This is a genomic window from Pedobacter miscanthi, from assembly GCF_032678605.1.
GTDB lineage: Bacteria > Bacteroidota > Bacteroidia > Sphingobacteriales > Sphingobacteriaceae > Pedobacter > Pedobacter miscanthi_A.
In genome coordinates this window covers 1-57,671 of the sequence record NZ_JAVTSU010000026.1, presented here as the reverse complement: position 1 = coordinate 57,671, position 57,671 = coordinate 1, and the positions used below count along the sequence as shown (strand labels likewise).

The 57,671-nt window shown below is 40.1% G+C and carries 48 protein-coding genes (1 of these 48 running past the window's edge); 32 read left to right on the top strand and 16 right to left on the bottom strand.

Features of this window, described 5'->3' with window-relative positions:
- The 6 genes from R2R28_RS26455 to R2R28_RS26430 all read left to right on the top strand — a co-directional run.
- Positions 1-908, top strand: the final stretch of a protein-coding gene (locus R2R28_RS26455) for a TonB-dependent receptor plug domain-containing protein (protein ID WP_316828664.1). 1,150 nt of this gene lie to the left of the window's left edge; the window shows 908 of its 2,058 coding nt (coding positions 1,151-2,058); its start codon lies off the left edge, out of view; the stop codon is at positions 906-908.
- The gene (locus R2R28_RS26450) at positions 905-2,044 is read left to right on the top strand and encodes a YncE family protein (protein ID WP_316828663.1); all 1,140 of its coding nucleotides are present in this window, start codon (positions 905-907) and stop codon (positions 2,042-2,044) included. Before R2R28_RS26455 ends, R2R28_RS26450 begins: the two co-directional genes overlap by 4 nt.
- Positions 2,045-2,062: 18 nt before the next feature.
- The gene (locus tag R2R28_RS26445; RefSeq protein ID WP_316828662.1) at positions 2,063-3,181 is read left to right on the top strand and encodes a DUF5074 domain-containing protein; all 1,119 of its coding nucleotides are present in this window, start codon (positions 2,063-2,065) and stop codon (positions 3,179-3,181) included.
- Positions 3,182-3,511: 330 nt separating this feature from the next.
- On the top strand, positions 3,512-4,645 hold the full coding sequence (locus tag R2R28_RS26440) for a PKD domain-containing protein (RefSeq protein ID WP_316828661.1): 1,134 nt from the start codon (positions 3,512-3,514) through the stop codon (positions 4,643-4,645).
- 166 nt (positions 4,646-4,811) lie between these two features.
- Complete coding sequence (locus R2R28_RS26435) at positions 4,812-5,747, top strand: PKD domain-containing protein (protein ID WP_316828660.1); 936 nt, start codon at positions 4,812-4,814, stop codon at positions 5,745-5,747.
- A gap of 6 nt (positions 5,748-5,753) precedes the next feature.
- Entirely contained in the window at positions 5,754-6,860 is a 1,107-nt protein-coding gene (locus tag R2R28_RS26430; protein WP_316828659.1) for a DUF5074 domain-containing protein, read from the top strand.
- Between the two features lie 64 nt (positions 6,861-6,924).
- Here R2R28_RS26430 and R2R28_RS26425 read toward each other — a convergent pair whose 3' ends face one another.
- The gene (locus tag R2R28_RS26425; protein WP_316828658.1) at positions 6,925-7,746 is read right to left on the bottom strand and encodes a glycoside hydrolase family 16 protein; all 822 of its coding nucleotides are present in this window, start codon (positions 7,744-7,746) and stop codon (positions 6,925-6,927) included.
- 308 nt (positions 7,747-8,054) lie between these two features.
- Here R2R28_RS26425 and R2R28_RS26420 point away from each other — a divergent pair, with 308 nt between their 5' ends.
- The 4 genes from R2R28_RS26420 to R2R28_RS26405 all read left to right on the top strand — a co-directional run bounded on the left by R2R28_RS26420 (position 8,055) and on the right by R2R28_RS26405 (position 11,382).
- A complete protein-coding gene (locus R2R28_RS26420) occupies positions 8,055-8,513 on the top strand; it encodes a DUF983 domain-containing protein (RefSeq protein WP_316828657.1) in 459 nt (152 codons plus the stop codon).
- Between the two features lie 54 nt (positions 8,514-8,567).
- Positions 8,568-9,440: a helix-turn-helix transcriptional regulator gene (locus R2R28_RS26415; protein WP_316828656.1), complete on the top strand. Its 873-nt coding sequence runs from the start codon at positions 8,568-8,570 to the stop codon at positions 9,438-9,440.
- A 56-nt stretch (positions 9,441-9,496) separates the two neighbouring features.
- Positions 9,497-10,402, top strand: coding sequence for a helix-turn-helix transcriptional regulator (locus R2R28_RS26410; protein ID WP_316828655.1), 906 nt, complete (start codon positions 9,497-9,499; stop codon positions 10,400-10,402).
- 80 nt (positions 10,403-10,482) lie between these two features.
- Positions 10,483-11,382, top strand: a complete 900-nt coding sequence (locus tag R2R28_RS26405) for an oxidoreductase (RefSeq protein WP_316828654.1) — start codon at positions 10,483-10,485, stop codon at positions 11,380-11,382.
- 596 nt (positions 11,383-11,978) lie between these two features.
- Here the strand turns inward: R2R28_RS26405 and R2R28_RS26400 are convergent.
- A complete protein-coding gene (locus R2R28_RS26400; RefSeq protein ID WP_316828653.1) occupies positions 11,979-12,890 on the bottom strand; it encodes a helix-turn-helix domain-containing protein in 912 nt (303 codons plus the stop codon).
- Positions 12,891-13,413: 523 nt separating this feature from the next.
- Here R2R28_RS26400 and spt point away from each other — a divergent pair.
- The 10 genes from spt to R2R28_RS26350 all read left to right on the top strand — a co-directional run bounded on the left by spt (position 13,414) and on the right by R2R28_RS26350 (position 24,684).
- Positions 13,414-14,619 carry a serine palmitoyltransferase gene (spt, locus tag R2R28_RS26395; protein WP_316828652.1) on the top strand — a complete coding sequence of 402 codons (1,206 nt, stop codon included), beginning with the start codon at positions 13,414-13,416 and terminating at the stop codon, positions 14,617-14,619.
- Positions 14,616-15,737, top strand: coding sequence for a hypothetical protein (locus tag R2R28_RS26390; protein WP_316828651.1), 1,122 nt, complete (start codon positions 14,616-14,618; stop codon positions 15,735-15,737). Before spt ends, R2R28_RS26390 begins: the two co-directional genes overlap by 4 nt.
- Complete coding sequence (locus R2R28_RS26385) at positions 15,734-16,723, top strand: NAD(P)-dependent oxidoreductase (protein ID WP_316828650.1); 990 nt, start codon at positions 15,734-15,736, stop codon at positions 16,721-16,723. Before R2R28_RS26390 ends, R2R28_RS26385 begins: the two co-directional genes overlap by 4 nt.
- 20 nt (positions 16,724-16,743) lie before the next feature.
- A complete protein-coding gene (locus R2R28_RS26380; RefSeq protein WP_316828649.1) occupies positions 16,744-18,069 on the top strand; it encodes an inositol-3-phosphate synthase in 1,326 nt (441 codons plus the stop codon).
- Positions 18,069-18,524, top strand: a complete 456-nt coding sequence (locus R2R28_RS26375; protein WP_316828648.1) for a phosphatidylglycerophosphatase A — start codon at positions 18,069-18,071, stop codon at positions 18,522-18,524. The genes R2R28_RS26380 and R2R28_RS26375 overlap by 1 nt, the downstream gene beginning before the upstream one ends.
- Before the next feature lie 4 nt (positions 18,525-18,528).
- Positions 18,529-18,903, top strand: coding sequence for a GtrA family protein (locus tag R2R28_RS26370; protein WP_316828647.1), 375 nt, complete (start codon positions 18,529-18,531; stop codon positions 18,901-18,903).
- Positions 18,904-21,447: a DUF5686 and carboxypeptidase-like regulatory domain-containing protein gene (locus R2R28_RS26365; RefSeq protein ID WP_316828646.1), complete on the top strand. Its 2,544-nt coding sequence runs from the start codon at positions 18,904-18,906 to the stop codon at positions 21,445-21,447.
- Positions 21,448-21,457: 10 nt separating this feature from the next.
- Positions 21,458-22,747 (top strand): DUF4833 domain-containing protein, encoded by a 1,290-nt coding sequence (locus tag R2R28_RS26360; protein WP_316828645.1) that lies wholly within the window; start codon positions 21,458-21,460, stop codon positions 22,745-22,747.
- 379 nt (positions 22,748-23,126) lie between these two features.
- Complete coding sequence (locus R2R28_RS26355; protein ID WP_316828644.1) at positions 23,127-23,747, top strand: sterol desaturase family protein; 621 nt, start codon at positions 23,127-23,129, stop codon at positions 23,745-23,747.
- 1 nt (position 23,748) lies between these two features.
- Positions 23,749-24,684, top strand: a complete 936-nt coding sequence (locus tag R2R28_RS26350; protein ID WP_316828643.1) for a phosphatase PAP2 family protein — start codon at positions 23,749-23,751, stop codon at positions 24,682-24,684.
- Between the two features lie 294 nt (positions 24,685-24,978).
- On the opposite strand, the gene R2R28_RS26345 is transcribed toward R2R28_RS26350, so the two are convergent.
- The 4 genes from R2R28_RS26345 to R2R28_RS26330 form a co-directional block, all read right to left on the bottom strand.
- Positions 24,979-25,161: a hypothetical protein gene (locus tag R2R28_RS26345; RefSeq protein WP_316828642.1), complete on the bottom strand. Its 183-nt coding sequence runs from the start codon at positions 25,159-25,161 to the stop codon at positions 24,979-24,981.
- A gap of 6 nt (positions 25,162-25,167) precedes the next feature.
- Complete coding sequence (locus tag R2R28_RS26340) at positions 25,168-25,329, bottom strand: hypothetical protein (protein WP_316828641.1); 162 nt, start codon at positions 25,327-25,329, stop codon at positions 25,168-25,170.
- Positions 25,330-25,415: 86 nt separating this feature from the next.
- Positions 25,416-26,123, bottom strand: a complete 708-nt coding sequence (locus tag R2R28_RS26335; protein WP_316828640.1) for a LytTR family DNA-binding domain-containing protein — start codon at positions 26,121-26,123, stop codon at positions 25,416-25,418.
- Positions 26,120-27,793, bottom strand: coding sequence for a histidine kinase (locus R2R28_RS26330; RefSeq protein WP_316828639.1), 1,674 nt, complete (start codon positions 27,791-27,793; stop codon positions 26,120-26,122). Before R2R28_RS26330 ends, R2R28_RS26335 begins: the two co-directional genes overlap by 4 nt.
- Before the next feature lie 109 nt (positions 27,794-27,902).
- On the opposite strand from R2R28_RS26330, the gene R2R28_RS26325 reads away from it, so the two are divergent.
- A complete protein-coding gene (locus R2R28_RS26325; RefSeq protein WP_316828638.1) occupies positions 27,903-30,290 on the top strand; it encodes a TonB-dependent receptor domain-containing protein in 2,388 nt (795 codons plus the stop codon).
- A gap of 639 nt (positions 30,291-30,929) precedes the next feature.
- On the opposite strand, the gene R2R28_RS26320 is transcribed toward R2R28_RS26325, so the two are convergent.
- The 10 genes from R2R28_RS26320 to R2R28_RS26275 all read right to left on the bottom strand — a co-directional run bounded on the left by R2R28_RS26320 (position 30,930) and on the right by R2R28_RS26275 (position 41,423).
- Complete coding sequence (locus tag R2R28_RS26320; protein WP_316828637.1) at positions 30,930-31,304, bottom strand: LytR/AlgR family response regulator transcription factor; 375 nt, start codon at positions 31,302-31,304, stop codon at positions 30,930-30,932.
- A gap of 129 nt (positions 31,305-31,433) precedes the next feature.
- Positions 31,434-31,823 (bottom strand): hypothetical protein, encoded by a 390-nt coding sequence (locus tag R2R28_RS26315; RefSeq protein WP_410479199.1) that lies wholly within the window; start codon positions 31,821-31,823, stop codon positions 31,434-31,436.
- Positions 31,824-31,925: 102 nt separating this feature from the next.
- On the bottom strand, positions 31,926-33,194 hold the full coding sequence (locus tag R2R28_RS26310) for a sensor histidine kinase (protein ID WP_316828636.1): 1,269 nt from the start codon (positions 33,192-33,194) through the stop codon (positions 31,926-31,928).
- Entirely contained in the window at positions 33,178-34,551 is a 1,374-nt protein-coding gene (locus R2R28_RS26305; RefSeq protein ID WP_316828635.1) for a sigma-54 dependent transcriptional regulator, read from the bottom strand. Before R2R28_RS26305 ends, R2R28_RS26310 begins: the two co-directional genes overlap by 17 nt.
- Positions 34,552-34,569: 18 nt before the next feature.
- Entirely contained in the window at positions 34,570-35,757 is a 1,188-nt protein-coding gene (locus R2R28_RS26300; protein WP_316828634.1) for an ABC transporter permease, read from the bottom strand.
- Positions 35,758-35,767: 10 nt separating this feature from the next.
- On the bottom strand, positions 35,768-37,003 hold the full coding sequence (locus R2R28_RS26295; RefSeq protein WP_316828633.1) for an ABC transporter permease: 1,236 nt from the start codon (positions 37,001-37,003) through the stop codon (positions 35,768-35,770).
- 9 nt (positions 37,004-37,012) lie between these two features.
- On the bottom strand, positions 37,013-37,678 hold the full coding sequence (locus R2R28_RS26290; protein WP_316828632.1) for an ABC transporter ATP-binding protein: 666 nt from the start codon (positions 37,676-37,678) through the stop codon (positions 37,013-37,015).
- Between the two features lie 26 nt (positions 37,679-37,704).
- Entirely contained in the window at positions 37,705-39,159 is a 1,455-nt protein-coding gene (locus R2R28_RS26285; RefSeq protein ID WP_316828631.1) for a TolC family protein, read from the bottom strand.
- A gap of 10 nt (positions 39,160-39,169) precedes the next feature.
- Complete coding sequence (locus R2R28_RS26280; protein WP_316828630.1) at positions 39,170-40,417, bottom strand: efflux RND transporter periplasmic adaptor subunit; 1,248 nt, start codon at positions 40,415-40,417, stop codon at positions 39,170-39,172.
- A gap of 427 nt (positions 40,418-40,844) precedes the next feature.
- A complete protein-coding gene (locus R2R28_RS26275) occupies positions 40,845-41,423 on the bottom strand; it encodes a hypothetical protein (RefSeq protein WP_316828629.1) in 579 nt (192 codons plus the stop codon).
- Positions 41,424-42,539: 1,116 nt separating this feature from the next.
- Here R2R28_RS26275 and R2R28_RS26270 point away from each other — a divergent pair.
- The 11 genes from R2R28_RS26270 (at position 42,540) to R2R28_RS26220 (ending at position 57,432) form a co-directional block, all read left to right on the top strand.
- A complete protein-coding gene (locus R2R28_RS26270) occupies positions 42,540-43,151 on the top strand; it encodes a TetR/AcrR family transcriptional regulator (RefSeq protein WP_316828628.1) in 612 nt (203 codons plus the stop codon).
- Between the two features lie 45 nt (positions 43,152-43,196).
- On the top strand, positions 43,197-43,415 hold the full coding sequence (locus R2R28_RS26265) for a hypothetical protein (protein ID WP_316828627.1): 219 nt from the start codon (positions 43,197-43,199) through the stop codon (positions 43,413-43,415).
- Positions 43,416-43,427: 12 nt separating this feature from the next.
- Positions 43,428-44,714 carry an MFS transporter gene (locus R2R28_RS26260; protein ID WP_316828626.1) on the top strand — a complete coding sequence of 429 codons (1,287 nt, stop codon included), beginning with the start codon at positions 43,428-43,430 and terminating at the stop codon, positions 44,712-44,714.
- A gap of 171 nt (positions 44,715-44,885) precedes the next feature.
- The gene (locus R2R28_RS26255; RefSeq protein WP_025142680.1) at positions 44,886-45,065 is read left to right on the top strand and encodes a hypothetical protein; all 180 of its coding nucleotides are present in this window, start codon (positions 44,886-44,888) and stop codon (positions 45,063-45,065) included.
- A 508-nt stretch (positions 45,066-45,573) separates the two neighbouring features.
- Positions 45,574-46,650, top strand: a complete 1,077-nt coding sequence (locus tag R2R28_RS26250; RefSeq protein WP_316828625.1) for an acyltransferase — start codon at positions 45,574-45,576, stop codon at positions 46,648-46,650.
- Between the two features lie 7 nt (positions 46,651-46,657).
- Positions 46,658-47,818, top strand: coding sequence for a DUF4185 domain-containing protein (locus tag R2R28_RS26245; RefSeq protein WP_316828624.1), 1,161 nt, complete (start codon positions 46,658-46,660; stop codon positions 47,816-47,818).
- Between the two features lie 952 nt (positions 47,819-48,770).
- A complete protein-coding gene (locus R2R28_RS26240; protein WP_316828623.1) occupies positions 48,771-49,088 on the top strand; it encodes a DUF6660 family protein in 318 nt (105 codons plus the stop codon).
- Between the two features lie 117 nt (positions 49,089-49,205).
- The gene (locus R2R28_RS26235) at positions 49,206-53,582 is read left to right on the top strand and encodes a CusA/CzcA family heavy metal efflux RND transporter (protein ID WP_316828622.1); all 4,377 of its coding nucleotides are present in this window, start codon (positions 49,206-49,208) and stop codon (positions 53,580-53,582) included.
- 11 nt (positions 53,583-53,593) lie between these two features.
- Positions 53,594-54,754: an efflux RND transporter periplasmic adaptor subunit gene (locus R2R28_RS26230; protein WP_316828621.1), complete on the top strand. Its 1,161-nt coding sequence runs from the start codon at positions 53,594-53,596 to the stop codon at positions 54,752-54,754.
- Positions 54,755-55,631: 877 nt separating this feature from the next.
- A complete protein-coding gene (locus R2R28_RS26225) occupies positions 55,632-56,339 on the top strand; it encodes an RNA ligase family protein (RefSeq protein WP_316828620.1) in 708 nt (235 codons plus the stop codon).
- Positions 56,311-57,432, top strand: coding sequence for an AAA family ATPase (locus R2R28_RS26220; RefSeq protein WP_316828619.1), 1,122 nt, complete (start codon positions 56,311-56,313; stop codon positions 57,430-57,432). Before R2R28_RS26225 ends, R2R28_RS26220 begins: the two co-directional genes overlap by 29 nt.
- Positions 57,433-57,671: the final 239 nt, after the last annotated feature.

Below are 57,671 nucleotides of genomic sequence, written 5' to 3'. Positions count from 1 at the left end.
ATCGCTTTCCTTATCCTACAAGACATACCGTGCTCACTGCGCTGGCTTCTGAAATCAAACTTAAAAGCTTCAGTTTACAGGCTTCGCTGCTTGGTACATTTGTATTCGATAAGGTAAAAGAATACACCAGTGCGGGTAATAAACAGGAACTTAGCCCAACGGTTGTCGCAACTTTCCGGCCGGGTTGGAGCGAGGGGCTGATGTTCAGGACCTTTTATAAAAACATATTCAGGCTGCCCACCTTTAACGACCTTTATTACACTTTTATCGGCAATACCTTACTCAGGCCAGAATTTACCAATCAGTACGATGTAGGGGCAACATACACCTTACAGCCAGAACACATTTTGTTAACTTCATTATCCTTTCAGGTTGATGCTTATTATAATACGGTTAAGGATAAAATCGTTGCCATACCCAGTTCTAACCTCTACCGCTGGACAATGTTCAACATCGGAAAAGTGAGGGTAAAAGGGCTAGAGGCAAATATACAATCGGCCTGGACGATATCAGATAAACTTTCGCTGAATGCCTCCCTGAGTTATACCTTTCAGCAATCGAGGGATGTTACTGAAGGAAATATTTATCCTTACAATATTCCCTATATCCCGCTTCATTCGGGTTCTTTTACGCTGGCTGCGGATTGGAAAAGGCTGGAGCTGAATTACAGTTATATCTATGTAGGCGAACGTTACAACCAGATCAGTACCGCCCAAAGTGCTGTTTACAACCGCATGGATCCATGGTATACACACGATTTGGGCGTTGGTTATAAATTCAGCCTGTTTGGGAAGACTGCCAAGATCACCACAGAGATTAATAATGTATTAAACCATAACCGTGATATCATTGCGAATTTCCCCTTACCGCCAAGATTTTACCGGTTTAAATTAAATTATACGATATGAGAAACCAACTTAAAATGAAGCTGTTGCTTGTGCTGATGGCGCTGTTTGTATTTGTAGCGTGCCGCAAAGATCCTGCCGTTACGCCAGAACAGACTGAAACGGCATTCCCGCCAAATCCAGGTAGTATCGTAAAAGGATTATACCTGCTCAATGAGGGCAATATGAATATGAATAAGGCCTCGCTTGATTATGTTGACCTGCGTACAGGAATATACAGGCGTAATATTTATGGTCAGGCCAACCCTGAGGTAGTTAAGGGATTGGGTGATGTAGGAAACGATATAGGCGTTTATGGTTCTAAGCTCTACGTTGTCGTAAATATTTCCAATAAACTGGAAATCCTGGATGTAAAGACCTCGAAAAAGATCAAACAGATTGATATTACCAATTGCCGTTACATAACCTTTCACAACGGAAAAGTTTACGTAAGTGCTTATTTGGGAAAGGTAGGCGACCCTAAGGCACCGAATGGCAATATATCGGAAATTGATACCACTACCTTACAAATTACCCGTAAAGTGGATGTCGGCCGTCAGCCCGAAGAAATGGCCATTGTTGGTGAAAAACTCTATATCGCAAATTCTGGAGGATATAGTCCGCCCAATTATGAAAGAACAGTTTCTGTCATTGATTTGAATTCCTTTACCGAAATCAAAAGGATTGATGTGGCCATTAACCTTGACCGGCTTAAGGCTGATCGTTATGGGGATTTGTACGTGACTTCACGTGGCGATTACTACAATATTCCTTCTAAGCTATTTGTGATTGATACCAAAACCGACCAGGTGAAAAAAACATTTGATATCGCGGCGAGCAATATCTGGATCGATGACGATACGGCTTATATCTATGCAACCGAATGGAGTTACATCCGGCAAAAAAATACCATTACTTATTCAACGATTAATGTAAAAGACGAAACGCTGATGAGTAAAAAGTTTATCACCGACGGAACCGACGCACAAATTAAGATTCCATACGGGATCATTGTTGACCCTTATACCAAAGATGTGTATGTAACCGATGCTAAAGATTATGTAACGCCCGGAACACTTTACTGTTTTGATTCTTCGGGGAAAAAGAAGTGGTCGATTGTTACCGGCGATATTCCGGCCCATTTTGCATTTGTATACTAACTATAAAACCATCATATAATGAAAATACCTTTACTAATTAACAAAAAAGCGCTCGTTGTACTTGCGCTTGGATTGGGACTGATGGCAGCCTGTAAAAAGGACAAAACAGAAGATCCTATAATAAAAGTTCCTGTAATCGCCGGCACCAAAGGCGTTTATATGCTTTGCGAAGGATTAATGGGCGGCAAAAATAGTGCAATCTCGTACTATGATATGGCGACAAAAACTACTGTTGCAGATTACTATCTACAGGTTAATAAAGAACCGCTTGGAGAAACTGCAAACGACCTTGAACAATACGGCAGTAAGATGTATTGTGTGGTATCTGGCCTTCAGGGAACAAAACAATCTTTTTTAGATATTATCGATATCAAAACCTGCAAATCCTTAAAAAGGATTGCATTTAATTCATCAACTGATGGTTATATGCCAAGGTTTGTCGCATTTTACAAGGATAAAGCTTACGTATCACGTTATGATGGTAAAGTGAATCGTATTGATACGGCAACAATGGCCATTGATGGAGAGGTTATGCTTTCGGAAGGGCTTGAGCAATTGGCCGTAGCCAACGGAAAATTATATGTATGTAATTCTTCTCATCCTCTTTACCCTAAAGGTGCAAAAAATAAAGTATCTGTGATCGATCTGGCCACCTTTACCAAAACAAAGGATATCACGGTCAACAATAATCCTGTAAGGATACAAACTGCTGATAATGGAGATTTATTTGTGATTACGTGGAATGATTACATTACTAACAACGAGCCTTCACTCGATAGAATCAGTAGTGTTAGTGATACGAAAATTGCTTCGTACAATTATGATCTTGGTACCATAATCATCAATGGTTCTTCTGCTTTTGTAGCTAAAGATGTGTATACCAATCCCGATATCAAGGCCCTCAATACCACTTCAGGAGCGCTTGGAGGAAGCCTGATCACCGACGGTCAGCTCATTAATACCATTTACGGATTAACGGCAAATCCTTTCAGTAAAGAGGTGATGGTTGCCGATGCCAACGGCTATAACAGTAATCAGGGTTTTGCTTATTGTGTTGGAACGGATGGAAAGGTGAAATTCAGCTTTAAAACAGCTGGCCTCCCTCAGCACGCCGTATTCAATTACAAATACGAATAAAACGGGTCTGTATTATGGCTGGCTTCGAAAGAAAAATTTTCAGCCGGTGTTTTTTGTTTTTTCACTTGCTTTTATTTTTTCAACTGTGTTCAAGCTAGCTTACCTGGTCTTTTTGACAGCAAAAAGAAAGAGCTCATCTGCGGCGGCGGACCTGTACCGATTTTCCATCGGTAGCCGAGGAAAGGATGAGCATTTGGGCAAAAAAATAATCAATTCCATAAGTCATTCATATTGATTTTTATGAAATAATTATCTCTCAGCATTGACAATTTATATGATGATACCCTCATTTACATTAAAAATATCCAAATAATAATAAAATAATTACTCATGAAAAAAACTTACCTGATCTTAATGCTCGGAATCGCCACATTAATCTATAGTTGCAAAAAAGACAATGAAACTGCTCCTGATGTAAACCTTTTTATAAAAGGAGAGACCATGACATCGAAAGTAAATACGAAAATTGCTTTTGCTGCGGGAACAAATAATGGCAAAGGGTTTAACCACCAATGGAAACTCGATGGCAAAATAATCAGTACCACCTATAATTTCGATTTTACACCAGCAACGGCTGGTACCTATGTGATTGAGTATACCGCCAGCAACAACGTTGGATCTTTTTCGCATAAATACACCGTAACAGTGCCCGTTCCTGTGGTAGAAATTACACCAAACAGTACTAAATTTATTACGACAGTTTTTGAATACCTGCCAGCTCCCGGCCAGTTTATTAATGAAAGTTTAGGAAGCCTTGCAGGTGCACAAAAAATTATTGGCGATGTAAGCAAAACTTCCATGGTTACCCTGGGTGGTTTTGGTGGATATGTAGTTTTCGGCTTCGACCACTCTGTGGTTAATAATACCGGAGCCGATCTGGCCATTTATGGCAATCCTATTGGCGGTACAACACCATGGGCCGAACCTGGAGTTGTAATGGTGAGTCAGGATGCGAATGGAAACGGAAAGCCAGATGACGAATGGTATGAACTTGCAGGCAGCGAATATAATAACCCGTTAACGATCAAAAACTACGAAATTACCTACACCAACCCGAAAGGTTTTGCTAATGTAAGCTGGACAGATAACCAGGGTGGTAGTGGAACATACGATGTAAACAATTTCCACAAACACAATTATTATCCGGAATTTGCACCTAACCAGGAAAAATTAACGCTAAAAGGCACCTTGCTTCCCTCTACCTGGGGTAAAAACGGTAGTATTTTCATTAATAGTGCATTTCCATGGGGTTATACCGATAGCTGGTCAATTGATGACGATTATGCCACAAAAAGATACAACAGTTTTGATTTAGACTGGGCAGTTGATAAAAACGGAAAGAAAATCGCTTTAAATACCATCGATTTTGTAAAAGTGTATACCGGCCAAAGAGAAAAAGGAAATACGCTTTTAGGAGAAATATCTACCGAAGTTAAAGGGGCGGCAGATTTGGGAATTCAATAGGTTTTTTTAAAAAAAAGGCTACTGGATTAACGCTCTTTCTTAATTCAATAATCTTATTGTTAAACAAAATAGTTGAAGAGTAAAGGATTTAAGCATCTGGTTGTATGTGAATATGCCTGACAACTATAACCCCGATCTTCGGACATCTGACCCCGACTTTAAAAATATGAAAACAAAATCTATCATAACCTTAAGCATTTTATCAGCGGTACTTTTTTCCTGTAAAAAGGAAAGTGCAGTCGAAAAAGAAGGAGAGGGCGATAAACCAGTGGCTGGCGCATCTCCTTACCTAAACAAAATTTACGAATTCAAGCAAGCACCCGGTCAGTTTACCAACGATCTTGTTAAAACAGATATCCTGATCGGGACCGCGGGCAACGGCTTGGTTTCACTTGGCGGCTACGGTGGTTACATTGTATTCGGCTTCGATCACAGCGTTACCAATGCCACTGGTGCAGACCTGGGTATTTACGGCAACCCGCTGATTGGTGTGGACATGGAATTCTCAGAACCGGGCATTGTATCGGTAATGCAGGATGTAAACAAAAACGGTTTGCCTGATGATGTTTGGTATGAACTTGCCGGAAGCGAATACAATGCCTCAACAACCATTAAAAATTATAAGATTACTTATTACAGGCCTTCAAAATTAACTGACGATGTGCGCTGGACAGATAATCAGGGTAAAGAAGGACTTGTACTCAGAAATCAATTTCATACGCAGGATTATTTCCCTTCGTGGGCCACTGCAAACGAAATTTCTTTTACCGGAACCCTGCTTAAAAATACCCTTACACCTGGAGACATCATCACCAATAAACCCTTTGCCTTTGGCTATTCAGACAATGGATCAAGCGAATATATTGCTTTACAGGAATCGCTGGGTAGGGGATACAATACTTTCGATATTGATTGGGCTGTAGATGTTAACGGTAAGAAAATAAACCTGTCTTCTATTGATTTTGTAAAGGTATATACCGGACAGAATAGCAATGGAAACCCCTTTAGTCCGGATAATAATAACGAACGTTCCCGTTATCTGGGAGAGATCTCAACCGAATTTGGTGGTGCAGTAGACCTTAAACTTTTAAAAAATAAATAATACAATATGAAACAATTCAACTCTAAAAAAATACTATTTGCTGTATTACTGCTTGCAACAGGGCTATACTCGTGCAAAAAAGACAATGTTGCAGAAGAACCTCAGGTTGAGCCTGTAGCAGGCAAGTATGCTAACGGATTCTTCGTGATCGGTGAGGGGTCTTATGCACAAAACTCAGGTGCGGTTAGTTTTTACCATTACGGTGCAGATACCCTTTCGGTCAGGGCTTATGAAAAAGAAAATCCAGGAAAAATATTATCAAATGCAGCCAAAACAAGTACGTTGCAGTTTGCCTCAATCATTAATGGGAGCATTTATTTGATGTGTAAGGTAAATGGCCCAATTGTTAAAATCAACGAATATACCTTAAAAGAAGAGGCAAGGTATGTACAGGAAGCCAGCAACTGGAGAAGTATTATACAGGTTGATGGAAGCAGGGGATTGGTAAGTGCAAATGATGGTGTTTATCAGATCGATCTGAATACCTTAGCCGTACAAAATAAATTGACGAGTGTTGGCGCTTTAAATACGGGAGATATGTGGAAGAAAGACGGTTATGTTTATTTGCTGCAGAGCAATGGCGCAAAAATCGTCTCTTCAAGCAATTATTCTCTTGTTAAAAGTTTCTCCAATATTAACCGTGGTTTTGCACAAACGCCAAATGGCAAGGTTTGGGCCTCAACAGGTTCAAGGCTTATTGCTATCGATAATAACCTGGATACGGCAGGTGTGGCTTTACCAGTAGCCGTTGGTTCTTTTGGTCTTGATGCACCTACAAGGATTACAGCATCTACAAAAGAGAATGCCGTTTTTTACCACTCGGGCACAGCAATTTATAAATATATTGATGGTAATGCTGCATCTTTAAGTCAGCCTTTCATCACCATCACTGAAAGTCCTTTTATGGTTTACGGGTCTATCCGGTATGATAAGAATAAGGATTATATTGTGGTTAACGGAATCCGGGGTTATGGAGCGGCTTCAACCGTAAATTACCTGTTAATTTATAATGCCTCTACCGGTGCTTTGGTAAAAAGCATTAAATATGGCGGTGACGGTATTACAACTGACTTTACCAAGATCTTTTTTAACGATCTGGCGGTATTTCATTAGGATTTAAAAACCCCTTTAAGTTTTCTTAAAGGGGTTTTTAAATGCTTTTTTGCTTAGCGTGGTTTTAAGGTGTAATATTATAAACCCTCACATAATCTACGCTCATACTCGCAGGCAATGCGGCATCGTTAACTGTTTGGCCGGCCAAATTCCCGCCAACGGCCAGGTTAAAGATGATGAAAAACGGATTGTGAAATTCATTCGTTCCATTGATGTTATTGGTGGTATTGGCTGTTGCATATAAATTGTTATCTACAAACCACCGGATTCCACTCGAATCCCATTCTACCGCATATATATGGTAATCTCCCGGATTTGTTGTGGTATTATTGCTATAATATACATAACCGTTATTGTCCCAGTGGATGGTGCCTAAAACCGAATTACTCGTATTCACATGCTCCATAATGTCTATTTCACCACATTTTGGCCAGCCTACGGTTCCAATATTACTGCCCAGCATCCAGAAAGCCGGCCACATGCCTTGCACCATGGGTAGTTTCATCCGGGCTTCGATACGGCCATATTTGATGGAAAATTTTCCGTTGGTATTAATCCTGCCTGAGGTATAGGGTTGACCGCCTACAGATTGTTTTTTCGCGGTAATAATCAGGTTGCCGCCGCTAACACTCACATTGCTGGATTGATAATACTGTTTTTCATTGTTTACACCCAGGTTTCCTGTTTCGTAATTCCATTTGGTGGTACTCAGACTGCTGTTGTTAAATTCATCCTGCCACACCAGTGTGAGTGCTCTTGGGGTTGCAGTTTCATCTGTTGGGATAGTGGATTCGTGTTTTTCGCTTTTTTTGCATGACGAAGCCAGCACGATAAACAGCAGCATAGCACCTGCCATTTTTTTTAAATGCTTAGGTAGTTTTCTCATAATTGGTTAATGATTAATTAGGGATAAAGTATTTGGTTAAAATGGATCTGATTGGGATGATTAAACAGGGAAATCGTTTTTAATTACGCTAAAAAATGCTATCGTGCTATAATATTAGTATTGTATCTTAATGTTTACTTATTAGTATTTTAATTTATTAGTATTAATACTACAATATATGTAATTAAAATTACAAAAGCAAATCTTGGTACAATCAAAATGGATAAAGTAAATAGTACCATTAATAAGTTGATTCACACAATTAGATTTCTTTGTTTGTTTTTACCTTTGATAAACGAATTTTTTTTATGGAAAATAGCACCAATAGTCGATTTTCAGATTTGAAATTAAGCCAGGAAAAACCTGCTGTATCGCAGTGGAGTGGCTTTATCCATTCCAAATGCCCAAGATGTAGAATGGGTTCCGTTTTTACAGGAGCCGTTTACGGATTAAAAATCCAGAAAATGAACGAAGTATGCAGTGTTTGTGCATTAAAATTTGAACGTGAGCCAGGCTATTTTTATGTAGCAATGTTTGTGAGTTACGCCATGAACGTGGCAGAAATTATATCAATAAGTGTTGGTGCTTATATCTTAGGTTTAGATATTGTTTACGAAAATTTATGGTATTTTGTCCTGGCCATATTTGCCGGAGTTGCGCTGTTTTCGCCTTTTAATTACAGGTATTCGAGAATGGTGTTACTTTACTGGCTTTCTCCCGGATTACATTACGATCCATCGCGTATTGTAGAAAATAAGACAAAATAGGCAGGTAAGTTTGAGCAGGTTTTTTAAATGAGTAAATTCGCAATAAATTTGCGAATGAAAGACCTTATACCCATTTTAGATTCCTGCACATTAACCGATAACAAAAGGGCTGATATTTTGGTCGACCATTTGCAGAACTATCTGGATAAACACCAGAACCTTGTTTTTCCGCACCGCCACAAGTTTTATCATTTTGTGATTTTTACTTCAGGCACCGGTAGTCATTCTATCGATTTTAATACGTATGAGGTTGTTCCCTGGCAAATTTATTTTATGTCGCCCGGGCAAGTGCACACCTGGGAATTTGAAGCAGGTGTTGATGGCTATATCGTAAATTTCGAAAAAGATTTTTTTCAGTCTTTTTTGCTTAAACCGGATTACCTGGAAAATTTTTCTTTTTTCACCGGAACCGATCACGCCAACGTAAAAGAACTGCCTTTCGAAATCAGAGGTGCCGTGGAAATGATTTGCAAACAATTATATGCCCAGGTAAACGATCCTTTTAATAAAAATACAGATTTTCAGAAAGTGCTGTTACTATCGTTACTGATGTTGGTAGAGCAGCACACGCCCGTAACCCAGTCTCCACAGTTTCAAACGCATAATATGGTGGTATTACGCAATTTTCAGAACCTGGTTGAAGTACATTACCTGCTCAAACGGTTACCTAAAGATTATGCAGAGCTGTTGCACATTACCCCAAACCATTTAAACGCCATCTGTAAAGAACTGATTGGTACACAGGCAGGAGAGGTGATCAGGGAGCGTATTTTACTCGAAGCCAAACGCCTTCTGGTAAGTGGAGAAGTCAATATTTCGCAAATTGCGAACGAACTTAATTTTAATGATAACTCTTACTTCACCAAGTTCTTTAAAAAATATGCAGGTTTAACTCCCGAACAGTTCAAAAAGGAGCATTTGGCCTAATGAGCTACTGAAAGCTAATTTTTTTATATATGCTTTGATTTTTGTATTTTTATCATATGAGAATCGTTGAGCTTGATACCTTTTACAAACATTTTCCTGATCAGGAATCCACGGCATCATCTGGTCATATTGGAAATTTCAACATCTTTAAAATTGAAGATATCCTTACGCCGCGTGGCAGTAAACTTTCCTATTCGCGCAGGGTGTTTTATAAAGTAAGCCTGGTGGTTGGGCACAGCAAAATCCATTATGCTGATCAATGTATCGGGGTTGAGGGCAGTGTGCTCGTATTCACCAATCCGATGGTGCCTTATTTTTGGGAACGGATCAGCGAAGAGCAATCTGGCTTTTTATGTGTTTTTACCGAAGATTTTTTCAATAGGTTCGAAAATATAAAAGATTTTCCTGTTTTTCAGAATGCTGCAAATGCCATTGTTCCGATAGATGAAACCCAAGCGCCTTATTTTGTTGCACTTTTTGAGAAAATGGCCAATGAATTAAATGGCGGTTATGCCTTTAAATACGATCTGCTTCGTAACCAGTTAACCGAACTCATCCACAGTGCGCAAAAGCTAAAACCCGCAGTAGGAGAGCTATATACGAGCAGTAATGCTGCCGGCCGGACCACACATCTTTTTAAAGAATTACTCGAACGCCAGTTTCCCATTGATTTTAATAGTCAGGTGATGCAATTAAGGTCTGCTGCCGATTTTGCAGGTCAGCTTAACCTGCATGTAAACCACCTTAATAAGTGCGTGCGGGAAATTACAGGGAGGACTACTTCTCAGTTAATTTCGGAACGTATTTTACAGGAAGCTAAGATCCTGTTAAAAAGTACCGACTGGAATATCGCAGAAATTGCCTGGAGTTTAGCCTTTAAAGAACCGAATCATTTTTCTGCTTTTTTTAAATCCCACAGCGGATTAAGTCCTGCCAAGTTCCGGTTGACTCAAAATGATTGATTTTTGTATGTATTGATTTCTTTTTCGTATTTCAGCAAGCGTTATAATGCAGAAATTTGTTCTATTAAATCTATTATATCATGTGGACAAATAAAAACATCAATAATCAAAGCGGCCGTACCTTTCTGGTTACCGGTGCCAATTCAGGAATAGGATACGAAACAACCAAAGCATTATATGAAGCAGGTGCCCATATCATTATGGCTTGCAGGGATATGGATCGTGCAGAAGAAGCCGCAAAAAGTATAAACTCTAAAAATGGAACAGGCAGTCTCGAAATTGCACAGCTCAATCTTGCCAACCTTAATGCCATTAAAGATTTTGCGGAACAGATTATCAAAAAGCATAATAAAATTGATGTATTGATCAATAATGCAGGGGTAATGATTCCTCCAGCCTCTAAAACCGATGATGGTTTTGAGCTTCAGTTCGGCGTAAACTTTATGGGTCATTATGCCCTTAGCGCTTACCTGTACCCACTTTTAAAGCAAAGCCCTAATTCACGGATTATTACCGTAAGCAGTATGGCCTATCTCCACGGGAAAATTGATTTTGATAATTTAAAATCAGAACGTGATTATGAGCCAATGCGTGAGTATGCTCAGAGTAAACTGGCCAATATCCTGTTTACATTAGAACTTCAACGCCGGATTGAAGCTGCGGGAGATACTGTGGTTTCGATTGCTGCACAGCCTGGAGCCAATAAAACAGAATTATCAAGGCACATGTCTGATGTGGATTATAAAGCTGCGGTTGATCGTGTTGGCGAATTGATGGAGCCCTGGCAGGGTGCTTTGCCTTCACTTTATGCGGCAATTGCTGAAAATGCCATTCCGGGTAGGCTCTACGGACCAGATCAGGACGGCGGTTATCGCGGTTATCCGGCCGAATCACCGATTACACCAAATGGAACTGATGAAACGGTTGCCAAACAATTATGGGCTTATGCCGAGCAGGTAACGGGGATTAAATATTTATAAGGGGAGTTTTTCTTTAAGTTAGAACTCATGTAATGCCGTCCTTTCGAGCGGAGTACAACGCAGTCGAGAAATCTATCAAGGTAGATTTTCCTTTCTGTTACGCTGCGTCATCCTTAGGTTGATTGGGAATCCTAATGCTGAGTAATAGGCATTAAGGTTCCCGCCTGCGCCTATCGTGTGGACACATCTTTTAGGCACTATATAAGGCACTATGCTAGCTTGCTTTGAAATAACACATCCTTACCGAAGCACGCCCGTCAATCCCCAGGGCCAGGAAAATCAAAAAAACAGGCGTACAATAGTACAAATGGTACTATCAAACCTAAAACGCAGTGGTTTTGTGTTTCATGTTTGCAAAAACTTTTCACCCAGCCCTAACAAACAAAACAATTGCCACTGTTTTTTTGATGTGTATGGGGATTGTGTAAAAGGCCCCTTGCTGGATTGACAAAGCATTTTTGCATACTTTTGATGCCTCAAAAGTTTGATGCCTTGCGGCATAGGAGCAAATAAAACTAATCTAATATTTGTGTCCACACAATAGGCGCACGCGGGAATGACGATTATTCCTATGGTCTGCGACTCACCAACCCTCTTTAAACCGCAATATTATTCGATATTTTATATTCAGATGGGGTGATACCCGTCTGTTTTTTAAAGTATTTGCCAAAAAACGAAGAGTTGCTAAAACACAACTCAATTGCGACCTCCGAAATGTTCATTACATGGCTGGTTAACAGCAGTTTTGCTTCCCTGATCACCATTTCATCGATAATTTCTCCTGCCGTTCTATCCGTAACCTGTTTTACCACCTGCGATAAATGTCTTGGGGTAATCCGGAGGCAATTGGCATAATAAATTACCCGTTTTTCTTTTTTGAAATTTTCCGAAACCAATGCTAAAAAGCGGTTGGTTAGTTCTGTGCGACTATTATGTACAAATGGTACTGCATCTTTTTGCTTGTTTTTAAGCAGGAAAATATCGTAAAGCAGCTCTAAAAAGCTGTTGTGCACAATGTTTTTGATTTGCGGCGTATCTTTCGAAACATTCAGTTTTTTGTGCAGCGCCAGCATATCATAATAAATAAAGGTATAATCCTCTTTTGATAACGAAAATTTATGCGATTGAACATCTTTCGACATCCGGTAGGTTTCGCCGCTGTTAAAAAATACGCCCTTGTTTTTCAGGTAACTTTTATTAAAATGGATACTGATGAAGGCAACACTGCTATTATCGATAATTTCATAAACGGAGTGCGGCAAAACCAGTAGAATATCCCTTTGGGTGAGCACATGATCTACAAAATTGATTTTGATATTCAACTGGCCTTTGGTAATTAAAATTAAGGCGTAACTCGAAATACGAAAAGGTTCCGAACTGCAATAATGTGGATCATTGCTGTTGTGGATTTTTGCCATCAGGCCATCATTTAAAGAAAGCGCTTCCTCATGGTTTTTTTCTGAAAAAATTTTATTAAGTAAAGTCTGTTGCATAAAATCGTTCAGCATTTTTTAATAATTTCTTAACAGATCTGATCATCTTTTACACACCAGTTCCAGCCATTTTTTTTCAAATGGATTTCGCCCTTTATCTGTCGGATTTTGTACAGGCAAATGTAGTGTTCGCGATCATTTTTGCAAGCTAAAATTTTTAAAATGACTAATCTCTGATTGATTTTGATGTTTTTGATTAATAAATTAATGGTTTGTATATGGTTTAAAAACAGTTATTTGTGTGATTTTTAGCGTGTTTTGAGCTGTTTTTAACTTTTTTACTATTTTATAATAAAAGTCAGAATGTCAATTAGTCAATTCATCTGAATGTCACAATTCAGCGATCCCACATTTTGACCAATATATCCTACATTTGAACCTTTTTTTCGCTCCATTTCCGCGTTAAAATTGTGTTATCAAATCGTTTGGTTAATGCGGCTTTAATCTGTAAGGTCGGTTCCGGTTTTAACAGCAATATCGTAGCGCATTCCAGACTTTTCAGAACAGGGTATAAAACTGAAGAACAATAGCGTTCAGTATGCGTAAAAAATTACAAGATAGAATTGCCGCTTTTAAGGATGCAGCTATAATAAAGGAAAAGGGACTATACCCTTATTTCAGGTCGATAGAATCTGCCCAGGATACCGAAGTGGTAATCAATGGAAAAAAAGTGCTGATGTTTGGTTCCAATTCCTATTTAGGTTTGACCAACCATCCGCAAATAAAGGAAGCCGCTAAGGCAGCCATCGAAAAATATGGCACAGGTTGTGCCGGATCGCGGTTTTTAAATGGTTCGTTAGATATTCATTTAGAACTGGAAAGCCGTCTGGCCGAATATGTAGGTAAAGAGGCTGCAGTGCTTTTTAGCACCGGTTTCCAGGTTAATTTAGGTGTAATCTCCTGTCTGCTCGATCGTAACGATTACCTGTTGCTTGATGAGTACGACCATGCTTCAATCATTGATGGAAGTCGTTTGGCTTTTGCCCGTACCATTAAGTATGCGCATAATGATATGCAGGACCTTCGTCGTAAATTAAGCCGTTTGCCCGAAGATGCCGCCAAGCTGATCGTGTCTGACGGCATTTTCAGCATGGAAGGTGATTTGGTTAATTTACCTGAAATGGTGGAGATTGCCAATGAATTTGGCGCCAATATTATGATGGATGATGCACATAGCCTTGGTGTAATCGGTTTTAACGGATCGGGTACCGCCTCGCATTTTAACCTGAACGAAGAAGTTGACCTGATTATGGGCACCTTTAGTAAATCACTGGCCTCATTGGGCGGTTTTATAGCAGGGAGTACGGAAACCATCGAATTTATCAAACACCGTGCACGCTCACTAATGTTTAGCGCCAGTATGCCACCATCATCTGTGGCGAGTGTAATTGCTGCTTTGGATATTATCGAATCAGAACCAGAGCGCATTGATAAACTCTGGGACAATACCAATTATGCCAAAAAGCTCTTAACAGAGGCCGGTTTTGATATCGGGCACAGTAACAGTCCGATTATACCCGTGTATATCCGCGATAACACCAAAACTTTTATGATCACCAATATCCTTCAACAGAATGGCGTTTTCGTCAACCCGGTGGTTTCTCCGGCAGTGCCTTCAGATTCATCATTAATCCGGTTTTCGCTGATGGCTACGCATAGTTTTGAACAGATAGAATCGGCAATTGAAAAATTAAGTGCTGCTTTTAAGGCCGTTAACGTAGAATTAGTTGGAAGCCAATCATGAGAGAACTGATCAAGGTTTCTGATAAAAAAGCATTGGCGGCATTTGTAGATTTTCCGCACGAACTGTATGCCGGCGATGTAAACTACGTACCTGAGCTTTTTATTGCGCAGCGCGATCTGCTTACCCCGGGCAAACATCCTTTTTACGAACACTCCGAAATTCAGCTTTTTTTGCTTTATGATCAGGGTAAGGTAATTGGGCGTATTGCCGCAATCAACAATACGAATCATAATAAAGTGTACGAATCGAAAGACGGTTTTTTTGGATTTTTCGATTGTATCAATGATGCAACGGCAGCTAAACAGCTTTTTGAAGCCGCACAGGAATGGTTAAAAGAAAAGGGATTGATCAAGGTTTTAGGTCCCGTTAATTTTTCTACCAACGAAGTATGTGGCTTGCTGATTGAAGGTTTTGATGGTCCGCCGGTAGCCATGATGCCATATAACGCACCATATTACCTGCCGCTTTTGGAGCAAATGGGTTTCAGGAAAAATGTTGATTTAAGGGCTTACCGTTATACCGCTGGCACTTATAGCGACCGGTCGGTAAAGCTGATGGATAGGATAGAAGACCGTTTAAAACGGAATGATATCATCCTCCGTAAAATCAACATGAAGAAATTCAAGGAAGAATGTAATGCGGTGAGAGAGGTGTACAACAAAGCCTGGGATAAAAACCTGGGTTTTGTGCCGATGACGGATAAAGAGTTCGATTATACGGCAAACGACCTTAAAATGATCCTCGATCCTGAGTTTTGCATCCTTGCCGAGCAGCATGGTAAAATTGTGGGCTTTGCACTGGCTATACCGGATATCAACCAGATTTTAATCAAAATTAAGCGAGGCAGGTTATTTCCTACTGGTTTGATCAAATTATTGGCCAATAAAAAGAAAATCGATGGCATCCGTATTTTATTGCTTGGTGTGGTAGATGGTTACCGTAAAATGGGTATCGAAGCCTGTTTATATGGCCGGATCATCAAACATTTTGAAGCCAAAAAAATGAAATATGCTGAGGCAAGCTGGACATTGGACCATAACGACCTGATTAATAAGCCGATCGAAGATATCGGTGGAAAACTGTACCGCAAATACAGGATTTTGGAAAAAGCGATATGAAAAAGCGGGTGTTGATTACAGGAGCGACTGGTTTTGTAGGCTATCACCTGATTAAATCGGCTTTGGCCAATGGTTTAGAAGTATATGCCAACGTACGTAAAAGTGCCGCTGCAGATCACCTTAAAGATTTTCAGATCAATTATATTGATCTCGATTTCGGATCGATTTACCTGTTAAAAGAAAATATCGAGGAAAAAAAGTACGATTATATCGTACATGCAGCCGCGGTAACCAAAGCGAAAAACCTGGATGAGTACAATAAAATCAACGCAACATATACCCGGAATTTAGCTGTAGCAGCCTCCAAATCAACACATGTAATAGAGAAATTTATATTCATCAGCAGTTTGGCCGCGCTTGGTCCGCTAAAGCAGAAAAATGAAAAACTGACGGAAAAGAGTGCCTCAAATCCGGTTACTCAATATGGCATCAGCAAAGCCCTTGCCGAAACATACCTGGCACAAGTGTCGAATCTGCCTTTAATCATATTCAGGCCAACTGCGGTTTATGGCCCACGTGAGAAAGATATTTTCATCCTGATCAAAACGATTAAGGCTGGGCTGGAACTGTACATCGGCAAGCAGGAGCAGGAACTCAGTTTTATATATGCAACAGACCTGGCCGATATCATCATCAAAGCGCTCGGATCTGATGTAGCTGGAAAGGCCTATAATATTTCAGATGGAGCGGTATACAAGCGCTCATCACTTGCAGATTATGTTAGCAAGGCACTGGGCAAAAAAACGATCAGGATAAATGTACCGTTGCCGATGATTAAGGGCCTGGCCTGGGGAATGGAACGTTTGTACAGTGCGTTTAATAAAATTCCGGCTTTAAACGTAGATAAGATTAAAGAACTCACTGCCCTCAACTGGGGCTGTGATATTAAAAATATTCAGAAAGATTTTGGTTTTGTGCCGCAGTTCGGCTTAGAACAGGGAATAAATGAAACCATTAACTGGTACCGAAATAACAATTGGTTATAAGATTTTAAATAAAAATTAGCATGAAACAACAAGTAAAAGCAGCTGAAGGTAAGCTGGGAATATTAATGCCAGGACTTGGCGCTGTAGCAACAACCATGATTGCCGGAGTTGCTGCCATTAAAAAAGGCATATCAAAACCAATCGGTTCGTTAACACAAATGGGCACCATCCGTTTGGGTAAAAGAACAGACAAAAAAGAACCAAAAATTAAGGATTTTGTGCCTTTAGCCAATCTGGAAGATTTAGTATTCGGTGGCTGGGATGTGTACGAAGATAACGTTTACGAAGCGGCATTAAATGCCCGCGTACTGGATGCCAACCTTTTGCGCGATGTACGTGAAGAATTGCAGGCCATTAAACCGATGCGTGCTGCTTTTGATAGAAACTACGTAAAAAACCTGGATGGTAAATATGTAAAAGACATCGATAACCGTTACGAACTGGCTTTAGCGGTAATGGAAGATATTAAAAACTTCAAAGCTGCAAATAACTGCGACCGTATTGTATTGGTTTGGTGCGGTTCTACCGAAATTTATTTCGAAGCATCAGAAGTTCACGAATCGCTTGCTGCATTTGAGCAGGGTTTAAAAGACAACGATCTTCGCATTGCGCCAAGTATGATTTACGCTTACGCAGCTTTAAAATTGGGTATTCCTTTCGCTAACGGTGCACCGAACTTAACGGTAGATATTCCTGCATTAATCGAACTGGCCAAAGAAACCAATACACCAATTGCTGGTAAAGATTTCAAAACTGGTCAAACTTTAATGAAAACCATTTTAGCACCAGGTTTGGCCGCACGTTCATTAGGCGTAAATGGTTGGTTCTCTGATAATATTTTAGGTAACCGTGATGGTTTAGTATTGGATGATCCGGATAACTTTAAAACCAAAGAAGTTTCTAAACTGGGTGTATTGGAAGATATCTTCAAGCCAGAGGTTAACCCGGATTTATATGGTGATATGTACCACAAAATCAGGATCAATTATTATCCGCCTCACGGTGATAACAAAGAAAGCTGGGATAACATCGATATTTTCGGTTGGTTAGGTTATAAAATGCAGATTAAAATCAATTTCCTTTGCCGCGATTCTATTTTAGCTGCACCAATTGTACTGGATCTGGCTTTGTTTATTGATCTGGCTAAACGTTCAAACATGTCGGGCATACAAGAATGGTTATCATTCTACCTGAAATCGCCGCAAACAATCCCTGGCGTACCAGCTGAGAACGATATTTTTAAACAGTTAATGAAACTTCAGAACACCTTACGTTACATCATGGGCGAAGAATTGATCACCCATTTAGGTCAGGATTACGAAGAAGAAATTATAGAAACAGTATAGTGTTTATCCACAAATTTCTCTCAACCGCCTTTGGGATCGGGTATATCGGTAAGGGCGCAGGTACTTACGCTGCTATCGCAACCTGCATCTGCTGGCACCTTTTACAGGGGCCATACATTAACCCGTATTTATGGCCGGTACTCATCACCATGTTCATTTTAATGATCGGGGTGATGAGTGCCGACAGGGTGGAAGAAATTTGGGGAAAAGACCATAACAGGGTAGTGATTGATGAAGTGGCGGGAATGTGTATTACCCTGTTATTTGTGCCTTTAAAGTGGCAATATACGCTTATCGGACTGGCTCTTTTTAGATTTTTCGATATCCTTAAACCTTTTTACATCCGCAAACTGGAAGAGCTTCCGGGCGGTTGGGGCGTAATGGCCGATGACGTGCTGGCTGGGATTTATGCGAACATACTCCTTCAACTGGTGGTGGCTTTCGAATTTTTTTAGATACATGCTTACCTACCTAAAAGCACAGGCATCTTCCTTAATGGCTTCTGCAACCGATTTTGGCGCGACCATTATTGCGGTAAACCTTTTTGGTTTGTGGTACCTGGCAGCAAGTATTATCGGGACCATTTGTGGCGGTTTTTTTAATTTTTATGTTAACCGGAAATGGGTTTTCCAAAGCCGGTCGAAGGAAGTGAAATGGCAGGCCTTCAGGTACATTTTGGTGTGGCTGGGTAACCTGGCCATTGTTACCTCGGGTGTGTTTATCCTCACCCATTTTTTTAATCTCAATTACGTACTCGCTAAAGTAGTCAGTTCGGTTTTAACCGGCATAAGCTACAATTATATCATGCAAAGGCAGTTTATTTTTACAAGTTAAATGAAACCTATTCATTCATTTTTTTTATTTCCGTTACTCGTTTTTATGGTGCAGGTAAATGCTTTTGCCCAAAGAACCGTAGTTTCCGGAACCGTGCGCGATGCCGTAACTAAAGAAACACTGCCTAATGTCTCTGTTTTTTTTAAAGATACCCAAATTGGTACGCAGACCGATGTAAATGGAAAATATACACTCGTTTCGTCTAATCCACAAAGCGAACTGAGCTTTAATTATGTAGGTTACCGTACCGTTTTCAAAAATATTTTACCTTCTGCTACACAGGAATTTGATGTAGTCCTGGTACCCGATGCAAGGGCTTTGGATGAAGTGATTGTTGTAGGAGGCAAAAAAGTGCGCTATCGTAATAAAGATAATCCTGCAGTGGAGTTAATCCGCCAGGTAATTGCCCATAAAGATGAAAATCGCATCAAAAGTTACAATACAGCATCTTTCAGGCAGTATGAGAAGATGTTATTCAGCCTGAGCAATGTTTCGGATAAGTTTAAGAACAAAAAAATGTTCAGGAATTACCAGTTTTTGTTTCAGGAGCAGGATTCGACCTTAATTGGAGGTAAAAACCTGTTGCCAGTGTACATTCAGGAGAAACTGGCCGATACTTACCTCAGTAAAAACCCCGAAAAGAACAAAACCATTGTAATCGGCGAAAAACAGGTTCAGTTTGATAGTCGATATATTGATAATAAAGGATTAAAGACCTATTTCGATCGGATGTACCAGGATATTGATATTTATAAAAACAATATTTCGGTCATCAGTAATGAGTTTTTGAGTCCGATTGCCGATGGTGCACCTTCTTTTTATAAATTTTTCATTACCGATACCATCAAAACCCGGAAACCGGAAATTATAGAACTGTCTTTTACCCCTCGTAATACCGGCGATATGCTGTTCGAAGGAAAGATATACGTCACCAATGATAGCCATTATGCTGTTACCGGTGCATCTTTTGGGGTAAATAAAAACATCAACCTCAACTTTGTGCGTGCCTTAAAAATCGATCTTGATTTTGAAGCCAATGATAAAGGCAAATACAGTTTAAGCAAGAGCAATTTACTGGCCGATTTCGGTATTGGAAAAACCAAAGGTATAGGTTTTACCGGAGAGCGTACCGTTACTTTTAAAAATTACCAGTTCGATACTACTTTGCCCGATACTATTTTCCAGGGAAAAAGTACCGTTGTATTGGCCGATGCAGCCAAAAGAAACGATCAGTTTTGGGAGAAAAACAGGCTCGATACCATCTCAAAGGACCAGTTGAAGATTTATGGAAATATCGATACCCTGCAGAATCTGCCTTCTTTTAAACGAACGATGAAAATCGTGACCCTTTTATTTGCAGGTTATCAGAATTTAGGACCTTACGAAATTGGTCCCGTTAATACCTTTTACAGTTTTAACAATGTAGAAGGTTTAAGGCTGCGTGTTGGGGGCAGAACTACGCCTGAATTAAGCAAACGTTATTATTTCGAAAATTATGTGGCCTACGGAATAAAAGATGAAAAATGGAAATTTTTCCTTTCAGGAACATATTCGTTCAACAATAAATCCATTTATGAATTCCCGCAGAATTACATCAGGGCGAGTTTTCAACGCGATACTAAAATCCCCGGGCAGGAGCTACAGTTTGTACAGGAAGACAACTTTTTGTTATCCTTTAAAAGAGGGGTAAATGATATGTTGCTGTACAACGATTTTTACCGTTTGGATTATGTAAAAGAGTTCGAAAACCACTTTTCGTATAACCTGGGTTTTAAAAAGTGGAGTCAAACACCAGCTGGAGGATTAAGTTACCTGAACGAAAATAACCAGTTGGTAAACCGCTTAACCACCAGCGAGGTTTCTGTACAATTAAGGTATGCACCAAACGAAAAGTTTTACCAGGGTAAAATTTACCGTGTGCCCATTGCCGATCGTTATCCGGTATTTAATTTACGCTATACCGCAGGTTTAAAAGGTGTTTTGGGTGGCGAATACAATTATCATAATTTATTGGGAAGCATTGATAAACGTTTTTATTTATCGCAGTTGGGTTATAGCGATGTAACGGTTGAAGGCAGTTATATTGCCGGAAAAGTGCCTTTCCCACTACTGGATATACATCGCGCTAATCAAACCTATGCTTACCAGCTTAACTCTTATAACCTGATGAACTTTCTGGAGTTTGTGAGCGATCACTATGTGAGCATCAATATCGACCATAATTTTAACGGCTTCTTTTTTAACAAAATACCTTTGCTCAAACGTTTAAAATTAAGGGAAGTGGTGTCGTTTAAAGCCTTATATGGTGGTTTGCGGAATGAAAATAATCCGAATTTCCAATCAGGTTTATATCAGTTGCCAATTTACGAAAACGGCGCACAACGGACGTATGCATTGGGTAACGATCCTTATATGGAAGGTAGTATTGGCGTGGGTAACATCTTTAAACTGTTGAGGGTAGATCTGGTAAAACGCTTCAATTACCTTAATAATCCAGAGGTTTCTGAATGGGGAATAAGGGCAAGGGTAAAATTTGATTTTTAAAAAATATGCAATGGAAACAAAATTAAGGGACAGCCTTCAGCAGGGCATATATAAAGTAATCAATCCTTTTGTAAAAGGGCTGATTAAGGTAGGTTTAACACCCAATATGGTAACCACCATTGGTTTAATCCTGAATATCGGTGTAGCCGTAATTTTTGTACTTGGTGCCGAAAAATCAAACCGTGACGATATGTCGTATATAGGTTGGGGAGGGGCACTGGTGCTTTTTGCAGGTTTGTTCGATATGCTCGATGGTCAGGTGGCACGATTAGGGAACATGAGTTCCAAATTTGGCGCACTGTACGATTCGGTACTCGACCGCTACAGCGAAATGATCATGTTTTTAGGCATCTGTTATTACCTTGTAGCGCACCATTATTTTTTAAGTTCGCTGTTTGCATTTATCGCCTTAATTGGTTCAATGATGGTGAGTTATACCCGTGCAAGGGCCGAAGGTTTGGGCGTAGAATGTAAAGGCGGTTTAATGCAGCGACCTGAGCGCGTGGTTACGATTGGTGTTTTTGCTATCGCCTGTGGTGTTGCCGGCTATTTTATCGGTGGCGATTATAAAGTATATGTGCCAGGAATTTCATTCCATGTTTTCGAAACGATGTCGATTTTTACCATGCCGATTACCATCATGGCCGTATTAACCAATATCACGGCTGTTAAACGCCTGCAAGAGGCAAAAAAAGGTCTCGAAGCACAAGAATTTAACGAAAGAAAAGGAAATAACAAGGCTGCATTAATTGCCGGATTCGTTTTGGTGACCAGCTTAAGTGGTTTAGTTTCTTTTAATACCCATGCACAGGGAAGCGATCCTTCACCAATTACTTTTCCGACACCGAAGGATATCAGCAACCAGCTTTTTTACCTGCAGCGCGATCCGAATACCAATACCATTATCTGCCAGTTAAATGTAGATAAACATGGCGAAGTGAATAAAGAACAGCCCGTAAATGTATTTTGGATGCGCTATGGTGATAAGGGCGAAAAGAAAGACCTCAGTTATATCCAGCGGAAATTTGCTTATGGCATTATCAGTAAAAATCTGGGAAACGGTCAGTTTGAGCTTCGTTTTACTTCGCATAAAAAACTGCCGATGTATTTGAATAAATCAGGCGCAGACAAAAAGTACCATGTTTTTGCAACAATAAACAATAAAAAAATGCAGCTGGAACGGATATTCCTTCGGATTGAAGGTGGAACGTTCTGGTTTCCGAATGTAAAATATGTAGAGATAAGGGGTTTTGATGCTTCGGAGCCTTCAAAAGTATTGATTGAAAGGATTAAGGTGTAGCGGAGGGTGAGTGGCGGGTAGCGTTGGGCGTTTTGGGGATGGCGTTCCCGTTCCTAACCAGTTCGTCATTGCGAGGAGGCTTTTTCGGCCGACAGCCTGCCCCGATTTTCGGGGAAGCAATCTTACTACTATGGGTTATAGCGATCGTTGTAAGATTGCTTCGTGCCTCGCAATGACGAACCTTTTTATTAAAATCTATAGCAGTTTGTCATTCTGAGTGCAACGAAGAATCTTTTGTTATGCATTGGGTTCCGTGTTTCATCGGTTAGGGATCCTTCACTGCGTTCAGAATGACAAAGGGTTGTATGAATGACGGCCAAACATAAATAGAATTGAATGTCAGTCTGAGCGTAGTCGAAGACTAAAAATAATTTACCAAATGAAAAAGAATTTTGTTTCAAATTCTACCGCATCCATCAGGATGTTTAAAAATGACTTTATGGAAAGTTTATCCAAAGTCCGGTTTTATGTGCCGTTGATCGTTTATATTCCGGTGATTGCCTTTCTTTTTTGGAAAGGGCTCCTGGAAGTACAAATGCCAGTGCTAAATTTCGCTGGCTGGTTTCTGCTGGGCTTAGCCATCTGGACCATTACCGAATACATGCTGCACCGTTATGTTTTCCACTTCGAACCAGATGCGGAGTGGGGCAAGAAGATCCATTTTATTTTCCATGGGGTACACCACGATTATCCCAACGATGCCAAAAGATTGGTAATGCCACCTTCAGCCAGTATCCCTATGGCTTTGGGCTTTTACTTTCTTTTCGATTGGTTGTTACCAGCCACAACCGTGTACCCATTTTTTTCCGGATTTATGATTGGTTACCTCTTTTACGATATGGTACATTATGCGCTTCATCATGCCAATTTTAAAAGTGGTTTCTGGAAAAAATTAAAACACCACCACATGCTTCACCATTATTCCGATTCGACAAAAGGGTATGGGGTAAGCTGGACATTCTGGGACCATATTTTTAGGTCTAATTTTGATAAAAAATAACATGCAGCAAGAAATTTTGCTTAAAAACAATTTTTATAACCTTCGGAATGTGTGCCTCACCACGGCCATTTCAATCGGATACCTTTTACTATCCACATTGTTGGTTGGTTTTAAAACCGATCAACTGGTGTTGATCTTTATTTTTAACAGCCTGTTTTATATTTCCGCAGGAACACGGCGTTTTATGCTCGGTTTTTCTATTTTCATTGTTTATTGGATCCTTTTCGATTACATGAAGGCTTTTCCAAATTACCTCTTCAATACCGTTCATATTAAAGATTTATACGAAACAGAAAAGGCTATATTTGGTATCAACCATAGCGGGATAAAACTTACACCAAACGAATATTGGAAGCTGAACAGCACCACATTTTTAGATGTATTAACCGGTATTTTCTACCTGATGTGGGTGCCCGTACCTTTGGCATTTGCTACTTTTCTTTTCTTTAAAAATAAGGATCAGTTTGTCCGCTTTTCGCTCACTTTTGTGTGGGTAAATTTATTGGGTTTTGTGGTATATTATGCCTTTCCAGCAGCACCACCCTGGTATGTACAGGAGCATGGGTTTGAGTTTATAGCCAAAACTGCCGGTAATACGGCTGGCCTGGCAAGGTTCGACCATTATTTTAATATCACCCTTTTTCAGGGGATATACAGCAAAGGTTCTAATGTTTTCGCTGCTATGCCGTCGCTTCATTCATCATACCCGGTTATTGTAGCTTATTATGGTTTAAAAAACAGGTTAGGAAAGATCAATATTTTCTTCCTTATGGTGATGATCGGAATTTGGTTTTCAGCTGTTTATACCAGTCATCATTATACCCTTGATGTACTTGCGGGAATTAGTTGCGCTACAATTGGGATCATCAGTTTTAATTATCTCGTTAAAAATACCAGGTTGAAGGCCTTTATCGGGAACTTTGTTAAAAAAATATAAGTGGAATGTAAGATGGAGAATGTGAGCCGGATGATGGATATCTTAAATTTGTCCGTAAGTCCGATGACGGTGGTCCGAAGACAAAGAGCCTGCATCAATAGCCAAATTTTTCTTTAATGAACTTAACTCCTTATGGTAAATTAGTCCGAAAGTCGGAAGACCGATGTCCGAAGTCAAATGGTACATATCCTAGTTCAAACTTTCTTAATGTTCTTAATTTTTTAATGGCCAATTATGCTTTATGCATTAGTGCCTGGATAATGGGAAATAAAAGCATGTTTTAATCATTAGTGCTTATGCTTTAATCATTAGTGCTTGTGCTTTAATCATTAATGCTTGTGCTTTAATCATTAGTGCTTGTGCTTTAATCATTAATGCTTGTGCTTTGATCATTAACGCTTGTGTTTTAATCATTAGTGCTTGTGCTTTAATCATTAGTGCTTGTGCTTTTATAATTAGTGCTTGTGCTTTTATCATTAATGCTTATGCTTTAATCATTAGTGCTTGTGCTTTAATCATTAGTGCTTGTGCTTTTATCATTAATGCTTGTGCTTTTATCATTAATGCTTGTGCTTTTATCATTAATGCTTGTGCTTTTATCATTAATGCTTGTGCTTTTATCATTAATGCTCGTGCTTTGATCATTAACGCTTGTGCTTTGATTATTAATGCTTGCGCTTTGATTGTTTACGCACGTGTAATGCTAATATCGTCCTCGTAGCGAAATATATTTATTCAATTTCCTTCCCAAACTGCTCCCTAAATGTTTTATACCGAGATCTTCCAATCGGCAATACCTCTCCATTTTTAAGCTGCAACTGATACCGGCTACCTGATGAAACAAGGATTTGATCAGCCCGAACAATATTAACAATATACGATTTATGGATGCGTTCAAAACCGAATGGTAAAATCCTTTCCAACGTATCTAAGCCTTTATCATGTAATTCTTTGGTGCCATTTGAAAGGTGGATTTCGCTATAAATCCCTGCACCCTGGATATAAGCAATATGTTCAAGTTCAATCAGTTTAATGCTTCCACTTTTCCTTACTGATAAATAACGTATCGAAGTGTTATTTTCCTTTGTTATGGTAATAGCACGACTAAGAGCAAGAAAAAGCCGGTCAGAATCAAATGGTTTCGGTACAAAATCGAGTACACCAAGCTCAAAGGCCCGCATTGCATTTTCCGTATTGGCCGATACTACAATGGTTTGAAAAGACCTTGATGTCATTGTACTTAATACCTCAAAACCGTCACGACCATTAAGATTTAGGTCTAATAATAAAATATTTACTGTTTCCTTCTCTAAAAAATCTATTCCCTTTTTTAGCGAATCTATAATGTTAATACTCGCATTTCCCTCAAAAAAATCATTGGTCATGCGTTCAATTCTTCTCGCAATCCGTGCTTCGTCCTCTATAATCAGTATTTTCATATTTCAATGTCTGATAAAGTTATTTTACTGAGCCAGCCTTGATTTGATGCTGCAGAATGAAAACTCCACCGGTTAGGATAGCTTTCTTCCAGTCTTGCACGGATGTATTTAAAACCACCACCACCAATCCGTTCATCCGAAAGTTCCCTGTTTTCGCCAATCGTTTCAAAAACATATTCCTTTTTACCCAAATCCTCCCTAAAAGTGAGCTTAAATTTCATACTCCCATCTTGTAAAGGTGCATTGTGCGTAATGCCGTTTTCAAGCAAAGTATGGATAATTGCCGGCGGTACCATCTCCGTATCTTTAATCCCGAAATCTTCCCATTGATAGGCAATTTCCTTTCTAAAACCCATTACTTTCAGGTGCATTTGGCAGAGCGAAATTTCCTGACGGATGGAGATCAGGCTTTCTTCGGCAATTTTGTTCATAATATCAAACTCCATAGCAAGTGCCTGGATAAATTCGGCACCTTGTTTAGGCGAATCCTCCACCCAATCCATAAGCGAAGTAAGCGTGTTTTTGATGAAATGAGGTTGTATATTCTTTTTAATCAGTTCCAGTTGCAGGCGGGTGGAGAGTAAAAGTGATGATTCATGTGCCTGTTCAATTTCCCGCATCCTGATGGTATGCAGGTAAAGCATCGCGAATACAATGAAAGTATAAAAGATAAAAATGCCAAAATCATAAACCAGGTACCCGTTCATCACAGCACTTGCCAGCATGCCAGCCAATACCAGCAAACTTCCTTTTTGTTTGCGGTAAATGGCCTCTAAAACCACCAATATCGTGGCAATCCACATGGCAAAACTGTAATACATTGCCGAAATATCGTAATGCCCATAGTGATAAATATAGATCGAAACCAATGTTATTAACAATGCCGAAAGCAACAATAATTTCCTTTTTGAGCTAAACTGGATGCTAAAATACATTGGAACGAGCATAGAAATGGAAAAGGTTAACCAGCCGATGATTTCCAGGCGGATAAAGAACTGCGGATAGGGGATTTCTATGTAATATTTAATATACTCCATAATCAAAAGCGAAAAAAAGAGCAAACAGATCACCGAAAAAATCAATACCGGGTAAGATCTTTTATGGCTGTTGAAATAGAGAAAAGCATAGTAGAAAAAAGCGATAAAAAAAGCACCAGCCATGATAAACATGAGGGATGATATCATCAGTGGTCTTCTGATCAGGTTAGCATAGGTATCTAATTTAAGCCCGGTACCACGTTGTAGGTGAGGGTAGCTGAACTGGGTGGCACGTAAAGCTACAGTATGCATGCCCAATGCCGAAAGCGAATCGGGGAGCAGAAAGTACAGGCATTCAGTTCCCGGAATTTCAGCTTTATCTATCGTGCCTGGTTTTCCATTACTGCCTATTTTTACGCCATCCCAATAAATTTCGTAAGCACCAAAGGCATCCACCTGAAGTCCTAGCAGACCACCTGAATTGGATATGAGTTTCATTTTGGCCCTGGCCCAGAAAATATTTTTACCGGTAAAACCACGGTCCGCCGACCATCCTTTTTGATCTAAATTTTTGGCCGACCATGCCATGTGATCTCCCGTTTTAAAAACAGGATCATATTCATTATAAAATACCTGCCGTTTACACGAAGAAAATAAAATAACAAATAAGAGCAGAAAATAGGCAGGTTTCATAAATCAAAAGTAATATAAAGATAATCCCTGCCCGTGCATTTCAAAAGGATATAGAGCTGTTCACATGTTTTTTTATCCATACTGCATTTTCCAGTGCTAATCTTGCAGCATGAAATACATCGCAACGCTTTTTCTTTTAAGTTTTTATCCTGCCTTTTTTTGTTTTGCACAAGCGCCTAAATTTACCGTAAATGGTCAGGTAAAAGAACATGCAGCTAAAGCCGACATACCCTTTGTAACGATCATTATTACTGATGCTGAAGGTAAAAACCTTGTTTCGGGCATGGCAGATGAAAAGGGAAGATTTACGCTCGCTTTTTCAGGAGGGAATAAACCATCCATCCAGTTCAGTTTTATGGGGTATGCAAAACTGGTCAAAACCTTAACTTTTGAGGACGGAAAAACGGTGATTAATTTAGGTACTGTGTTGATGGATCCAGATCCAACGCTGTTAAAAGAAGTTTCGGTTACTGCAGAGAAATCAGCAATCAGTTTAAAACTCGATAAAAAAGTTTTTGAAGTGGGGAAAGATATCCTTTCACAATCAGGATCGGTTTCCGAATTGCTTTCTGGCGTGCCTTCGGTTAGTGTAGATCCCGGTGGTGCAGTAAGCCTTCGCGGAAACAGCAGTGTGCTGGTTTTAATCAACGGCAGGCGTTCGGGCTTAACCGCTGGTGGGGCGCTCGAGCAGGTTTCGGCAGATCAGGTAGAACGGGTCGAAGTAATTACCAATCCATCATCGCGCTATGACGCATCCGGATCGGCAGGAATTATCAATATCGTTTTAAAAAAGAATAAAAAAAGTGGTTTTAACGGACAGCTAAGACTTGTTGGTGGGGTACCCAACGAAACACGCGTTTCACCCAGTTTAAATTTTAAATCCAATAAAATCAACCTTTTTTCTACCATTGGTGTACGTTTTTCGGATTATGTGGGACTTTATACCACCAATCAATCCGTAAAACAAAGCGGAAATTCCGTATTGCTTAACCAAAGGCAGGACGAAAACCGCCACGATGATGGGAGAATGGCTTATTTCGGGGCAGATTACCAGGCCGATAGCTTAAATACCTTTACGCTTGCTTACCTGCTAAACGCGACTAAAGATCATGATAAATCGAGTTTAGGTTACGATTATTCGAAAGCAGGAGCAGGTTTAGATAGCGCCTTACACAGAAGTGCAGAATCGTGGGAGCGGAGAAACTATAACCAGCTGGAGTTTAATTACACCCGGCTTTATAAAAAACCAGGAAAAAAACTCACAGTAGATATGCAATATGATTTTTGGAATAGCGATAAGGATTGGAACCTTGCCACCCAAAAAACAGCACCTGTCTTGCTGCAATTGCCTCAAATCCGCACCAGTTCAATCGGCTCCAACAAGGATTTTGCAGCGCAAAGTGATATGAGCGTTCCACTGGATAGCAATGCTGTTCTCGAGTACGGCATTAAAGGCGAAAACAGGAGTGTGGGCAGCGATTTTTTAGCCCAAAATGAAACAGCCAATGGCTGGGCAACTATCGAGAATATTGATAATGGCGTGGTTTACAACGAACTGATCGGCAGCGGGTACCTGCAGTTGAAGAATAAAACGGGACGTTTTTCTTATCAATTGGGTTTACGTGGAGAATACACCCGGGTTAAAATAGCCGACAGGAACAATGTTTACGATAACCTGAAAAATTATTTCAAACTTTTCCCAACCCTGCATTTCAGTTACGAACCCGGCAAGAGAACTACTTTGCAACTGAGTTACAGCAGGAGGATTAATCGCCCGGCACTTAACGACCTTTATCCTTTTAACGAAATCACCGATTTTAACTCGCGTTATATCGGAAACCCTGAACTCAACCCTTCTTATGCAAACGTGTTCGAATTGGGATTGCTTAGCCATTTTGGAACCTTAACCATAAATCCATCGGTGTATTACCAGCACCAAACGGGTTCAATTATCGATTACAGCTACCGCGAAAACGGACTTTTTATCTCCACACCCGTTAATATCGATCTGGAGCAACGCTCGGGCATGGAACTTTCCATGATTTATAATCCCTATAAATGGTTACAAATGAATATGGAGATGAATGTGTACCATTTCCGTCAGCAGGGTTTTTACAACAGCCAGGATTTAGCCTTTTCCGGAAATATACTATCGGGCAGATTTGGTACCCAGATTAAATTACCAGGTAAATCGAGTGTACAGTTACGTTATAATTTTACGGGGCCAAGAAATGCTGCACAGAGCAAAAGAGCCGCTGTTCATGGCATAGATTTGGGCCTGGCACAGAATTTCTGGAAAGACCGCGCAAGTTTGCTTTTTGATGTAAACAACCTGTTCGAACTTAGAAAGTTTTCAACTACAACCATCGGACAGGATTTTAATATTACGCAGGTATACATTCCAAATGCAGCAAGGTATCGTTTAACTTTTGTTTACCGTTTAAACCTAACGGGAGATCAGGGAATAAGGCAAGCAAAAAGTGGTAACAGAAATTAAACAGGCATTTTGTTTGCATAATCCATTATACAATTCAACTTTTATCTTGCAAAAGATAAACACACTAGGGACAAAAGGCCGCGGATGCGGCCTTTTTTTTGTATTAAAGCAATAAAATGTGTTTTTACTCATCATTACAAAGTGTGGAAATTTTATATTAATGGGGAATAAATTTCCCATTTTTCTTCAATTACCTGAAGAAAAGAGATTACGTTTTATTAGTGTAAATATTTTTTACTGGCCCGCTGCTTTGGAGAAGAAGGGATATTTTGATTTTTAATAAAATAAAGAGGGTACTTCGTATATCCCTGTACTTTTCCCCTCTTTTTTGCAATAACTGGTATTATCTCGTTAAAAGATAATGTAGAAATAAAGAGTCATCCCTTACTCATTTGATCTCAACAGTTAGCGCCTGATGATCAACGCTCTTAATGATCTGGTGTAAACTTACGGCAAGATGGAATACGATAAAATGAAGAATAGTTCAATAGGCAGTTTTACTCCATGAGTACGTAGAATAATTCGATGAAGGATTTAGACCTTTCCTTTTAATGAGTTTTGTAGGCGATATTATAAAGCAATGCCAGGGGTAAATTTTAATTGTTTAATGAACCATACTGGGATGATTAAAAAAAATGTTTAGCCGGCTTTGGAAATTAAATGATTTACGGCATCGAGAAATGTCCTGAAATCGACAGGTTTGACTAATAGTTTATCGCCATTTACCAGGTCGCTGATGGCATAAGTACTGTGCGAACTGATGAATACAATAAATTTTACGTTGTTTCTGAGCATACGGGCAATATCGAATCCGGAAACATCCATTTCAATGTCTAAAAAAAGGAAATCTATCTTTTGGTAGGTCTTAAAAGCCGCCATCGCATCTACCGGACTCGTAAAACTTCCTTTTAGTTCCAGGTTTTCAATATTGGAGATATAGCGTTCAATAATCTTGGTGAAAATGACTTCATCATCTAAGATAACGCAGTTATATGGTAAGGTTGAGGTATTCATATGCTATTCTTTATTGTATAGTAAAACGCTACAAAATGAAATTGACTAAGCATTAATCACCTGAAAAGAATTGATTTTTTTATACTGTTAATTTAAGCAATAATTGTGAGAATATAAACGAATTAATGCTTAGGCATTTTGAGGCGAAGGCTTAAAATACCGGTCGACAATGGTGAGCAAGCAAAAAACAAATAAGCCACCAATAATTGAAGCCACAATGTCCAATACATCAAAAGTGCGGCCTTCCATAAGTGGTTGTGCAACCTCATACAAAACCATAATAAAGCAACCCATTAAACTCATTCTTAATGGACTTTCATTTTCTCCTTTAATCACTACATAAATCAGCGTGGCCAATACTACAGCCACAAAGTTTGGAATGGATCCGGCTAAGATAGAATCGCGACCGTAATGTTTAAAAAGGTATGCTCTAAAACCCAGTTCCATACAGGCCGTGGCGGACAGGGCTAAAATTAATAAAACTAAATGTACTTTTTTACGCTTCGATATTGCATCCATTCGGCTATTTTTATTGGAAATAGGATAATGAAATTGATGGAATGTTACAGAATGAAGATGAATCGTTATTGAGAAGCCGGTTTTTTACTGACAGATTTTTAGTTAAGATATTAACCTGATTTCAAATTGTGTATCGTTAGCTTTTACTGTTTTTAGGGAAAACTCAAAACCATGGTTTAACAAAATTTCACGTACCAGGGTAAGTCCAATACCCTGACCATCTTTTTTAGTGCTAAAAAACGGGCTAAACAATTGTTCGGTATCCTGCTGCGAAATTCCTTTTCCGGTGTCAGAAATGATAAGTAGGCTTTGCGGTTCATCTAAAGTAAGCTTTATCGTTCCCGTTTCTCCAATGGCTTCAATGGCATTTTTAACAACATTAATCAATGCCTGCTCCATCTGTTCTACATCAGCAAAAATAAAATAGGGTTCATCGCTTACCTCCATTTTGATGGTAATGTTTTTTTCGTTTGCAGCATAGTACATCAACTCAGATACCGATCTGGTGAGTGCCGCAAGATCTGTTTTCTTTCGGTTTGCTTCCGGTAGTTTAACCAGGTCTGCAAAATTTCGCATAAAAACATTCAGGTTCTGGTTTCTTTCTGCAGCAACCTTCATCGCATTTTTTAGTGCAGAATGATCATCATTTAACCAAAGGTTTTGTTGCGATAATGCCGTGTTAATAATGGAATTTACCGGGCCAACGGTATTGTTTACTTCGTGCGCCATCATTCGGATCACTTTACTGTAAACACTTTTTTCTGCAGCAAAAATCTCTGCGGTTACTTCTTCCAGCATAATGAAAATGCGCTCAAAACCGCGATCGATAAACCGCGATTTCTGGATTTTGTAAGTATGGAGTCCATTGGTACGTAATGTTTTAGAAATGCCTGTTTTCATCCCGTTGAGCTGATTTTCGAGCAGGTTCGGATTATCGGCCAGAATTTCGGTTGCCTTTGGATTAATCTGTTTTATTTCTCCGTCGTAATCCAATATAATGATGCCTGTTGGCGAAGTTTGCACCAGTTTTTCGAGAAAGAAATGTTGTTCCTGCTGTTTGGTCCGCTCTGTCCGCAGTTCATCAATCATCCGGTTGTATACATCAACCAGTCCATCTACTTCTTTTTTGCCGGTTAGCAGAAATTTAACATTAAAATCTTTATCCTTTATAGCCGAAATACCCTGCCGCAGATAGGTAAGGGGCGCAATTAACTGTTTATATAAACTGAGTGAAATCAATATAGAAATGATAATAAATACCTCTGTAAATAGGAAAATGAGCTTATTTTCTTTAAAAATAAAATAACTCATCACCAGGCAGGTGAGGTGGAGTATTACCAGGAAAAGGATGTACTTAGTCTTCAGTTTCATTAAAAGGAATTTGATATTTTTCTAACCTGCGGTATAAAGCGTTTCTGGTAATACCTAAAGATGCTGCGGCCCTGGTAATCCGGTTTTTATGAAAATTCATCGCCTGTTTAACCATTTCGGCTTCCATTTGGTCTAATGTCATCGTACCTACTCCAGGCAGTTTCACTTTTTCATTTTTCTGGGGAGATAAATTTAACTGCGATTTAAAATCATCAATGCCCAGTTCGTTTTTACTGCTGATTAAAATGGTGCGTTCTACCAGGTTTTTTAACTGCCTGATGTTGCCGGGTAAAGGCAGTTGTTGAAGCCATCGCATGGCCTGTGGCGATATAGATAAATCGGGGCGGTTGTAAATCTCTTTCATGTTTTTAATGAAGAAATTAACCAGCAGCGGAATATCTGACGAACGTTCTCTTAAGGCAGGTAGATGAATGGTGATTAAATTGATCCGGTATAATAAATCTTCTCTAAAGAGGCCAGAAGCCACCATATCATTCAGGTTTTTATTGGTGGCGCAAACTACACGGGTATCAACGGTTTTAGTACGGCTGCTGCCCAATACTTCATAAGTTCGATCTTGTAATACCCTTAACAGTTTTACCTGACTTGAGGCTTCCAGATCACCGATTTCATCTAAAAATATGGTGCCTTTATTGGCCATTTCGAAACGACCTGTTCTATCGAAACGGGCATCGGTAAAGGCGCCACGCACATGGCCAAACATTTCGCTCTCAAAAAGAGAAGAAGAAATACCGCCAAGGTTTACTTTGACAAATGGTTTGTTTATGCGGTTACTGTTTTCGTGAATGGCCTCTGCAATCAGTTCTTTACCTGTACCACTTTCGCCGGTAATGAGGATGGAAGCATTGGTAGAAGCCACACGCCCGATGGTTTCGAGAATGGATAACAACCCCGGATCTTCACCAATAATCTGCTTAAAATGATGCTTTTTATCAAGCTCTTTTCTGCTCCTTGAGATTACTTTTTTACCGTTTAACTGTAATAAGGTATCAATTGACTGCAATACATAATCATTGCTCCAGGGTTTATTGATAAAATCGTTGGCACCAAGTTTCATGCCTTGTACCGCTAATTCTATACTGGCCCAGCCTGTTATTAAAATAATTGGTAAGGCGGCATCAAAAGCTCTTATTTTTTTGAGGAGCTGCATGCCTTCTTTTCCTGAAGTATCAATAGAAAAATTCAGGTCCAGTATAATAAGTTCAGGCTTTTGGGTTTTAACTACCTCAAAAGCCTGAGCTGGACTATCTGCTGTAACAATTTCATTTCCTGTGCCTTTTAACAGGAGTGAAAGTGAAGTTCTTACCGCAATGTCGTCATCAACAATTAATATCATATGCGAAGTTAAGATAAGTTATTCTTCGTGCAATGCAATGGCAGGGTGGATCGCTGCAGCCTGTTTACCGGGATACAATGAGCAGAACAAAACCAGCAGATAAATGAACAATACTGCTAACAGCATCGCAACAATGTAAACGCTTGCAGGGATATTGAAAACACTTAACAGTGGAAATTGAATGGCAAAGAAACATCCTACAATTAACGACATGGTTGCCAGTATCATCGCTTCCATTACCAGTTGGTACGAAACCGAACGGCCACTTGCTCCAATAGCCCTGCGTAAACCGATTTCACCTTTTCTTTTATTAATATTGTACCACAATACCCCAAATAAACCTAAGGCTACGTTAATAATAAGGAAAGTAGCGATGATGATAAAAATAACCATTGGGATAATGGTTTGCCTGTTTCTCGTATCACGCATTTCATTTACATGTTGTATTTCTATCGCGCTATGTGTAGCGGTTGCCATAAATTTATAAAGCCCGCTCTCAAATGTTGCATCGGCATTTGCACGTACTCTAATTAAAAGCGTGCCTGTCCACTTTAAAGAGCCGGTATCCAAACGGCTAAACATGGCATTATTTCCCGGCTGGAAATCGCCGTTGGCTTTAATATCCGCTACTACACCAATCACCTTTAATTTGTTTTTGTCGTCATAATCTCCAATCAGTTTACCTGTAGCTTTTTGGCTGCCGAACATCTCATTCTTTAACGTTTCATTAATAATAACACCTTTATCTTTACCAACAGCATCTTCCGGTAAAAACCATCTTCCTTCCAGCAATGGAACTTTCCATACCTTTTGATAATCATCGCCTACCATGAAATTGCTTACACGATCGAATTTTCGCCTGTTTTGCGTTAGGCCTGTACTCATAAAACTATCTGAATATGGATAATTGGAGCTTGAAAAAGTTATGTTTTCAATTTGCGGCATGGCTTTTAATGCTTTTGTAAGGTTATCATAAAAAATAGCCAGCGAATCATTATTTTTTGGAAGCTGACGATTGCCATAAGAAACCGACCAAACATTTTTATAATCGAAGCCAAGTGCTTTGCTGTAATTTTGATAGTAATAGGTGAGGTAAGAAAAAACAGCAAATATCACCATGAAAGAAATCAGGATTTCGGAAAGGAAAAGAAAGTTCTGCTTCCTTTTGTTCCATATTAGTTTAAATAAATGTTTAAACATCATCATATCTTTTAATTTAGGCTTTAAGTGCTTTAACTACATTTAGTTTCGACATTCTCCAGGCCGGGTAAACGCCAGAAATCAACCCGAAAAACACACAGGCCAGAAAGCTGTAGCACAATACAGAGAAATTCATAGTTAGCTTTATGTTGGATACAAAATTCGTTTCGTTAATGAGTGCAATAACCAGAAGGGAAAGCATTACACCAATAAATCCACCGAGAAAGGTCAGGATCATGTTTTCAACAATAAATTGATAAACCAACGTTTTTGAGGAAGCACCGAATGCTTTGCGCACACCAATTTCTGAGGATCGCTCCATAATCCTGGTGATGTTGATATTAACCAGGTTAATGGTTGGAAGCAGCAGAAACAGCAGCACAAATCCGCCGGCCATGGTAATTACTTTTGCCACTGCACCATTGGTAGAGTTGCCTCCAATTCTTCTGCTAATGCTGGTGAAAAATGGATCAGCGTTGCAGTACAGTTTATCAAAATCTTTGGGGATTGGCACTTTTTTTATCATCTGGTCGAATTCCTTTTTCAGTTTAGGGATGTCGGCCTTACTTTTTGCCAGTAATATTGCATTATAACTGCCCATTATATTTTGATTGTTGTCGTGGTTATCTTTAGAAAGGCTATAAGGTAAATACATGTCTCCACTAAAATTTCGGACCGTTTCTGATACGTTCTCAACCACTCCAATTACCCTGTAGTTAATGTTGTCAGCAGAAATGTATTGGCCCACAACTGATTTTTCATCACCAAAATAGGCCTTTCTGGTTTCTTCAGATATGACGGCCACTAGTTCTGCATTGTCTATTTCCTTTTGCGAAAATGCTTTTCCTTCCAGGAATTTATATTCGAGCACATTCCAGTAATCGGCATTGGTATATTGATAGTTGATGACGAGTTTTTTATTATTTACGTAAGCATTTGATGCTTTGGCACTGGAGGTAATGCCCATTTTTTGCAGGTTTTTTAAGGTAGCTACATTATGTTCCAAAAAGTAGACGGAAACATTACTGCTATTCATCCAGCCTTCTTTAGAATTTTTAATTTCAATTCTTTCTATATACAAAGAGCGGTCTCTTTTATAATCCGGGTAATCCGGGCTGATCATTTTATCCACGAGCGCAGTAACCACCATCAAAATGGTGAGCGTAAAGCTAATCCCGAACAGGCTGATGAAGGTGAAGAACTTTCTTCGCTTCAATACAGCTATGGCTATCTTAAAGTAGTTTTTTAACATAACAGGGATTTATTGAACTTGTGAACCATCAAATAACCGCACCAAACGGTGTGTTTTATGCGCCATACTTTCATCATGTGTAACCATTACAATGGTGGTACCTCCATTTTTATTCAGGTTTATGAGGATATCCATAATTTCGTTCCCCATCGCACTGTCCAGGTTTCCGGTGGGTTCATCGGCCAAAATAATCTGCGGATTACCAACAATGGCCCTTGCAATGGCTACACGCTGCCGCTGCCCGCCCGAAAGCTGTGTAGGGAAATGTTTTAAACGGTTGCTTAACCCAACTTTTTCTAAAGCTGCGGCGGCTAGCATTTTACGTTCTTTAGCTGATGAATTGCGGTATAATAAAGGAAGTTCTACATTGTCGAGTACCCTTAAATCGTTAATCAGGTGATAGCTTTGGAAAATAAAACCCAGTTTCTGGTTCCTGAATTTAGCCAGTTTTTGGTCGGAAAACTGGCTGATATCCTGCTCATCAATTTTAATGTTCCCTTTAGAAGGCTCATCCAGTAAACCCATGATGTTAAGGAGGGTACTTTTGCCACAGCCCGATGGTCCCATGATAGAAAGAAACTCACCCTTTGCAATATCAAGGCTGATCCCGTTTATGGCCAATGTTTCCACCGTATCGGTCCGGTAAACTTTTTCAATGTTGTGTAAGCGTATCATAATGTATAATTAGTAATTAAGATTTATTAATAGGTTATTTTTCTGTTTTTTTCGAAATCGTAAAGCGACAGGTAACGGAGTTGATAATAAGCGCCCCAGAAATCGCGTAGAGATGAAACATAATCGCGTTTTGCCCTGTCGTTTTCCTGGAAAGCAATACTAAGGTCGGTGATGCTTAAATTACCCAACACATAGCGCTCACTGGCTATTTTGTATTTTTCGGCAGCAATTTTTTCGGCTTCATCTGTCAGCTTGATCTGTTCTTTCATCATATTAAAAAGGGTTACCTGCGTTATAATCTGTTGTTTAAAAGTCTGCTTGTCCTGCTCAACAGCGTAAGTAGTAAGCTGTTCATTTGCCTGCGCCGTTTTGGTACGCGATTTCGATCTTCCCCAATCCATCACCGGGATAGAAAGCTGCAACTCCACTGATTGCTGGTTTTTTGGCGAACGATAAATATCAAAAGCGCTGTTTGCCGCATTGGAGAAACCCAGATTGGCTCGTAAAGTTGCCGTTAAACCGTTTTCGCCTTTGGCCTTTGCCACATCTCTTTTTGCTTCGGCCAAACGGCGGATAAAGGCAATGGCTTCAGATCGATTTTCGAAAGCTTCGCCCAATACTTTATCCGCAACCACCGTCATTTGCGCCACCACCGAAGGCATATCCAGTTTAATCCTGTCGCTACCTTCAATGCCAATGTAACTCCGTAGGTTCAGGGTGGCAATTTCTACATCGCGTTTAGCCGTTCCCACCGCTTTCTGGGCATTTAAAACTTCTAACTGTAGTTGTAAAATCTCATTTTTTGAAATTTTACCCAATTCAAATTTGGTATTGGCAATGGTTAAAATGCGCCTGGTATTGGTATAATTTACATCAGCAATGTTCAGGTTTACCTGTGCCAGCAATAAATCGAAAAAATACTCGGTAACCGTAATGGAAATCTTTTCCTGTGTTTCAATAAAAACCTGTTTGCTTTCGTTAAATTTTAATGGTTCTATTTTTTTGTCCCACTTTAAACTATTAAACTGAAGGAGGGGCTGGGTATAACCAATGCCGTAAGGAATACCGTTATACAATACGCTGTTCCTGTCGAAATCGTCAAAGCGTTGTAACTGCGTAGTGCCATAAATGGTTCCACCCGTAGTGGCAATACTTTGGGTAAAATTTAAGGTTAAAGAAGAGTTATCATAATGTACAGGCTGAAAAAGGATGGTTCCGTTAGGTTGCTGTACTTGCGTGTAGGTTTTAGTATAGCCCGGTAAAACCCCTTGCAAAGCCAGTTGAGGCTGATAATTAGATTTAAATGTACGCCATTCCCAATATTTGGTCTCTTTTACGGTGATGGCCTGTTTTGCGGCAATGGAATTGGCTTTGGCCATTTCTACCACTTGCTGTAACGTTAATTGCAGGGTATCTGCTTTTTGAAAGGAGAAACCTTTAACACTTAATATTACCAGTAAACCCATAAGTAAAAATTTCATTTGCATCATTTTAATTACTAATGGTGATGGTTTTAGTGTTTTTATAATCGCCCATGTCTGACGTGATTACTTCATCGCCCGCTTTTAATCCACTCAGAATTTCTACATAATCGAAATTACTCAAGCCGGTTTTAACCGAACGACGTTCCGCAACCCCGTTTTTCAATACAAAAACATCCTGAAGGTTCGAGCCGTTAAATGCCGGACCGTTGGCGATCCGTAGAACGCCGTTTCTGGTCGTGGTAACCAGAAAAACATCAACTTTTTGGTTAGGACGGAGTTCTTTACTGTCTTTTTCATTCAACTGGATATCGAAAGAAACAATGGCATTGTTCACAGCAGGTGAAATGTTCACCACAGATCCGCGCAACTGCGTATTGCCAATACGGATAATGGCAGTCATGTTGTTGTGGATTTTATCCAGCAAGTTATCAGACATGCTTCCGGCGACCTTAAATCCACTTAAATCGGCAATTCTAACCAGCGCATCACCTTCGTGTACGCTGGCGCCTATGTTTTTATTTACCCAGGTAATTACGCCCGGCCGGGTAGCAATTACATCAGCCAGATCGAGTTTGCGTTTTAAAGCATCAAGATCTTTCCGTTGGATGGCCAGCGAAATTTCTGCTTCCCTGATTTCGATTTTCATCGTCTGCTGTTTGCTCTTGATTTCGTTTTCAAGCTGAAGTTTCTCCAGTTCGGCAACTTTCAGATTCAGCGCTGCCGCTTCTACATCTTCTTTGGTTCCTCCACCAGCTTTTAGCAACCTTTTTGCCGAAGAAACCGCATCGTTTAGGTTGCTGATCCGTAACTGTTTAATGCTGTTGTTCGATTTGATGTCGTAAAAGCTCTTCTCCAGATCAAGTTTCAGTTTGCGGATCTCGTTTTCTTTCGATTCCATCTGAAACTCCAGTTTACCATAATCTGTTTCGCTCACCGATTTATCAAGTGAAAGGATCGATTCTCCCTTTTTTACTTTATTGCCCGCATCCATCAGTACGTTTTTGATCGACGCATTAATCGGACTGGTTAAAACTTCTTCAAATTCAGGAAGTACCTCGCCCGTGGCATTAATTGTATTTTCGATAATGCCAGTTTCTACTTTGGCGGTAGTAAAATCAGACTGGGTTAACGATGGTTTGAAAAAGAACCGGACGAACCAGATCGCAAGCACTAAAATGATTATGATAACGAAAATAACGAGGTAGGTTTTTTTCTTCCTTTTCGAAGAAACCTCTTCTTCAATGAGTTTGTCCATTTAAAATAGTTTACACCTGGCTTTACAATAGGTGTGCCATTGTTAAATTATTGTAATTCAGTGTTTTATTTCTTTTTTAAAATTTAAAAATGCCCGATATCGAACATCTTGTTTGTTAATGGACAAAATGAGTCCTTAATCTGAAGTTCTCCGTTTAAAGTTTTTGTTTTTATAAAAGCAAATTATAATAGAGAAGTCGTAATTGCTGAGGAGGAACGACGAAGCAATCTTACAAAATTTGGTTATAGCGATCCCATTAAGATTGCATCCCTGAAAGGTCGGGACAGGCTGCCGGCTGAAAAAACTTGTTCGCAATGATGACTTTTTGCATCTTGTTTTCAGGTTAAAACCTGAGTGAGGTGCTTAAAAAGCAAAAAACTCCAACGGATTCATCCATTGGAGTTTTTGATTCCTGAAAAGGAAAATATTATTTGTTCAATTGTACTAGTGTTTGAGTGCCCTGGTTTTCTAAAGCCTTATCAACATTTGGCAAACGCATTTTTGCGATGTTGTTCTCCACGTTTAAAGATGGATTTCCTGTTTTTGCAAGTGCGGCAATATCTCTTGTGGTGCTTGATAACATTTTAAGCGATAACAAAAATAAACGGTCATAATATTCAGTAGTTGCACGCTCACTGTAATTATATTGCACGTTATCCAATAATACCAGTTTTTCAGTAATCTGCTCTAAAACATCTTCTGAAAGCTCTAGGCCCTGAATTTTAATCACGCGGTTGTTTTTTACAAGATATTCCAGTCCGTTAAAAGTAAGGATGGTTAAATTAATTCTGTTGATGATGTATTCAGACTGAGGAAGATTGCCATTCTTATGATTCTTATTTTGGGTAATTAATCTTTCGATCATGTCATTCCCGTTTATTCTGTCGATGTTTTCGAACGCAGTCGCTTGTTTATTTTGATTTTGCTGAGCCATCACCTGAATTGATGATGAAGAAATTAGGGCGGTTAAAAGAAATACAAGAGTTGTTGATTTGGCAATTTTCATGCTGCAAAGATAAAACAAGAAAATCTATTTACGAACTTTTTGTATGTTTAATATTACATTTAAAGAGCATTTTTGAAATATTTGTGATGATAAAAATCAACATTTTGGTTTAATCCTGTATTTTTAATTAGTATAAATGATTGAACATATTTTTTTTTACAGGGTTGATTTAATTAATCCCCATAATTAGAGTGGCCAGCATGATGTTAATTATTTAGCTTTTAACATTTGCTTAACATCAATTTTATATGTGTGACATACTTTTGCGATGTAAAATATTTGGTTAGTATTATACAGGTTAGTTGATAAAAAATGCCGCAATGGATATTGCGGCATTTTTATTGATCTCGTATTTTGCTTTGGCAAATAAAAAAGAGCATTTGTACTTCGAAAAGCTCTTAATAGTAGATTTCCAATAGGGCGGTCGTCATTCCAGCGCAGGCGGGAACCTTAATACAACCTGCAAACCCTTGCCAGGCATTACGATCCCCAATCAAGTTGGGGATGACGAAACTCGGAATGCAGCTATCAATAGCAGATTTCCAATAGGGCGGTCGTCATTCCGCGCAGGCGGGAACCTTAATACAACCTGCAAACCCTTGCCAGGCATTACGATCCCCAATCAAGTTGGGGATGACGAAACTCCGAATGCAGCTATCAATGGCAGATTTCCAATAGGGCGGTCGTCATTCCGCGCAGGCGGGAACCTTAATGCAACCTGCAAACCCTTGCCAGGCATTACGATCCCCAATCAAGTTGGGGATGACGAAACTCCGAATGCCGCTATCAATAGCAGATTTCCAATAGGGCGGTCGTCATTCCAGCGCAGGCGGGAACCCTAATGCAACCTGCAAACCCTTGCCAGGCATTACGATCCCCAATCAAGTTGGGGATGACGAAACTCCGAATGCCTCTATCAATAGCAGATTTCCAATAGGGCCGTCGTCATACCCGCACAGGCGGGAACCTTAATGCAACAACCTTATTTCTTAAACATTTATCAGTGCTGTACATTGCATTTAACAGTATTGCAAAACCGGTTAATAAAAAATAGTTAGCCATAAACTTGTTAATAAATGAATAATCATTTAGTTTTGTCGGGATTTAAATTTGATCATGCGCACAAGGGATATCAATAAAGAACAACTCGTAAAGCAAAAGGCCATCGAAACCATTGTAAAATATGGCTTGGAAGGTTTTACCATCAATAAACTGGCAAAAGCCTGCGGTATATCGGTGGGTACACCTTATGTGTATTATAAGGACAAAGACGATTTGATTGTTAAAATTGTAATGGAAGAGGGAGCTAGGATGGAGGAAGCCATGTTACTCGATTTTGATCCTGATGCATCATTGGAAGATGGATTGCGGATCCAGTGGCGAAACCGTTTTAATTACATGATCGAAAACCCAATGCTTGGACAGTTTTTCGACCAGATTAACAGTTCTACCTACCAGGATCAGTTTTTGAAGATGTTTAATGGCGAAGAGGGGAATTTAATGAGCCTGTTTAAAAAAGACATCACCACTTTTATTCAAAATGTGGTTAAAAGGGGCGAAATGGACGAAATGCCATTTGAGGTATATTGGTCGGTGGCCTATTCGCCGTTATATTCCCTGCTTCGTTTTCACCATAGGGGGAAAAGCATCGGCGGTAAACCTTTTCAAATTACCGATGAAATATTGTGGGCCGCGTTCGATCGCGTTATAAAGGGTTTAAAAAACTAAAGCCTTTTTTTTAAAGTATATTATTAAATAATTATTCATTTATTAATGGAAAATTTTGATCACATCTTATTGTTTAAAACCAATATTGAAGCTGCCAATAAGGAGCAGTTGAACGGTATTTTTATCAAAGAGGGGATAACAGAATGGAATATCGATCTTGATGATGAAGATCATGTGCTGCGCATCATATCTTACTCTTTAAAACACACTTACATTATACAATTGATTAAAAGTTGCGGCTTCGAATGCTGCAAACTCACATAAAAGATAAATAAAATGAAAAATAAACAGGATATTATTCCATTTACACCATACCAGAAAATTGTGGTTTTTATACTGGCCATGACCCAGTTTACGGTAATACTCGATTTTATGATTATGTCGCCATTGGGCGATATGTTAATGAAATCGCTCGATCTTAAACCTGCGGCCTTTGGTGTAGCGGTATCGGCGTACGCCTTTAGTGCCGGTATTTCCGGTTTACTTACTGCAGGTTTCGCCGATAAGTTCGACCGCAAAAAGCTTTTGGTGTTTTTTTACTCGGGTTTTATTATCGGTACGGTTTTGTGCGGATTGGCCACCACTTACCCCATGCTTTTGGCCGCAAGGATTATTACCGGACTTTTTGGAGGGGTAATTGGTTCGATTTCGCTGGCCATTATAGCCGATCTTTTTGCATTGGAACAACGGGGTAGGGTGATGGGGTTTGTGCAAATGGGTTTTGGTGCCAGCCAGGTGTTGGGGATACCCATTGGTATTTACGTAGCAAATGCATGGGGCTGGGAATCGCCTTTTTTGTTAACTGCCGGATTAGGACTCATTATTGCCGTTGTGATTTTGTTTCAGTTAAAGCCCGTTAACCAGCATCTTCTGGTACAGCGCGATAAATCAGCATTAAAACATTTATGGCACACCGTTGCCAAACGCAATTATCGCATTGGCTTTGCAGCAACAGCAGTTTTATCGGTTGGTGGCTTTATGATGATGCCTTTTGGCAGTGCATTTGCCGTAAACAACCTGGGTTTAACCAATGCACAGTTACCGATATTATTTATGACTTCTGGTATCTGCTCATTGGTGATTATGCCAATTATTGGCAGGCTGAGTGATAAAGTAAGCAAGTTCAAATTATTTACCATCGCAACCATATGGTTAATGTTTGTTTGTATCCTGTACACCAATTTATCAACCACACCATTTTACCTTGTACTTATATTTAACGTGCTCATGATGATGGGCATGTTGAGCCGGATGGTACCATCGAGCGCACTAACCAGTGCCGTGCCGGATATGGCAGATCGGGGTGCTTTTATGAGCATTAATGCCTCTCTGCAGCAAATTGCCGGAGGTATTGCTGCTACAGCTGCAGGAATGATCGTGGTGCAGAAAACGAAATTTAGCCCTTTGGAGCATTATAACACTGTAGGTTTTGTGGTAGTCGCCATATCAGCACTGAGTATATTTTTGCTGTTCAGGGTAAGCCAGATTATAGCCAGGAAAAATGCCGGTAAAACGGTAACACCGGCAGCCGTTGAAGACACGGTATTGGTAGAAGGGATTTAAAATTTGGTTATTATATGCAGACATAATTGCAATAAATTGCTAATTAAAACGTCTTAGTATCGCTGAAAGAGCTAATTATGGATAAAATGATTAGATTTACAGTCCGCTTTAATATAGGTGGAAAATAATATTGATTTACGGATGGTCTATCATCCTATAAGAAAAAAAATTATGGACAAATTTAAAGAAGTACAAAATCTGATCGCTTCGGTTGAGGCAGATGTAACCAAGTTTTACGATGGCGGTAATGCTGCTGCAGGTACACGTGTACGTAAAGCAATGCAAGATCTTAAAGTTTTAGCTCAGGATATCAGAGCTGAAGTAACAGAGAAAAAAAATAGCGCGAAATAATTAAATTATTGCGTTTTGGGAAAATAGAAGCCTCGATTTTATATCGGGGCTTTTTTGTTCGTTATGGTTTTTATTGTTAAGCATTTGAAAGCATTATCCTGTTTTGGAAATGAAAGGTAAGCATTCCATAGTTTCTGTATTCCCGCTATACGCTTTATCCCATGCCGATGAAAAATCGGGATCTGATGTCCGCTACTGTCGGGTTTAAGAACATAGGGGTTTGTTACAAATAAATTAACGAATTAAAGATTTAAGTTAATTACACGAGCCCAGGTTAATAAACCCGATTGACGCGTAAAACAAAAGCTTTTTCAGCTTTTGTTGCAGCAAAAAGCGGGACTGAAAAGGCCAAATGTGTTGAACCCCTCATTTCCTAAATGATATAAAACAAAACCTCAGTGGTACCATTGTTTTTTATTTTGAGACAAAACGTTGAAAGGTTGATCGGTGTTTATACCTTTCATAACGGATTTCTTCTGTTTCTTTGTTTAACACACAAACTAACCAAATGAATACCGTTTTAATAACCAAACAACATTTTAAAATCCTCGATGGATTAAGGGGAATTGCCGCTATTGCCGTTGTTATTTTCCATTTTATGGAATTTGCAGTTCCCGATTATAAAGATAATTTTATTGCGCACAGTTATTTGGCTGTAGATTTTTTCTTCTGCCTTTCGGGTTTTGTAATTGCCTATGCTTACGATAGTAAGGTAGAAAGTATTGGCGTGCTGCGCTTTATCCAATCGCGCTTAATCCGCTTACACCCTTTAGTGTTTATTGGGGCACTGCTGGGGCTACTCACTTTTATTTTCGACCCTTTTAGCCATTTATACCAGGGTTATGGTTTGGCTAAAACGTTATTGATGTTTTTATCTGCCGGATTGTTAATTCCATATCCAATGGTACATGAGCGTTATTTTAATCTTTTTCACCTTAACCCGCCTACATGGTCGCTGTTTTGGGAATATGTTGCCAATATTTTCTACGTATTTGTATGCTATAGGGTTAAGAACAGGTTTTTATGGTTACTTGTTGTAATTGCTGCTCTAATGCTGGGTTATGAGGCTTACCATGTAGGGAATTTAGCTGTTGGGTGGGGTGGAGACAATTTTTTTGGAGGGGGAGCCAGGATTTTTTATTCTTTTTTGGTGGGAATGCTGGTTTACCGCTCAAACTGGGCCATCAAATCGCGTATCGGCTTCATATTAATGGGAATATTATTATTTGTTGTGTTTTTGATCCCTTTTAACGACCGGTTTAATTGGCTGATCGATTCGATAGCGGTGATTTTTTACTTTCCATTTTTGGTTGCTTTAGGAGCAGGTGCAACTCTAAAAGTAGGTTACGAGAAGATTTGCAGATTTTTTGGAGATATTTCTTATCCTTTGTACATGATCCATTATCCTTTTTTATGGATTTTTCTAAGTTATGTTGAAGTTAAAAAACCGGCAATGAACGAAATGGTATTCGTAATGATAATATCTTTATTTTTATTAATCGGACTGGCTTACTCCATCATGATTTTTATTGATCAGCCCATCCGCAAATATTTTAATGCCAGGATAAAGAAAATTACAATTTAACCGTCCAATGAAAGGTTTTATATCCCTTGTTTTATTAAGTCTTGGTGTTTCCTTAGCGCTACAGGCGCAGGATCTTGATAGCATCCGGTTTAAAGTTGCTGCCGCACCCGAATGGACCAATCTATTTAATAGAACCGATGGCTGGTTTGGTGGTGACGGGATTTATAGCATTCCATTAAACGGAAAAGAATCATCGCCGCCAAAAGCAAAAAAGACGCTGTTTATTTTTAGTGATAGCATGATAGGGAAGGTAACGGATGGCAAAATGCAGCCAGGAGCAAAAATGATCCACAATGCTGCTGCGGTTTTGGATGGGAATGAGGCTAATCCCGATAAAATCATTTTTAGCTGGCAAAGCGCTAATCAGGAGCCCGAATCTCTGTTTATGCCTAAAACGCCCTTAACCAATCCAAACGATTATTACTGGCTGGGCGATGGCTTTGTAAACCAGGAGCTTAACAAGGCCACATTCATTTTTGGTTACCGCATTAAAAGCACAGGCAGTGGTGCATTCGGATTTGCTGAAGTAGGTAATACTTTGATTAAAATTAAAGCCAGCGAAGCTTTACCCTACCAAAATTATGAACAAAAGGATACGCCTTTTTATCTCGACGAAAATGGCGAAACGGGTTCTTTTGGTGCTGGTATTTATGTAAATACGAAACAGGCCGGTGAGGGTAATCCCGATGGTTACATTTACGTGTATGGTATTTTTGGAAAAACGAAGCAACTCCTGGTGGCAAGGGTATTGCCTGCGGCATTCGAAAACTATAACAAGTGGAGCTACTGGGATGGAACAAACTGGCAGCCTGACATTAAAAAATCAGTTGCGGTAACGGATCAGGTTTCGAACGAACTCAGCCTTTCGCAATTATCAGATGGACGGTACGCCTTAATTTTTCAGCAAAGCGGTATTGGAAGGAATATCTGTATGCAGCTCGGTAAAACTCCTTTCGGTCCTTTTGGTAAAGTAATTAAATTATGGGATACAACTGAAGCGATTGAACTCAAATCCTTTTTTACCTATAACGCAAAGGCACATCCAAGTTTATCAAAAAGGGGGGAGTTGCTCATCAGTTATAATGTAAATTCTTTCGATTTTTTAAAGGATTTGCAAACCAATCCCAACCTATACAGACCAAGGTTTATTAAGGTAAAGTTTGAGTAGGCTTGTCATCCTGAGGGGTAATTTATGGCATGAAAATTAATATTAGTGATGTTGTCCATCCGCACAATCTTGCCTCGGTTACCGATGGAAAATCGGTACAGGTTCGCCGCCACCGAGGGGCTCTTACCTTTTTCTTGATAAAAAGGTAACCAAAAATCAAGGCTTGCATCCTTTCTTGTAAAAGCTACGGAAATCTTAATTGCGGCAGTCTTTAGGCTCTTAGCCTTACTTTGGGCCTGCGCTCCCGCTTGATCCTGCCTTGGGTTGTGGGGTAATGAGAGGAAAGTGCAAAGATTTCCGTGCTTTTTCCTGCGAAAATCTGCCAGGCCGGATAGCAGGGAGCAGAGGACTTTTCGCGTAATTTCTACGGCGATAATTCTTTGCTCATTTCGTCATCTCGACCGGAACACCGTGGAGTGGAGAGATCTGCCCCGAAACAGATTAGCTTCGCTGAGCCTGCATTGATTATTGGGAAAGCAATTTTTATAGAAAGGATCAACAGCATGAAATATTGCTCTACCGATAATCTTGTACCAGCTATTTTCCCATCCTGCAATTACGCGCGCTCTTCCGCAATCTATCAATGATAGGTGCAGAGGATCGTCAATGGAAATTTGCGGCACCGGATATTATAATATTGATGGCATTGGGCATATTATAAGATATAGTAGGTATTCTCTTTTATCCACTTCCCTTTTAGTGGAAAGTTGCCGATAGGCCGATAAGCTTAGTAAGTAGTTCTGAAGTCGCAGTAGGTAGTTCTGAAGTCTCATATAGGTTAGTGTCTCACCAACCGAGGCTTGATTCTCCATGTTCTTAATTGCTAAATGGGAATAAAACCGAATATCTATCTGAATGAGGATCGCATTAAAACTGAGGCCTTCGGTTCCATGCCCAATGCTCTTCGCCTGCCGCTTTTCGCTTTGCCCAATAATCACTACATTTGTTCCGAATGAAATACTTTGTGCTTTTATTTTCCCTTTATCTTATCCTTCTGGGCATTACGCCCTGTCAGGATAGGGAAGATATGTTTACAAATGCCCAGTTCGAAACGGTTGTTCACCGCGATGCCGCAAAAGGCGAACATGCCGGTGGCGAAATGTGTCCACCGTTTTGTAGTTGTGCTTGTTGTTCCGTAGCGCAACATTTCCCTTTAGAAAAAGCAACTACAGTTATCATCCCTGTTTTTCAGCAGGTATATCCTGGTTTTTACTGTTCCCCTTTAAAACAGCAGCCTGTTGATGTTTGGCAACCGCCAAAACTCGTTTAATCAAATTTTCTTACATGGCTTTGTTCCATGAATTTTAGTAATGCAATATGCATTAAGGATTTTTTACGCCCGTCTCGTAAGCTATCCTGCTATTTCTTAATTTTTTGATTATACCAAATGCTGAACAAAATAATACAGTTCTCCATCAGGCAGAAATTGCTGGTGGGGATTATGATGCTGGCGTTGATTGCCTGGGGCATATATTCCGTAAGGCAACTGCCAATTGATGCACTTCCAGATATTACCAATAACCAGGTACAGATTATCACCAATTCGCCGAGTAATGGTGCAGAAGATATCGAAAGGTTTGTAACCTATCCGGTAGAACAAACCATGGCTACCATTCCGGGTATCGAAGAAATCCGTTCTTTTAGCCGTTTCGGACTTTCGGTGGTTACCGTTGTTTTTAAAGAAAACGTAGAAATTTACTGGGCCCGCCAACAGGTTAGCGAACGCCTGGCCGAAGTAGAAAGGAATATCCCAAAGGGAATAGGAACGCCCGAAGTTGCGCCTTTAACTACTGGTTTGGGTGAAATTTACCAATATGTGATCCACCCTAAAAAAGGCTACGAAAAAAAATATGATGCCACCGAACTTCGCTCTATCCAGGATTGGATTGTGCGCCGGCAGCTTTTAGGGGTTGAGGGCATAGCCGATGTAAGCAGTTTTGGCGGATACCTTAAACAGTACGAAATTGCGCTCAATCCCGATAAATTAAGGAGTATGAATATTTCCATCAGCGATATATTTACTGCCCTCGAAAAGAATAACCAAAATACTGGTGGTGCTTACATAGATAAGAAGCCGAATGCCTATTTTATCCGTAGCGAGGGTTTGATTAACAGTATTGAAGATATCGAAAACATTGTGGTGCGCACCAATGCCAACAGCATTCCGGTACTGATTCGCAATGTGGCCGAAGTGCGGATCGGGGCAGCCACACGCTATGGCGCCATGACGAGAAACGATCAGGGGGAAGTGGTTGGAGCAGTGGTAATGATGCTTAAAGGCGCCAATTCATCAAAGGTAATTGCGAATGTAAAAGCACGGATGGAGCAGATTTCTAAAAACCTGCCTGAAGGTGTAGCTGTTGAACCTTTTATCGACCGGACAAAACTGGTAAACAGCGCGATAGGAACCGTAGCCAAAAACCTGGCCGAAGGTGCGCTCATTGTTATTTTTGTATTGGTATTGCTGCTGGGTAATTTTCGTGCCGGATTAATTGTGGCTTCGGTAATTCCACTGGCCATGCTGTTTGCCGTATGTTTAATGAACCTTTTTGGAGTAAGTGGAAACCTGATGAGCCTTGGCGCAATAGATTTCGGACTAATTGTAGATGGTGCTGTAATCATCGTAGAAGCATCGCTTCACCATCTTGGCCTCCGTAAAAACAGAAACCGTTTAAGTCAGCAGGAAATGGATGAAGAAATTTTCGAATCTGCCTCAAAAATCCGTAACAGTGCCGCTTTCGGTGAGATTATTATCCTGATTGTTTACCTGCCCATTCTTGCTTTGGTAGGGATTGAAGGTAAAATGTTCAGGCCAATGGCACAAACTGTTGCTTTTGCCATTCTCGGGGCCTTTATTCTATCGCTCACTTATGTGCCGATGATGAGCGCATTATTCCTCAATAAAACCATTAGTAGTAAAAGAAATATTTCCGACAGGATCATGGCTTTCTTTCAAAGGCTTTACACGCCGATGCTCAATTTTGCCATAAGGGCCAGGTTAATGGTTGTAGGCACTGCACTGGCATTATTTGCCATTTGTTTGGTTATTTTCAATTATCTCGGTGCCGAATTTATCCCCACTTTGGAAGAAGGCGATTTCGCTGTAGAAACAAGGGTACTCACCGGAAGCAGTTTATCGCAAACGATAGAAGCCTCCACGCGTGCGGCGAAAGTGCTAAAAGCCAACTTCCCCGAAGTAAAGGAAGTAATCGGAAAGATCGGTTCGAGTGAAATCCCTACCGACCCGATGCCGGTAGAGGCTTGCGACCTGATGATCATCCTGAAAGATAAGAGCGACTGGACAAGTGCCAAAACAAGGGATGAACTTGCCGGTAAAATGCAGAAAAAGCTGGAACAATATATCCCCGGCGTAACTTTTGGATTTCAGCAGCCCATAGAGATGCGTTTTAACGAACTGATGACGGGCGCCCGGCAGGATGTGGTAATTAAAATTTACGGCGAAGATTTTGCCAAACTAAGCAGTTATGCTTCAAAAATAGGAGCAATTGCCGGTAAAATTGAAGGTGCGCAGGATGTTTATGTAGAGCAGGCTTCGGGTTTGCCACAGGTGGTAATTAAATTCCACCGGGATAAAATTGCACAGTTCGGGCTCAATATAGAAGATGTAAATACAGCCATTCGTTCGGGTTTTGCCGGCGAAGTGGCAGGATTGGTATTTGAAGGCGAAAAACGTTTTGATATGGTTGTCCGCCTGGAAAAAGAGAACAGGCAATCGCTGGAGGATGTGGAAAATCTTTTCGTAACGGCTCCAAATGGTAACCAGATCCCTATAGAGCAGCTTGCGGATATCGAATATAAAGAAGGCCCCAACCAGATTCAGCGTGATGATGCCAAACGCAGGATCACTGTTGGTTTTAATGTTAGGGGTAGAGATGTAGAGAGCATTGTAAAAGAAATCCAACAGAAAATAGATAGCGAAGTGAAATTTGCACCCGGTTATTATCCAACTTTCGGCGGTACTTTTGAAAACCTGCAGGCGGCGAATAAAAGGCTGGCAATTGCCGTTCCTTTGGCTTTACTGCTCATTTTATTATTGCTTTACCTCACCTTTTCATCCATTAAACATGCGCTGTTAATTTTTACAGCGATTCCGTTGTCGGCCATTGGTGGTGTACTGGCGCTATGGGCGAGGGGTATGCCCTTCAGTATTTCTGCAGGTATCGGTTTTATTGCCCTCTTTGGTGTAGCCGTACTGAACGGGATTGTATTGATCAGTGAATTTAACAGGTTAAAAAAAGAAGGAATGACAGATATACTCGAAATTATAAAAACAGGCACATCGATCAGGCTCCGTCCGGTAATTATGACGGCACTTGTGGCCTCATTAGGCTTTTTACCGATGGCAATTTCGGGCGGAAGCGGTGCAGAAGTGCAACGCCCATTGGCAACCGTGGTAATTGGCGGCTTGCTATCGGCCACTTTGCTTACCCTTTTGGTACTGCCCATCCTTTACATCTGGGTAGAAAAAATGGGGAATAAAAAGATTAAAATTGCACCGGTTGCAGGTTTGTTGATCTTAACGTTTTCCTTATTGGGTTTACCATCTGTACAGGCACAAACAACGGGTTTGAGTTTACAGCAGTCCATAGCATCGGCCTTGCAGCACAATAAAGCCGTAAGCAGCGCCAGTTTGGGTGTTAATTTGCAGGAACAGTTAAAGAAAACGGCTTTCGAAATGCCCAAAACCGATGTTTCGATGATGTATGGCCAATATAACAGCCTGGTTAAAAACGACAAAAACTTTAGCCTTTCGCAAACCATTCCTTTTCCAACGCTTTTCTCCGCAAATACGGCTTTGGGCGATGAAAGGATCAAAGCGAGTCAGTTTCAGGTGGCCTCTACCAAAAATGAGTTGGTTTTTCAGGTGAAAACCGTTTACACCAATCTCCAGTATCTTTATTCAAAAGAGAAATTACTGCTGCAGCAAGACAGCATTTATAAAGGTTTTGTTAAATCTGCATCGCTGAAATATAAAACCGGTGAGGGTAATCTTTTAGAAAAAGTAGCCGCCGAAACCCAGTTAAAAGAGGTGCAAAGTCAATTGGAGCAGAACACGGCTGATATCGAGATTTATTACAGTCAGCTGTTTACCTTATTGGGCGGTAATGCTGCGAAAATTACAGAAAAGTACCTTAAGGAGAAAAGTATCGTTCCTGTATCAGATAGCACTTCGGTAAAGGAGAATCCACTATTGGCTTATTTCAGGCAGCAAATTGTAATTGCCGGTAAACAACGGAAGGTAGAGCTGGCAAAAGCGCTTCCCGATATTACTTTGGGTTATTTTAACCAATCGCTTACCGGTTTTCAGAACGTAAATGGCAGCGAGGTGTATTTTGGTCAGGATAAACGTTTCCAGGGTTTTCAGGTAGGCGTAGCCTTTCCATTGTTCTATAAATCGTATGCTGCAAAAGCTAAAGCGGCCGCCATCAGTAAAGATATTGCCACCAGCGATCTTGATCTGCAGGAGCGGAAGTTAAGCGGACAATACCAGCAGGTACTCCGCGAATACCTTAAAAATAAAGATCGTTATGCATATTTTCAAAGTTCCGCACTCACCAACGCTGCATTGATTTTAAAAAACAGCCGCATTGCCTATCAGAACGGGGAAATCGGTTATTCGGAATACCTGCTCAACCTGAAACAGGTAAACACCATTTACGAAAATCACCTGATGGCTTTATTACAGCTAAACCAGAGCATTAACCATATCGAATTCCTCACCGGTAATTCCAGTTCATTATAAAAAGAAGAAACATGAAATCCATATATCAATATTTAAGTTTATTAACTTTAGTGCTGTACCTCAGTGCCTGTGGAAGTCCTACAACAGAAAAACTACCCGAAAAAGATGCTGCTCACGAAGAAAGCGATATTGTTACACTAACGCCTGAACAGCATAAACTAGCTGAAATTACCCTTGGCAACATCGAATTAAAAGAATTAAGCGGTACAACCAAGGTAAACGGGATGCTCGATCTGCCACCACAGAGCTTAGTCTCTATTTCCACACCTTTAGAAGGGATTGTGAAAAGTACCTCCATGCTGCAAGGAATGAGGGTAAAAAAAGGCGCATTAGTAGCTGTAATGCAAAACCCTGAGTTTATCCAGATGCAACAGGATTACCTGGACTACAAAAGTCAGCTGCAGTTTTTGAAACAAGAATTAGATCGTCAGGAAGAGCTTGCTAAAGAAAATGTTAACTCCAAAAAAGCACTTCAAAAAGCGAGGAGTGAGTATCAGAGTGTAAGCGCGCGTTTATTGGGACAGCGATCTAAACTTTCGCTGATCAATATCGACTTTGCCGCTTTGGAAAAAGGGAAGATTTTAAAAACCTTTAACCTTTATGCGCCAATGGCCGGTTATGTTACCCAGGTAAATACCAACATTGGGGCCTTTGCCAGCACCACCAGCGAGCTTTTCAAAATTGCCGATACCGAACATTTACATGCCGAACTTACGGTATTTGAAAAAGATGTACCTAAACTTAAAATCGGGCAGAAAGTGCGCTTTACTTTAGCCAATGAAGAAAAGGAACGCATGGCAACAGTACATTTAATCGGTCGCGAAATTAGTAAAGAACGGACTGTACAGGTGCATTGCCATTTAGATAAAGAAGATACCCAACTGCTCCCGGGCATGTACCTGAAAGCTTATGTAGAAAGCGGGGCCAATAAGGTTGAAGCCCTGCCCGATGCCGCTATTGTGGAGTTTGAAGGCAAGAAATATGTGTTTATAGAACAATCTGCCTCTAAGTTAGCCTATCGTTACCGCATGATTGAAGTAAAAACAGCGGTTGCCGAAAATGGTTATACGCAGGTATCGTTTGCAGAAACTTTAAATAAACCCAAAGTGGTGGTAAAAGGCGCTTATGATCTGCTAAGTAAAGTAAAGAACGAGGAAGAAGAGGCGCATTAGTTTCCTGGGTAGGATGGTTAACTTGTTAACTGTTCGAGACACCGTCATCTCAACCAGAGCATGGCGGAGCGGAGAGATCTATCTCGAGATAGATTTAGCTTCGCTGTGCCTACAGGTTCTCGGCTTCGTTACGCCCCATGGCTATCGGCTCCGCTACCATTGCCGGATATAAAAACACTCGTCATTGCGAGGAAGGAAGTAATCTTACAACGATCGCTATAACCCATAGCTGTAAGATTGCTTCGTAGGCTGAAAAAGCCTTCTCGCAATGACGACTTTTGGCAGATTTATCAGCTCCGCTATCAATGACAGATTCTAAAGAATGGTCGTCATTCCCGCGCAGGCGGAAATCCTAATGCAAGCTGCAACCCCTACCAAGGCATTACGATTGCCAGTCAGGCTGGCAATGACGATCCTACGCACTGTCATTAAACCTCCAATGTATTTGAAAAATTCTAACCTCTACCATTATCGGACATAAAAATACTCGTCATTGCGAGGCACGATCGCTATAACCCATAGTTGTAAGATTGCTTCGTAGGCTGAAAAAGCCTTCTCGCAATGACGACTTTTCTTAGATTTCTCACTATGCTCAAAGCAATGGCATGTATATTGACTTTGATCTTGGATATTATTTCGACCGGAGCATGGTGGGGGTGGAGATACATACCTAAAGATAGATTTCTCGGCCTCGTTACACTTCGCTCGAGATGACGACTTTTTTATTGACTCCCAACTATTTTCCCTACATTTGCTTCTGTATTAACAATATAAGTCTTTGAGTCATGTAATTTCATTTATACATCAATGTTAAAATGACCTTTCCCGTCCGGGAAGGGAGTAATTACTGTTTATCTTTTATTTTACTGATTACAATATGGCTATTTCACAAAAATATGGTCGTACTTATCATTATCCATTTTCGCCGGGAACAACGAGCGACGACAGGATAAAGCACGATTATTGGGACAATATACAACAGATCCCGACACTTATACATACCGAAAAACTGGATGGAGAAAACAATTGTCTCTCCAAATATGGCGTTTTTGCACGTTCGCATGCCGCACCAACAACTTCGCCATGGACAGAAGACCTCAAGCGGTTCTGGCAGCTCATCAGAAACGATCTGGGCGATCTCGAATTTTTTTTAGAGAATCTTTATGCCATACATTCTATCAGGTACGAGGAGCTGGAGCATCATTATCACGTGTTCGGTATCCGCGAAAATGAGCGTTGGCTGAGCTGGGAGGAAACACAATTTTATGCAAATCTATTGGGTCTGCCTACCGTACCGGTTCTTAAAACAGAACCTACGCCGGTGGATCAAAAGCTATTTGAAAAAGAGATGTTAAACCTCGTAACAGGTTCGGGTACATTTGAACCCTATGATGTACACGACAAAAGCAAAACAACAATGGAAGGCATTGTGAGCCGTAATGCTAACGATTATGCTGCTGATGATTTTGCACAGAACGTATTTAAATACGTAAGAAAAGGGCATGTTAAAACAGATGAACACTGGACCAGAAACTGGAAACGTGCATCGCTATTAAATGAAGGAGGTAACCATGTGGACCTTTAATAAAAACAAACAATGGGGCGATCTCGAAGATCGTTTCGATTGGGTAAAAAGAATGAACGATGTTCCGCAGGATCCGCGCTACCATGCCGAAGGAAATGTGGCCATACATACGCAGATGGTTTTGGCTGCCTTAGAAAGTTTAGAGGCTTTTAAATATTTGCCGGAACAGGATCAGGAGGTTTTATGGGCATCGGCTTTACTGCATGATGTGGAAAAATACAGTACCACTGTTTTTGAAAATGATGGGAGCATTACCTCCAACGGACATGCGCGTAAGGGTGCACAATTTGCCAGGCAATTGTTTTATATGGGCGGATTTACACCTTTCGCCATCCGAGAGCAAATAGTAGCCCTGGTGAGGTACCATGGTTTGCCGATCTGGTTGTTCGAAAAACCTGATCCACTTAAAGCACTCATTAAAGCCAGCATGGATGTAAATACCAAATGGCTGGCGCTGTTGGCGCGCGCCGACATGTTAGGGCGGATCTGCAACGATCAGGAAGAGATGTTGTACCGGATTGATTGTTTCGAAGAGTTTTGTAAAGAGCATAAATGCTGGGGTAATAAACGGCAATTTCCCTCTGATGATGCCAAAATGCATTATCTGCAACACGAAGACGCCTATCTGGATTATATTCCCTTTGAGCAATCGGTTGCAGAAGTGGTATTAATGAGTGGACTTCCGGGAGCAGGGAAAGATACCTTTATCCGGCAGAATTATAAAGATTGGCCGGTAATCTCGCTTGATACCATACGTACTAAAAGAGGAATCTTGCCAACAGATAAAAAAGGCAACGGACAGGTAATACAGGAAGCAAAAGAACAGGCGAGGGTTTATTTACGTAAGCAGCAATCATTTGTTTGGAATGCAACCAATACCACCAGTCAGATGCGGTTGCAATTGATCGAATTATTTAATTCTTACAGGGCAAAAGTGCGTATCGAGTACATTGAAGTTCCTTATCAGCACTTGCACAGTCAAAATAAGAACCGCGATGCCATAGTTCCTGCTGCGGTTTTAGATAAACTGGTTTATAAACTTGAAGTGCCTGCTCTATGGGAAGCGCATTGGATAGCGTATCATGTAAAATGATTTCTGGTTCATTGGTACTTAGTACATTGGTTATTTGTAATTGCAAATTGCCAACTGTAAACTGGTTATGATTCAGTGTAATACGTCATCCTGATCGGATAGCTATCAGGGCCACTAACATTGCCGGACATAAAAACACTCGTCATTGCGAGGCACGAAGCAATCTTACAACGATCGCTAAGTAGTAAAACTATCTAATGCTTTTTGCCCACCCATTGTAGTAAGATTGCTTCGTACCT

Coding starts and splice junctions, on each gene's coding strand:
- R2R28_RS26350 (WP_316828643.1), top strand. CDS start 23,749: ATGCAGCAAGAAATTTTGCTTAAAAACAATTTTTATAACCTTCGGAAT.
- R2R28_RS26335 (WP_316828640.1), bottom strand. CDS start 26,123: ATGAAAATACTGATTATAGAGGACGAAGCACGGATTGCGAGAAGAATT.
- spt (WP_316828652.1), top strand. CDS start 13,414: ATGCGTAAAAAATTACAAGATAGAATTGCCGCTTTTAAGGATGCAGCT.
- R2R28_RS26320 (WP_316828637.1), bottom strand. CDS start 31,304: ATGAATACCTCAACCTTACCATATAACTGCGTTATCTTAGATGATGAA.
- R2R28_RS26240 (WP_316828623.1), top strand. CDS start 48,771: ATGAAATACTTTGTGCTTTTATTTTCCCTTTATCTTATCCTTCTGGGC.
- R2R28_RS26385 (WP_316828650.1), top strand. CDS start 15,734: ATGAAAAAGCGGGTGTTGATTACAGGAGCGACTGGTTTTGTAGGCTAT.
- R2R28_RS26430 (WP_316828659.1), top strand. CDS start 5,754: ATGAAACAATTCAACTCTAAAAAAATACTATTTGCTGTATTACTGCTT.
- R2R28_RS26410 (WP_316828655.1), top strand. CDS start 9,497: ATGAGAATCGTTGAGCTTGATACCTTTTACAAACATTTTCCTGATCAG.
- R2R28_RS26340 (WP_316828641.1), bottom strand. CDS start 25,329: ATGATCAAAGCACGAGCATTAATGATAAAAGCACAAGCATTAATGATA.
- R2R28_RS26285 (WP_316828631.1), bottom strand. CDS start 39,159: ATGAAATTTTTACTTATGGGTTTACTGGTAATATTAAGTGTTAAAGGT.
- R2R28_RS26265 (WP_316828627.1), top strand. CDS start 43,197: ATGGAAAATTTTGATCACATCTTATTGTTTAAAACCAATATTGAAGCT.
- R2R28_RS26365 (WP_316828646.1), top strand. CDS start 18,904: ATGAAACCTATTCATTCATTTTTTTTATTTCCGTTACTCGTTTTTATG.
- R2R28_RS26305 (WP_316828635.1), bottom strand. CDS start 34,551: ATGATATTAATTGTTGATGACGACATTGCGGTAAGAACTTCACTTTCA.
- R2R28_RS26370 (WP_316828647.1), top strand. CDS start 18,529: ATGCTTACCTACCTAAAAGCACAGGCATCTTCCTTAATGGCTTCTGCA.
- R2R28_RS26325 (WP_316828638.1), top strand. CDS start 27,903: ATGAAATACATCGCAACGCTTTTTCTTTTAAGTTTTTATCCTGCCTTT.
- R2R28_RS26450 (WP_316828663.1), top strand. CDS start 905: ATGAGAAACCAACTTAAAATGAAGCTGTTGCTTGTGCTGATGGCGCTG.
- R2R28_RS26435 (WP_316828660.1), top strand. CDS start 4,812: ATGAAAACAAAATCTATCATAACCTTAAGCATTTTATCAGCGGTACTT.
- R2R28_RS26315 (WP_410479199.1), bottom strand. CDS start 31,823: ATGGATGCAATATCGAAGCGTAAAAAAGTACATTTAGTTTTATTAATT.
- R2R28_RS26445 (WP_316828662.1), top strand. CDS start 2,063: ATGAAAATACCTTTACTAATTAACAAAAAAGCGCTCGTTGTACTTGCG.
- R2R28_RS26225 (WP_316828620.1), top strand. CDS start 55,632: ATGGCTATTTCACAAAAATATGGTCGTACTTATCATTATCCATTTTCG.
- R2R28_RS26420 (WP_316828657.1), top strand. CDS start 8,055: ATGGAAAATAGCACCAATAGTCGATTTTCAGATTTGAAATTAAGCCAG.
- R2R28_RS26300 (WP_316828634.1), bottom strand. CDS start 35,757: ATGATGATGTTTAAACATTTATTTAAACTAATATGGAACAAAAGGAAG.
- R2R28_RS26280 (WP_316828630.1), bottom strand. CDS start 40,417: ATGGACAAACTCATTGAAGAAGAGGTTTCTTCGAAAAGGAAGAAAAAA.
- R2R28_RS26245 (WP_316828624.1), top strand. CDS start 46,658: ATGAAAGGTTTTATATCCCTTGTTTTATTAAGTCTTGGTGTTTCCTTA.
- R2R28_RS26290 (WP_316828632.1), bottom strand. CDS start 37,678: ATGATACGCTTACACAACATTGAAAAAGTTTACCGGACCGATACGGTG.
- R2R28_RS26295 (WP_316828633.1), bottom strand. CDS start 37,003: ATGTTAAAAAACTACTTTAAGATAGCCATAGCTGTATTGAAGCGAAGA.
- R2R28_RS26310 (WP_316828636.1), bottom strand. CDS start 33,194: ATGAAACTGAAGACTAAGTACATCCTTTTCCTGGTAATACTCCACCTC.
- R2R28_RS26390 (WP_316828651.1), top strand. CDS start 14,616: ATGAGAGAACTGATCAAGGTTTCTGATAAAAAAGCATTGGCGGCATTT.
- R2R28_RS26380 (WP_316828649.1), top strand. CDS start 16,744: ATGAAACAACAAGTAAAAGCAGCTGAAGGTAAGCTGGGAATATTAATG.
- R2R28_RS26260 (WP_316828626.1), top strand. CDS start 43,428: ATGAAAAATAAACAGGATATTATTCCATTTACACCATACCAGAAAATT.
- R2R28_RS26220 (WP_316828619.1), top strand. CDS start 56,311: ATGAAGGAGGTAACCATGTGGACCTTTAATAAAAACAAACAATGGGGC.
- R2R28_RS26400 (WP_316828653.1), bottom strand. CDS start 12,890: ATGCTGAACGATTTTATGCAACAGACTTTACTTAATAAAATTTTTTCA.
- R2R28_RS26270 (WP_316828628.1), top strand. CDS start 42,540: ATGCGCACAAGGGATATCAATAAAGAACAACTCGTAAAGCAAAAGGCC.
- R2R28_RS26360 (WP_316828645.1), top strand. CDS start 21,458: ATGGAAACAAAATTAAGGGACAGCCTTCAGCAGGGCATATATAAAGTA.
- R2R28_RS26230 (WP_316828621.1), top strand. CDS start 53,594: ATGAAATCCATATATCAATATTTAAGTTTATTAACTTTAGTGCTGTAC.
- R2R28_RS26355 (WP_316828644.1), top strand. CDS start 23,127: ATGAAAAAGAATTTTGTTTCAAATTCTACCGCATCCATCAGGATGTTT.
- R2R28_RS26250 (WP_316828625.1), top strand. CDS start 45,574: ATGAATACCGTTTTAATAACCAAACAACATTTTAAAATCCTCGATGGA.
- R2R28_RS26405 (WP_316828654.1), top strand. CDS start 10,483: ATGTGGACAAATAAAAACATCAATAATCAAAGCGGCCGTACCTTTCTG.
- R2R28_RS26255 (WP_025142680.1), top strand. CDS start 44,886: ATGGACAAATTTAAAGAAGTACAAAATCTGATCGCTTCGGTTGAGGCA.
- R2R28_RS26345 (WP_316828642.1), bottom strand. CDS start 25,161: ATGATAAAAGCACAAGCACTAATTATAAAAGCACAAGCACTAATGATT.
- R2R28_RS26275 (WP_316828629.1), bottom strand. CDS start 41,423: ATGAAAATTGCCAAATCAACAACTCTTGTATTTCTTTTAACCGCCCTA.
- R2R28_RS26415 (WP_316828656.1), top strand. CDS start 8,568: ATGAAAGACCTTATACCCATTTTAGATTCCTGCACATTAACCGATAAC.
- R2R28_RS26440 (WP_316828661.1), top strand. CDS start 3,512: ATGAAAAAAACTTACCTGATCTTAATGCTCGGAATCGCCACATTAATC.
- R2R28_RS26235 (WP_316828622.1), top strand. CDS start 49,206: ATGCTGAACAAAATAATACAGTTCTCCATCAGGCAGAAATTGCTGGTG.
- R2R28_RS26425 (WP_316828658.1), bottom strand. CDS start 7,746: ATGAGAAAACTACCTAAGCATTTAAAAAAAATGGCAGGTGCTATGCTG.
- R2R28_RS26330 (WP_316828639.1), bottom strand. CDS start 27,793: ATGAAACCTGCCTATTTTCTGCTCTTATTTGTTATTTTATTTTCTTCG.